This is a genomic window from Streptomyces sp. NPDC058086 (genome assembly GCF_042885015.1).
In the GTDB taxonomy this organism is placed as follows: Bacteria; Actinomycetota; Actinomycetes; order Streptomycetales; family Streptomycetaceae; genus Streptomyces.
Window position 1 is genome coordinate 1 of record NZ_JBHVST010000081.1, and the last position, 53,180, is coordinate 53,180.

A 53,180-nucleotide genomic window follows, 5' to 3' on the forward strand; every position below is an offset into this window, starting at 1 on the left:
CGGGGCAATCCTGCACCAAAACCGGGGTTTTTTTTTTTCCCACCTACTTGCACAAACCCGCCATTTTTTTACCCGGTTCCTATGTTGGGGCGGGGCCCTTTGTCGCCCCCGCCCCTCACTTCTGTCGTCGTGCATCGTGGTGCTCAGATCACCGAGCCGTTCGGTGACCCGGCGGCGCTGCTGCTCGCGGGCACGCTCGCGGAACTGCTGCGCGGAGCGCTGGCAGTGGTGCTCGCGGGGATACTGGAGGCGGGGCCGCTGGCGGTGTCGGTGGTGGACGGCGTCGTCGTCGGAGTGGGTGTCGGAGTGGGTGTCGGGGTCGGTGTCGGGGTGGGTGTCGGGGTGGGTGTCGGCGTCTTGGACGGCGTCGGCGAGGGCGTCTTGGACGGCGTCTTCGACGGGGTCTTGGACGGCGACTTGGACGGACTGCTGGAGGTCCCCTTCGTCCCACTCGGGCTGCCCGAAGGCCGCCCGCTCGTGCTCGTCGGCGGCGTCGGGTCGTCCGAGGTCCCGTACGTGCCGTCGGGGCCCGGATCCGTCGGCGTGGTCACCACGCCCGCGTCGCTGCCGTCCCCGCCCTTCTTCGCCTTGTCGGCGCCGAGGCTGTCGTCCTGGCCGCCCTGGCTGGCCGAGGGGTTGACGCCGACCTTCTCGGACGGGTTGTCGGTGTTGTTGTTCGAGGTCGCGCCGAGGGTCACCACGGTGCCGAGCACCGCGACGAGCAGCGCACCCGCGCCCGCGGCCACCAGGTTGCGCCGGGTGCCGGTCACCAGGCGGGTGCCCACGCCCACGCGCTTCGACGCCGGGCCCGGTTCGGCCCGATTGGTGACCAGCGTCGAGGGCTCCCCGGCCGGGGCGGACAGCACGAACGCGGCCGGTACGCCGCCGGGCGGCGATGCCGACTCCTCGTGCCGCGCGTCGGGCACCTCCTCGCCCGCCGCCGTGCGCCCACCGGGCAGTACGGCCCCGGAGCGGTCGGCGACCAGCGCGAGGGCCCTGCGGCCCGCGACGGTGCCACGTTTGTCGGCGAGGGCGCCACGCAGCCCGATGGAGGACTCCAGCTCGACACGGGCCCGGTCCAGCTGACCGCCACAGAGCGCGAGGATGCCCAACTCGTGGTGGAAGTAGGCCTGTTCGCCGACCTCGCCGGCGAGCCGGGAGGCCTCCGCGCCGGAGCGCAGCGCGCGCTCCCAGGCGTTCCAGTTCAGTCCTGCGGCGAAGGCGGGCGCGGCCGTGCGGGCCAGCTGCACGGCGACGCTCTCGTCCCGCTCGTCGGCCGGAGGCGTGGTGAGCGGGACCAGGACGGTGAGGGCGGCGAGCACGGCGTCGGCCTCGGCGCAGACCCGTTCCGGGGTGACCGAGGGGTGTCCGGCCCACCAGGTGTAGTGCTGGGCCGCGGTGCGGGCCTGCTCCTCCAGCACGTCGGCGTATCCGGCGGCCTCCAGCTGGGCCTGCACACCGGCGGCGAGCCGGTAGCGGGAGCCGACCGGGGAGACCAGCGCGCAGCCCGCCAGTTCGGCGAGCGCGGCGTCGGCGTGGGTGTCGTCCACGAGGGCGGGCAGATGCGTCTGGTGAGGCACCTCACCGCCGAGCGCGATGGCGAAGCGCAGGGTGGCACGGGCCGACCCGCTCAGGCGGGAGGCGAGCAGCGCGGCGGGCGCGGCCCCCTCGGCGAGCGAGGGCAGCGGTACGTCGTGATCGTCGGCGGCCTCGAAGGGCGCGTCGACCGGCAGGTCGACCGGGGCGTCCTGGAAGACGCCGAAGTCGTCGAAGGCGTCCTCCTTGGCCCGCAACTGGTCGCGCTGTCGCAGCAGGGCGCCGGCCTGCATGAAGCGCAGCGGCAGGCCCTCGGACTCGAACCAGAGGTCGCCCGCCCAGTTCGCCTCCTCCTCGGTCAGCACGCGTCCGACGGTCCGCTCCAGGAGCTCGAGGCCGCCGCTGCGGTCGAGTCCGGCGAGGAAGACCTCTTCGAGGAGGGAGTCGGTGGAGGGCGCGGGGACGTCGGGGGTCGCGGCGATGACGAAGGCGCACTCGGGAGTGGCGTCGAGGAGTTCGTCAAGCGCGGTGCCGCCGATCTCCACGTCGTCGAGGACGACGACCGCGCCGATCCCGTGGACGAGTTCGAGCAGTTCGTCCCGTTCGGGGCGGTACAGGGCAGCGTTGTAGACGGCGGCGAACAGGTCGTACAGCAGGTCGGTCGCCGTGCGCCGGTATCCGGAGAGGCGGACGACGCCGTCGGGGGCGAGGTCCGCGCAGTCGTCGGCGACGGCGTCGAGCAGGCTGGTGCGGCCGGAGCCGGCGGGGCCGGTGAGGCGTACGGAACGCCCGCGCGCCAGCAGGCGGACGAGCCGCTCGCGATCCTCCTGGCGCTCCAGGAGCGGCAGTCGGGGCTGGGCGGGGCCCGGCGGTACGGGCGGCAGAGCGGCGCGGGCCAGATCGGCACGCTCGGCGGCACTGAACTTCGTGGGCCGCTGCGGTCGCTCTCCCGGCGGGCAAGCCTCTATCTCGCTGCCGTCGACGGGGTTGACCGTGAGCAGGAAGTCGCCCGAGACGAGTTGGACGGTACGGGCGAGTGCGGGTGTGTGCTGACCCAGGTCGGCGGTGAGCGCATCACGCGGCGGGCGCGAGCGAGGCGCCTGGCCGTCGTCGTCATGGCCGTATTCTTCGGGTCCCCGGTTGTTCGGGTCCATGTTCCAAGCCCCCCAAAAGCGTCGTGTGCGGATCTTGTCGCCGGGAGTCCGGTGACAAGGACCCAGGCCCCTCCCGGCCTTGCTGCACACCGCGCTGTCGCTTCTGGTCCGGTGCCCGCTCGCAGGGTTTCGGGTGGCGGGCAGCCGAACCCTAAACCTTCGCACAGTATCTCCGACAGGCCGGGGTACCGCGCCGTCCGAGACGTCACAGTCTCGTGAGGATTGTGCGCGAGGTGCGTTTCGTACGCCGCTCAGGAGGCGTACGCCGGGTCACACCCGGGGCAGTGACTCGACACCGATGCCGCCCTCGATCGCGAGGATCCGGTGCAGCCGGGTGGCCACCAGCAGGCGCTGCATCTGTGGTGGTACGCGGCGCAGCACGAGCCGCCGGCCGCACCGCCCGGCCCTTCGGTGGGCCCCCATGATGACACCGAGGCCGGTGGCGTCCCAGGAGTCCAGCTCGGACAGGTCCAGCACCAGGTCGCCGACTCCGTCGTCGACGGCCGAGTGCAGGACCGTACGGGCGTCCGCCGCGCTGCGTACGTCGAGGCGGCCCCCGACGACCAGCTCGGCGTGGTCGCCCCTGATGTACATATGCGCTCCCCGAGAGTGCGTCTCGTACTCTGCGTCAGTCTTTCTGCGTCGGTGTCGGTCCGCAGTTTTGCGTGTGCACCGTCTGACTGGCTTGAGGCCGCAGAGGTTGCCGTCTGTAAGCGAACCGATACCGAATTCACCTCATGGGGTGACACCCCAGAGGCACGTGCGGTTTCCGTGACGGGTGATGCTGGATGACTCGGTTGATTCAGTGCTTGTAGAAGCCCTGCCCGCTCTTGCGCCCGATGTCACCGGCGTCAACCATCCGGCGCATCAGCTCCGGCGGGGCGAACTTCTCGTCCTGCGTCTCGGTGTAGATGTTGCCGGTGGCGTGCAGGAGGATGTCGACGCCCGTGAGGTCGGCCGTGGCGAGCGGGCCCATGGCGTGACCGAAGCCCAGTTTGCAGGCGAGGTCGATGTCCTCGGCGGTGGCCACGCCGGACTCGTACAGCTTGGTGGCCTCGACGACGAGCGCCGAGATGAGACGGGTCGTCACGAAGCCGGCCACGTCACGGTTGACGACGATGCAGGTCTTGCCGACGGACTCGGCGAACTCCCGCGCGGTCGCGAGGGTTTCGTCGCTCGTCTTGTAGCCGCGCACCAGTTCGCACAGCTGCATCATCGGTACGGGTGAGAAGAAGTGGACGCCGACGACCCGCTCCGGGCGCTCGGTGGCCGCGGCGATCTTCGTGATCGGGATGGCGGAGGTGTTCGAGGCGAGCACGGTGTCGTCCCGCACGATCTTGTCGAGCGCGCGGAAGATGTCGTGCTTGACCTCGAGCTTCTCGAAGACGGCCTCGACGACGATGTCCGCGTCCGCGGCGGCGTCGAGATCGGTGGTCGCGGTGATCCGGCCGAGCGCGGCATCGGCGTCGTGCGCCTCCAGCCTGCCCTTGCTCACGAACTTGTCGTACGAGGCCTTGATGCCGTCGATGCCTCGCGTGAGCGCCTCGTCCGTGACATCGCGCAGAACGACGTCCCAGCCCGCCTGCGCGGACACCTGGGCGATACCGGACCCCATGAGCCCGGCTCCGATGACGGCGAGCTTCCCTGCCACTGTGCGACTCCCCTGACGCGGTGTTTATGTCTGCCTCTCGGGCGGACACTAGCGCTCGTGAGGGCCTGTGTGACCGGTAAGTAATGCGCGTCACGTCTCATCTGACGGACATCACACCGGATGGCTCACCCCGCGTCGCGGACCGCGTAGTTGAGCACCTTCTCGCTCAACAACTCCTCCATGTCATCGAGGAGAAGAAGTACCTCACGTGATACTTCGCCCGGATTGCGGCCGGCCATCATCTGCCGGCCGATGACGGCCATGACCGTCTGGTGGACCCAGTTGACCTGTCCTGCGATCAGGCCGGGCAGCGGGTCGTCGGCGGACGCGCCGGTCTCCTCGCGCAGCGCCTCCTCCAGGTTGTCGAGCACCTCCTGACCGATCGCCCACAGCCGTGAGCGGAGTGCGGGAGCCTCGTGGATGACCTGCATGAAGCGCGCGTATCCATCCATCAGGCCGACCCGCGGCGAGACCGCGGCGACCTCGTCACGCAGTTCGCGCAGCACGGCGGCGGCGGCCGACTCCCCCTTCTCCCGGCCACGCACCCAGCGGGCGAGCCGGTCGACGACGCCCTGGGAGCGGTCGAGGAAGAGGTCCTCCTTGGTCGGGAAGTAGTTGTAGACGGTGTTGACGGAGACGTCCGCGGTGTCCGCGACCTCCGCGACCGTCACCGCGTCGAAGCCGCGCTCCAAGAACAGACCGGTGGCGACATCCGAGATGTACTGCCGGGTCTGCCGCTTCTTCCGCTCCCTGAGCCCTTCAGCCATGTCCGCATCGTAGCTTCGCTGGAGCCGATGAAACCTTGGGCGCACAGAAATCTTGGATGCAATGAAATCTTAGAGTCATTGCAAACTTTCAGTGACTCTGTTTCTCTGAGGGCATGGCAATCATCAGTACGGCCGGTCTGGCGCGTACCTTCCGGACGAAACGCGGCCTCGTGGAGGCCGTCCGCTCCATCGACCTCACCGTGCGGCCCGGCGAGATCCTCGGCTTCCTCGGCCCGAACGGCGCGGGCAAGACGACCACGCTGCGCATGCTCACCACCCTGCTGAAGCCCACCGGCGGCGCGGCCACCGTCGCGGGCTGCGATCTCGCCACCGACCCGGCCGGGGTGCGCCGCGCCAGCGGCTATGTGGCGCAGTCGGGAGGCGTCGACCCGCACGTGACCGTGCGGGAGGAACTGGTCACCCAGGGTCGGCTGTACCGCCTGCCGAGGGCTCAGGCACAGGAACGGGCCGAGGAATTGGCGCACGACCTCGGGCTGACCGGACTGCTCGACCGCAGGACGGCCGCGCTCTCCGGCGGTCAGCGCCGCCGCCTGGACATCGCGATGGCGCTCACGCACCGCCCGCGGGTGCTGTTCCTGGACGAGCCGACGACCGGCCTGGATCCGGCCAGCCGCGCGGACCTGTGGGACCTGGTCCGCCGGCTGCGCGACGAGCACGGCACCACGGTCTTCCTGACCACGCACTACCTCGACGAGGCGGACGCCCTCTCCGACCGGCTCGTGATCGTCGACCGGGGAGTGGTCGTGGCCGACGGCACACCGAGCGCGCTGAAGCTGACGCACGGCGGTGCGCCCGACGCGTCGCTCCAGGACACGTTCCTCGCGATCACCGGGCGCGGCCCGGCACCCACCGACTCCGCCCCCGTGGCCGTATAGGACGTAGAGGACCCAGGAACCGATGCTTCTCCACGACACCGCGCTGATCTTCGGGCGCTACGCCCGCCAGACCCTCCGCTCCCGCTTCGCGATGCTCTTCGGCATCCTGATGCCGCTGCTGTACCTGCTCTTCTTCGGCCCGCTCCTGACCGGTCTGCCGCTCGGCTCGCGGGGCGACTCCTGGCAGGTCCTGGTCCCCGGACTGCTGCTTCAACTCGGGCTGTTCGGAGCCGCGTTCGCCGGTTTCACCATCATCATCGAGAAGAGCCAGGGAATCGTGGAACGGATGCGGGTCACCCCCGTGAGCCGGCTCGCGCTGCTACTCGGCAGGGTCCTGCGCGACGCCGCCCTCTTCGTCTTCCAGGCGGTGCTGCTGGTCCTGGCGGCACTGGCGATGGGGCTGCGCGCGCCACTCGCCGGCATCCTGATCGGCTTCGCGTTCGTCGCCCTGCTCACCCTCTCCCTCGCCTCCCTCTCCTACGCCCTGGCCATGAACGTCCGCACCCCGCAGGAGTTCGGCCCCGCCATCAACGCCCTGACGATGCCGGCCATGCTCCTGTCCGGCCTGATGCTCCCGATGACACTGGCTCCCGGCTGGCTGGACGTGCTCTCGCACTTCATGCCGTTCCGCTATCTGGTGGACGCGGTGCGGGACGCGTACGTGGGCTCGTACGCCACGGCCCACATGCTGTACGGCGTCCTGGTCGCCCTCGGCTTCGCGGCGCTCTCCGTGACGGTGGGCACACGTGTCTTCCGGAAGGCCGGAGCATAACTACGCTGGCCCCATGGTCAATCTGACGCGCATCTACACCAGGACCGGCGACCAGGGCACCACCGCTCTCGGGGACATGAGCCGGGTCGCCAAGACCGATCCCCGGATCTCGGCCTACGCGGACGCCAACGAGGCGAACGCGGTCCTCGGGACGGCGATCGCACTGGGCGGCCTCGACGAGGAGGTCGTCGCGGTCCTCACCCGGGTGCAGAACGACCTCTTCGACGTCGGCGCGGACCTGTCGACCCCGGTGGTCGAGGACCCGAAGTTCCCGCCCCTGCGTGTCGAGCAGTTCTACATCGACAAGCTGGAGGCGGACTGCGACCGCTTCAACGACGAGCTGGAGAAGCTGCGCTCCTTCATCCTGCCCGGCGGCACCCCGGGCGCGGCACTGCTGCACCAGGCGTGCACGGTCGTACGCCGCGCCGAGCGGTCGACATGGGCGGCGCTGGAGGTCCACGGCGACGTCATGAACCCGCTGACCGCCACCTATCTGAACCGGCTCTCCGACCTGCTGTTCATCCTCGCCCGCACCGCGAACAAGGAGACCGGGGACGTGCTGTGGGTGCCGGGGGGCGAGCGCTAGCCGGAGGCAAGCCCTATCCGTCGGACCGGCCCTGGGTGACCGGGGCCCGTTTGGGCCGGAGCAGATACGTCAGGGCGATCAGGCCGTGGATCGCCAGCGCCCGTAGCGCCACCCACTGGAAGGCGCGCAGCGACGAGGTGTCGCCGACGCCCACGAACCAGATCGCGGCCTGGAGGAGGGCGCACGCGACGGTCGCCGCGAGGAGGGTGCGGAGCCAGAGGCGGCCCTCGTGGGCGGCCCGGGGCAGGCCGAAGCGCGGGGGCTTCGGCGGGGGCGGGCCACCGGCCAGGCGGTGGGCGGCGTGGCCGTCCAACCAGCGGATCGTGCAGTGGCCGTACGCGACGGTGAAGCCGATGTAGAGCGCGGCCAGGCCGTGTTCCCAGCTCGGCTCGGCGCCGTTCCTGAGGTCGATCGCCGTCACCACGAAGAGCACCACCTCCAGCAGCGGCTCACACAGCAGCAGAGCCACGCTCGTGCGGCGCAGCCTCAGCAGATAACGGGCGGCGAGGCCCGCGGCCAGCAGCACCCAGAAACCGGCCTCGCACGCGACGATCAACCCGACGATCACGGTTCGCTCCTCTCGGTCACCCCTCCAGGCTCGCGTCCGGGGCGGCTCGGATCGTCGTCGTCGGTGACGAAGTCCCGGTACATCGAAAGATGCAGTTCCGGACCCTTCCCGGGCATCAGGCGGTGAGCCGGTGCGCCGTGTTGGATGGAGTCATGGATGGAGTCATGGCCGGGCGACCGCCCCGCCCCCACCGCGACGACGTGGGCATCGCGATCGGCGGACTGCTCGGCGGGCTCTTCCTGTGGAGCGTCGGTCTCTACAGCCGCAGGCCGGACGATCCGATGTCCCGTGTGGACCAGGGCTGGGCCGTCCTGGTGCCGCTGGCCGTGATGGCCTGCTGCGAACTGCTGCGCCGGACACGGCCGCGCACCGCCCTGCTCGTGGGCACACTCGCGCTCGTCGCCGACCTGCTGACCCGCGGCAGCCTGGCCACGGTCGTGATGTTCACGGACCTGGTCTACGCGGCCGTCCTGTACGGCTCCCCCGGCGCGGCCCGCCGCATCCCCTGGATCACCGGGCTGATCACGGTGATCGCGACCGTGTGGCCGGTCGCAGCCTGGCACAAGCCGGAGGGGCTGCTGATCGGCGCGTTCACCGGCCTGGTGACGTTCACCCCCGCCGCCACCGGCTGGATCGTCCGCAACCACCGCGACACCGCGGTAGCCGAACGGCTGCGCGCCGAACAGACGGCCTTGCTAGCCGAGATGGACCGCGCCCACGCCGTCACCGCCGAACGAGCCCGGATGGCAAGAGAGTTGCACGACATGGTGGCCAATCACCTCTCCGCGATCGCGATCCACTCCACGGCCGCGCTCTCCATCGACGACCCGAAGACGTCCAAGGACGCGCTCGCCGTCATCCGTGAGAACAGCGTCGAGGGGCTCGCGGAGATGCGCCGGCTGATCGGGATCCTGCGCGACGGCAGCGACGACCGCGAGCCGTCCGCCGCACCCACCCTCGGCGGACTCGGCGCCCTGGTGGCCGGCGCCCGCACCAACGGACTCGACGTCACGCTCACCACCGAGCACGGCAAGGTGCCCGCCCCGGTCGAGCTCGCCGCGTACCGCATCGTCCAGGAGTCGCTGACCAACGCCCTCAAGCACGCACCCGAGGGCCGTGTCGCGGTGACGCTCACCCAGCGGGACGGCTCGCTCGCCGTCGCGGTCACCAGTCCGTACGGCGGTCCGAGCGGCCCCCGCGCCCCCGGTTCCGGCGCCGGTCTCGTGGGGATGCGGGAGCGGGCCGACCTGCTGGGCGGCAGCTTCGAGGCGGGGCCCGAGCCCTCCCCCGACAGCGGGAACGGCAAGAACAGCAGGGACGGCAGGGACGGCAAGATCTGGGCCGTACGCGCCACCCTGCCCCTCGTCCAAGGAGGACCCGAATGATCCGCGTGCTCGTCGCCGAGGACCAGTCCGCCGTGCGGGCCGGGCTCGTCCTCATCCTGCGCAGCGCGCCCGACATCGAGGTGGTCGGCGAGGCCGCGGACGGCGAGCAGGCGGTCGCGCTCGCCCGCGAGCTCCGCCCGGACCTCGTTCTGATGGACGTGCAGATGCCCCGGCTCGACGGAGTGTCCGCCACCCGTCAGGTCGTCGCCGAGCAGCTCGCCGACGTGCTCGTGCTCACCACCTTCGACCTCGACGAGTACGTCTTCGGGGCGCTGCGCGCGGGCGCCTCGGGGTTTCTGCTGAAGAACACGGAGGCGAGGGATCTGCTGGTGGCGGTGCGGACGGTGGCGAGCGGCGAGGGGCTGATCGCCCCGGCCGTGACGCGTCGGCTGATCGCCGAGTTCGCCGCGAAGCCGGTACGGGAGCCGAGCGCCGACCCGGCCGTGCTCGACGCGCTGACGCGCCGGGAGCGGGAGGTGCTGTCCTGCCTGGGTGAGGGGCTCTCCAACGCGGAGATCGCGGGACGGCTGGACATGGCGGAGGCGACGGTGAAGACCCACGTCAGCCGTCTGCTGGGGAAGCTGGAGCTGCGTAGTCGGGTCCAAGCGGCCGTGCTGGCGCAGGAGTTGGGGGTCTGACTCACCGCGCGGGTGCACTGGTCCAGACCTATTGACCTATGGTCCAGACCTTTCTATTCTCGCCGCACTGCGCTTAGCCATGCCCACGACATCCCCGAGGAGAGGCATCATGCGCTTCAGAACCAGAGTCCGACAGCGAACCGTGGCAGGACTCACCACTCTGCTGCTTCCGCTCGCCGCCCTCGTCGGGCTCGCGAGCCCCGCCTCGGCAGCCACCTCCGCCACCGCCACGTACACCAAGACCCAGGACTGGGGTACGGGCTTCGAAGGCAAGTGGACGGTCACCAACACCGGTACCACCAGCATCAGTTCCTGGACGATCGGCTGGGACTTCCCGTCCGGTACGTCCGTCACCTCGGCCTGGGACGCGGACGTCACCTCCTCCGGCACCCACTGGACCGCCAAGAACAAGTCGTACAACGGCACCCTCGCCGCGGGCGCCTCCGTCTCCTTCGGCTTCAACGGCGCCGGCACGGGATCCCCGACCAACTGCACTCTCAACGGCGGCAGTTGTGACGGCGGCACCACCGTCCCCGGTGACAACCCGCCGAGCACGCCCGGCACCCCCACCGCCTCCGCGATCACCGACACCTCGGTGAAGCTCTCCTGGAGCGCGGCCACCGACGACAAGGGCGTCAAGAACTACGACGTCCTGCGCGGCGGCACCAAGGTCGCCACCGTGACCACGACCTCGTACACGGACACCGGTCTGACCGCCGGCACCGACTACTCGTACACCGTCCAGGCCCGTGACACCGCCGACCAGACCGGTCCGGTCAGCGGCGCGGTCGCCGTGCACACCACGGGCGGCGGTACGACCCCGCCCCCGACCGGCAACGCCGTCAAGCTCGGCTACTTCACCGAGTGGGGCATCTACGGCCGCAACTACAACGTCAAGAACCTGGTGACCTCGGGCTCGGCGGCGAAGATCACGCACATCAACTACGCCTTCGGCAACGTCACCAACGGCCAGTGCGCGATCGGCGACTCCTACGCGGACTACGACAAGGCCTTCACCGCCGACCAGTCGGTCAGCGGCGTCGCCGACACCTGGGACCAGCCGCTGCGCGGCAACTTCAACCAGCTGCGCGAGCTGAAGGCCAAGTACCCGAACATCAAGATCCTCTGGTCCTTCGGCGGCTGGACCTGGTCCGGCGGCTTCGCCCAAGCCGCGGCCAACCCGACCGCCTTCGCCCAGTCCTGCTACAACCTGGTCGAGGACCCGCGCTGGGCCGACGTCTTCGACGGCATCGACATCGACTGGGAGTACCCGAACGCCTGCGGTCTGTCCTGCGACACCAGCGGGGCCGCGGCCTACAAGAACCTGATGCAGGCCCTGCGCGCCAAGTTCGGCACGGGCAACCTGGTCACCGCGGCCACCACGGCCGACGGCACCTCCGGCGGCAAGATCGACGCCGCCGACTACGCGGGCGCCTCGCAGTACGTCGACTGGTACAACGTGATGACGTACGACTTCTTCGGAGCGTTCAACGCGCAGGGCCCGACCGCCCCGCACTCCCCGCTCACCTCGTACAGCGGCATCCCGACGCCCGGCTTCACCACCGCCGACGCGATCGCCAAGTTCAAGGCGAAGGGCGTGCCCGCGAGCAAGCTGCTGATCGGCATCGGCTTCTACGGCCGCGGGTGGACGGGCGTCACCCAGGACGCACCTGGCGGCACGGCCACGGGTCCGGCGGCGGGAACGTACGAGCAGGGCATCGAGGACTACAAGGTGCTGAAGACGTCCTGCCCCGCCACCGGCACGATCGCGGGGACGGCGTACGCGCACTGCGGCAGCAACTGGTGGTCCTACGACACCCCGGCGACCATCGGCACGAAGATGGCCTGGGCCAAGAGTCAGGGCCTGGGCGGCGCGTTCTTCTGGGAGTTCAGCGGAGACACCAGCAACGGTGAACTGGTGAGCGCCCTCACCGGCGGGCTCGGCTAGCCCTTAGGCCACATTGACGCGCTGACCGGGCGGGGCTGCCTCCAGCCACGCGAGGAAACCGGTCAGCGCGTCCTCGCTCATCGCCAGTTCCAGGCGGGTGCCCCGGTGCACGCAGGCCAGGATGATCGCGTCGGAGAGCAGGGCGAGTTCTTCCTCGCCGTCCGGGGTGCGGCGGCCGGCCACCTCGATCGCCGAGCGTTCCAGGACGCGGCGCGGGCGCGGGGAGTACGAGAAGACGCGATACCACTCGATGCGGTCGCCGTTGTAGCGGGCGACGCCGTAGCCCCAGCCTTTTCCGTTGGGGTCGCTCTTCTCCGGGACGTCCCAGCGCAGGCTGCAGTCGAACGTGCCCCCTGAGCGCTGGATCAGCCGGCGGCGGAGGCCGAAGACGAACAGCCCCACCACCACGAGCGCCACTACCAATCCGCACACAGTCAGAGCGAGGACCATCGACACCGACCTCCTCGTCTCCTAGGTAACGGAAAAGAAAAAACCTCCGCATTTGCCTCAGCCGCGGCGGGGGCCGGAGTGATCCGGTCCCCGCCGCGGCTGAGGCAAAGCATCACACAGCGCGGCGACTCAGCGCGCCGACACCGCCCGCAGACGGACGTCCGCGCGGCGCTCGGCGGAGGCATCGCCCTCCGCCTTCGCGCGCTCGAGCTCCCGCTCCACACGCTGGACGTCGATCTCGTCCGACAGCTCGGCGATCTCGGCCAGCAGTGACAGCTTGTTGTCGGCGAACGAGATGAAACCGCCGTGCACCGCGGCGACGACCGTTCCACCATCACTCGTACGGATGGTCACCGGGCCCGACTCCAGCACACCGAGCAGCGGCTGGTGACCGGGCATGACGCCGATGTCGCCGGACGCGGTACGCGCGACGACCAGGGTGGCCTCGCCGGACCAGACACTGCGGTCCGCGGCGACGAGCTCGACGTGCAGCTCAGCAGCCAAGGTGGGCTCCTCGGGTCACCACCCGGCATGGCCGCCGGGTGTTGGGTCAAAGTCTAATGGGCGTACGGAGGGGGACGGGACGCGCCCCGCGAGGTGCGGTCCCGTCCCCCTCCCTTACGAACACGAGTTCCTCAGGAACCGGAGTCCCTCAGATACGCGAGGTTCAGGAGACGCCGAGCTCCTTGGCGTTGGCCTTGAGGTCCTCAATGCCACCGCACAGGAAGAACGCCTGCTCCGGGAAGTGGTCGTACTCACCGTCGATGATCGCGTTGAAGGCCGCGATCGACTCGTCCAGCGGGACGTCCGACCCGTCGACGCCGGTGAACTGCTTGGCGACGTGGGTGTTCTGGGACAGGAAGCGCTCCACGCGACGGGCGCGGTGGACAGTGAGCTTGTCCTCCTCGCCGAGCTCGTCGATACCGAGGATCGCGATGATGTCCTGGAGGTCCTTGTACTTCTGCAGGACCGACTTGACCCGCATCGCGGCGGCGTAGTGATCCGCCGCGATGTAGCGCGGGTCCAGGATGCGGGACGTGGAGTCCAGCGGGTCCACGGCCGGGTAGATGCCCTTCTCGGAGATCGGACGGGACAGCACCGTCGTCGCGTCGAGGTGGGCGAACGTGGTGGCCGGGGCCGGGTCGGTCAGGTCGTCCGCGGGGACGTAGATCGCCTGCATCGAGGTGATCGAGTGACCACGGGTCGAGGTGATGCGCTCCTGGAGGAGACCCATCTCGTCGGCCAGGTTCGGCTGGTAGCCCACCGCGGAGGGCATACGGCCGAGCAGGGTCGAGACCTCGGAACCGGCCTGCGTGAAGCGGAAGATGTTGTCGATGAAGAACAGCACGTCCTGGTTCTGGACGTCACGGAAGTACTCCGCCATCGTCAGACCCGCGAGAGCCACGCGCAGACGGGTGCCCGGGGGCTCGTCCATCTGACCGAAGACAAGCGCGGTCTTGTCGATGACGCCCGAGTCCGACATCTCCTCGATGAGGTCGTTGCCCTCACGGGTGCGCTCACCGACACCGGCGAACACGGAGACACCGTCGTGGTTGTTGGCGACGCGGTAGATCATCTCCTGGATGAGCACCGTCTTGCCGACACCGGCACCACCGAACAGACCGATCTTTCCACCCTTGACGTACGGGGTGAGAAGGTCGATGACCTTGACGCCGGTCTCGAACATCTCGGTCTTCGACTCGAGCTCGTCGAAGCGCGGGGCCTTGCGGTGGATGGACCAGCGCTCGCCCTCGTACTTCTCGTCGGAGTTCAGCACCTCACCGAGGGTGTTGAACACCTTGCCCTTGGTGAAGTCGCCGACGGGGACGGTGATGCCCGTGCCCGTGTCGGTGACCGCGGCCTGGCGGACCAGACCGTCGGTGGGCTGCATGGAGATCGTGCGGACCAGGCCGTCACCCAGGTGCTGGGCGACCTCCAGGGTCAGCGTCTTCTTCTCGCCGGCGTTGGCCGGGTCGGCCACCTCGACGTGAAGGGCGTTGTAGATGTCCGGCATCGCGTCGACGGGGAACTCCACGTCGACGACCGGGCCGATGACCCGGGCGACGCGGCCCGTGGCAACGGCCGTCTCAGAAGTCGTCGTCATTACTTGTCACTCCCCGCGGTCGCGTCGGCAAGGGCTGCGGAGCCACCGACGATCTCGCTGATTTCCTGGGTGATTTCGGCCTGGCGGGCCGCATTGGCAAGACGGGAGAGCGTGGTGATCAGGTCTCCCGCGTTGTCGGTCGCCGACTTCATCGCGCGGCGGGTGGCGGCGTGCTTGGAGGCAGCCGACTGGAGCAGCGCGTTGTAGATACGGCTCTCGACGTACCGAGGCAGCAGGGCGTCGAGGACGTCCTCCGCCGACGGCTCGAACTCGTACAGCGGAAGAATCTCGCCCTTGGGCGCCTCTTCCGCGACCTCTTCGAGGCGCAACGGCAGCAGGCGGCCGTCGACCGCCGTCTGCGTCATCATCGAGACGAACTCGGTGTAGACGATGTGGAGTTCATCCACGCCGCCGTCCGCCGTCGCCGTCTCGATGGCCTCGATCAGCGGCGCTGCGACCTTCTTGGCGTCCGCGTAGGTGGGCTCGTCGGTGAAGCCCGACCACGACTGCACGACCGTGCGCTCGCGGAAGTTGTAGTGGGCCAGACCGCGGCGGCCGACGATGTACGTGTCGACCTCCTTGCCCTCCGCCTCAAGACGGGCGGTCAACAGCTCCGCCGCCTTGATGGCGTTGGAGTTGAAGGCGCCGGCCAGTCCGCGGTCGCTCGTGAGGAGCAGCACCGCGGAACGGGTCGCCGTCTCCGCCTCCGTGGTCAGCGGGTGCTTGGTGTTCGAGCCGGTGCCGACCGCCGTGACCGCGCGGGTGAGCTCGGTCGCGTACGGCGCGGAGGCCGCCACCTTGCGCTGCGCCTTGACGACGCGCGAGGCGGCGATCATCTCCATCGCCTTGGTGATCTTCTTGGTCGCGGTGACGGATCGGATGCGACGCTTGTAGACCCGGAGCTGGGCTCCCATGAGTCAGGTCCCTTCCTTACGTCACTTGGCCGCGGCCGGAACGTCTTCGCCGAGCAGCTTGCCGTCCGAGGTCTCGAACTGCTTCTTGAACTCCGCGATCGCCTCGGCGATGGCCTGCAGGGTGTCGTCCGACATCTTGGCGCCCTCCTTGATGGAGGTCATGAGTCCCTGGTGCTTGCGGTGCAGGAACTCCAGCAGCTCCTTCTCGAAGCGGCGGATGTCGGCGACCGGTACGTCGTCCATCTTGCCGGTGGTACCGGCCCACACGGAGACGACCTGGTCCTCGGTGGCCAACGGCTGGTACTGAGCCTGCTTGAGCAGCTCGACCAGTCGCTGACCGCGCTCCAGCTGGGACTTCGACGCGGCGTCCAGGTCGGAACCGAAGGCGGCGAACGCCTCCAGCTCGCGGTACTGGGCGAGGTCCAGACGCAGTCGGCCGGACACCTGGCGCATCGCCTTGTGCTGGGCGGAGCCACCGACGCGGGAGACCGAGATACCGACGTTCAGGGCCGGACGCTGTCCGGCGTTGAACAGGTCGGACTCCAGGAAGCACTGGCCGTCGGTGATGGAGATGACGTTGGTCGGGATGAACGCCGACACGTCGTTCGCCTTGGTCTCGACGATCGGCAGACCCGTCATCGAACCGGCGCCCATCTCGTCGGAGAGCTTCGCGCAGCGCTCCAGCAGACGGGAGTGCAGGTAGAAGACGTCACCGGGGTAGGCCTCGCGCCCCGGCGGACGGCGCAGCAGCAGGGACACGGCGCGGTAGGCGTCGGCCTGCTTCGAGAGGTCGTCGAAGATGATGAGGACGTGCTTGCCCTCGTACATCCACTGCTGGCCGATGGCCGAACCGGTGTACGGCGCAAGGTACTTGAAGCCGGCCGGGTCGGACGCCGGGGCGGCGACGATGGTCGTGTACTCCAGCGCGCCGGCCTCTTCGAGGGCGCCACGCACGGAGGCGATGGTCGAACCCTTCTGACCGATGGCGACGTAGATGCAGCGAACCTGCTTCTTGGTGTCGCCCGAGCGCCAGTTGTCGCGCTGGTTGATGATCGTGTCGACGGCCAGCGCGGTCTTGCCGGTCTGACGGTCGCCGATGACCAGCTGACGCTGGCCACGGCCGATCGGGGTCATCGCGTCGACGGCCTTGTAGCCGGTCTCCATCGGCTCGTGCACCGACTTGCGGACCATGACGCCCGGGGCCTGCAGCTCGAGGGCGCGGCGGCCGGTGGTCTCGATCTCGCCGAGGCCGTCGATCGGGTTGCCGAGCGGGTCGACGACGCGGCCGAGGTAGCCCTCGCCCACGGCGACGGACAGCACCTCACCGGTGCGCTGCACCGGCTGGCCCTCCTCGATACCACTGAACTCGCCGAGGACGACCGCACCGATCTCGCGCTCTTCCAGGTTCAGCGCGAGACCGAGGGTTCCGTCCTCGAACTTCAGCAGCTCGTTCGCCATCGCCGAGGGAAGGCCCTCGATCTTGGCGATACCGTCGCCGGCGACGGTTACCGTACCGACCTCCTCGCGCGAGGCCGCGTCCGGCTTGTACGACTGGACAAAGTTCTCCAGCGCGTCCCGGATCTCCTCCGGCCGGATCGTGAGCTCCGCCATCTGGGTTCCCTGCTCTCCTTGTTGGGCCCGAAGTTTTCTTGGGGGGTCTGGGGTCAGCCCCCAGGAATCCTCTGCACGGCCCAACCAGGGCCGTAAGTACTACGTGGTTACGCGTATTGAGTTGCTACTGGCCGACAATGCGTCGGCGCGCGTCCTCGAGTCGGTCCGCGACGGCACCGTCGATGACCTCGTCGCCGACCTGCACCCGGATCCCGCCGATGACCTCGGAGTCCACGTCGAGGTTGAGGTGCATCGGGCGGCCGTAGAGCTTCGCCAGAGCGGCGCCGAGGCGCTGCTTCTGTCCGTCGCTCAGCGGGACCGCCGACGTGACGACGGCGACCATGCGGTTGCGGCGCTCGGCGGCGAGCTTGGACAGGGACTCGAGTCCCGCCTCCAGGCTACGTCCCCGGGGCGCGGCCACAAGGCGCGTCACCAGGCGTTCGGTGGTCGGGTTGGCCCGGCCGCCGAGCAGGCTGTGCAGCAGCTCGCTCTTGGCCGCCTTCGAGGCGGTGCGGTCGGTCAGCGCGGCGCGCAGCTCGGTGTTCGAGGAGACGATCCGGCCGAAGCGGAACAGTTCGTCCTCGACGTCGTCGAGCGCGTTCGCCCGCTGGGCGGCCGTGAGGTCGGCGATGCTCGCCAGCTCCTCCAGCGCGTCCACCAGGTCACGCGGCTGCGACCAGCGCGAGCGCACCAGGCCGGCCACCAGGTCCGCGGTCGACCCGCCGACCTGGCCGCCGAGCAGGCGCTGGGCCAGCTCGGCCTTGGCCTCGCCGGGCTGCGCCGGGTCGGTCAGGACCCGACGCAGCGACACCTCGCGGTTGAGCAGCGCGGTGACGGCGGCCAGCTCGTCGCCGAGCTGGACCGCGTCCACGGACGTCGAGTCCGTCAGCGCGTCGAGACGCTCACGAGCTGCAGCGAGGGCCTCGCGGCTTGCTCCGTGTGCGGTCATCGAGTCGCCTCGGCCTTCTCCTCGAGCTCGTCGAGGAAGCGGTCGATGACGCGGCTCTGCCGGGCGTGGTCCTCGAGGGACTCGCCGACGAGCTTGCCGGCCAGGTCGGTGGCGAGCTTGCCCACGTCCTGTCGCAGCGACTGAGAGGCGGCCTTGCGGTCGGCCTCGAGCTGCGAGTGACCGGCGGCGATGATCTCCTCGCGCTGCCGCTGGCCTTCCGCACGCATGTCGGCGATGAGCGTGGCGCCCTGCTCCTGCGCCTCCTGGCGCAGCCGCGCGGCCTCGTGCCGTGCCTCGGCGAGCTGGGCCTTGTACTGCTCCAGCACGCTCTGGGCTTCGACCTTCATGGCGTCGGCCTCTTCGATACCGCCTTCGATCGCCGCGCGGCGCTCTTCCAGAACCTTGTTGATGTTCGGGAGGAGCTTCTTCCAGAAGAAGAAGAACACGATGGCGAAGGCGATGGCGCCGACGAGCAGCTCGGGGCCGGCCGGGATGAGCGGGTTCTGCTTCTCCTCGGCCGCCAGCTGTACCAGGTTGGCGATCACATCAGTGCCTTTCGTCGATTCGTGTCAGTAAGGGGTGAATTACTGACCGAAAACGAACGGCATGACGATGCCGATGAGGGCGAGCGCCTCACAGAAGGCGAAGCCGAGGATCTGGTTGGCGCGGATCAGGCCGGCAGCTTCGGGCTGACGGGCCAGGGCCTGGGTGCCGTTACCGAAGATGATGCCGACGCCGACGCCGGGGCCGATGGCGGCGAGGCCGTAGCCGACGGAACCGATCGAACCGGAGAGAGCGGCGAGGGTCTCAGTGGCAGCCATGCTGATTCTTCCTTCTCTTTCTTGGACCGGCGGGGGTTGGCCACCGGACGTTCTGGGGCTTTCGGGGGGCGGTGACTCAGTGGTGCTCGGCGAGCGCGCCCTGGAGGTACGAGCAGGCCAGCAGCACGAAGACGTACGCCTGGACGGCCTGCACGAAAAGCTCGAAGAGGATCATGATGACGGTCATCACGAACGAGACACCGGCCGCAGGGATCATGTAGCTGTTCAGCAGGTACCAGGAGGCGACCGTGAACATGACCAGCATCAGGTGGCCGGCGAACATGTTGGCGAAGAGTCGGACCGCGTGCGTGAAGGGCCGGACGATCAGGTTCGAGAAGAACTCGATGACCATGACGAGGGGCAGCACGCCGCCGAGCGACTTGTCGTAGCCGGTGATGTTCTTGAAGAAGCCGACGAAGCCGTGGCGCTTGAACGTGACCGAGACCCACATGATCCAGACGATCGCGGCGAGCACCACCGGGAAGGCGAAGACCGACGAGACCGGGAACTGTGCCAGCGGGATCACGGACCAGATGTTCATGATCCAGATGAAGAAGAACAGCGAGACCATGATCGGGACGTACTTCTCGCCCTCGCGCTTGCCGAGCGTCTCGTAGACGATGCCGCGGCGCACGAAGTCGTATCCGGCCTCACCGACCATCTGCAGCTTGCCCGGGATCACCTTGGCCTTGCCGAAGGCCGCCCAGAAGAAGGCGACGACGACGATCGAGGTGAGCAGGGCGAGCAGCATCACCTTGTTGAACTCGAACCCTCCCACCGTGGCGATCGGCTTGAAGAGGAACGAGTGCAGGCCCGGAGCCGGAAAGCCACACCCGTTGTCGGACATGATCCGACAGCTCCAGTCAAAGGCGAGCTGGGTCTGGTCAGCACTCACCACGGGCTCCTTCGGCGTGACGCATAGGTACGGCAACCTCGTTGTGTCGGCGCGGCGCGCAGCCGCGGTTCGGCACTGGACTGGTGTAACGAATGTGGGGGCGGCTGTGGGGCATCAAGCCTCGCGATTGAGCAGGCGTCAGCTCAGATGCCCGCGCCCGCGATGCCGCAGTTGGCACCGGACGATAGCAGGATCTCCCACATGGCTTTATCCCACCCCTACCCCTCACGACGAGGACCCTGATTTCTCGGGCTTCTCGCTCTTCTTCTCGGGTTCGGGGTCGACATAGAAGATCTTGGCCTTCATGTGTGCCCGCGCCTGCGCCGCCATCCACACGACGGTCGCGAGGACGAGACCGACCGCGAACGCCTTGGGGTTGAACAGAGACGTGTTCTTGAAGAGTGCCACGAAGATCAGGAGCAGCAGGAGCTGGGCGACGTAGAGCATCAGACCCATGGCCTGGAACAGCTGCGGGAGCGTTTTTGCCGTCCACTGCAGGACGTAGAGGCCGATCCCCATGAAGAGGATGGCCAGCAGTGTGCCGATGCCCGCGCCGAGCGCGCCTTTGCCACCCGCGACCACGCCACTGACGGCGACGGCGATCACGCCGACAGCCGCTGTGGGGACAGCGGTGTGCAGTAGGTTCCGGGCGTCATTGGACGGCATGGCGGCAACTCCGCTTGCTTCGGGGGCAGGGTGTCGTCATGGACGAGCGTAGTCCCGGGCTGAGAGAGAACCTCACGCCAAGGGGCCGTCTCACTACGGCCCTTCGGCTCTATCCCGGGTTCTCGTGAACCGTATCACAAACTATTTGATGCGGTCTTTACCTAGAAGGTGTGCTCGCTGTCACACATGAGAGTGAACCTGCGCGTTTGTGCAATATCGAGGGTGACTTGTCTGGTATTGACGCGGTTTGCCGGTGATCCCTCTTGCGGGATTCTTACTTTGCGTCAACGTGAAGATTCGGCTTTGCGCGCTTCCAGGAAGCGCGCACGGGAACCAATTGCCGTCGCTCCGTTGACTCCTGAGACACCCGTGGTGACCGGGGAACGGTGTTCGCGCACGCCCTCTTCCCGCTCCTGGGCCGCCTTCTCGTGGGACGCCGACTCCTCGTACGCGGCGGAGGCCACGGCGGCCTCCGCCGCGGCCGCCAGGGCGACCCTGCGACGGCGGCGGTAGCGCGGCGGCACCAGGTGCTCGGCCCAGCGCGGGGCACGCGGCGTGAAGCGCGGCAGCAGGAGCAGTACGAGACCCACGGCGCTGAGCGCCGCGATGCCGAGCACGATCCACATGGACGCCGAGTTCACCGAGAAGGCGAGCGCTCCGAAGGCGATCAGCGCCGACCAGAAGTACATGATCAGGACGGCCCTGCTGTGCGAGTGGCCGACCTCCAGGAGGCGGTGGTGCAGGTGGCCGCGGTCGGCGGCGAAGGGCGACTGACCGCGCCAGGTGCGCCGCACGATGGCGAGCACCAGGTCGGCGGCCGGGACCGCGATGATCGTCAGCGGCAGCAGCAGCGGGATGTAGACCGGCACCGTCTGGTGCACGGTGTTGCGCTCCGAACCGGAGAACAGGTTCATCGCGTCCGGGTCGATCTGCCCGGTGATGGAGATCGCGCCGGCGGCCAGCACCAGGCCGATCAGCATCGAGCCGGAGTCGCCCATGAAGATCCGGGCGGGGTGCATGTTGTGCGGCAGGAAGCCCAGACACATGCCCATGAGGATCGACGCGAAGAGGGTCGCCGGGGCGGCGGCCTCGATGCCGTAGCTGTACCAGATGCGGTACGCGTACAAGAAGAACGCGGCGGAGGCGATGCACACCATGCCGGCGGCGAGACCGTCGAGGCCGTCGACGAAGTTCACCGCGTTGATCGTGATGACGACCAGCGCCACGGTGAGCAGGGTGCCCTGCCACTGGGTCAGCGCGACCAGGCCGACGCCGGGGATGGGCAGCCACAGGATCGTCAGACCCTGCATGACCATCACACCCGCGGCGATCATCTGGCCGCCCAGTTTGATCAGGGCGTCGATCTCGAACTTGTCGTCCAGGACACCGATCAGCCAGATCAGCGCGGCGCCGGAGAGCAGCGCGCGGGGCTCGTTGGAGTCGGAGAAGACGGCGTTGAGGTTCCGCAGATGGTCGGCGACCAGCAGACCGGCGCACAGGCCGAAGAACATCGCGATGCCGCCGAGCCGCGGCGTGGGTTCCCGGTGCACGTCACGTGCCCGGATCTGCGGCATGGCTCCGGCCACGATCGCGAACTTCCGTACCGGCCCTGTCAGCAGATACGTCACCGCGGCCGTGATGCAGAGCGTCAGCAGATATTCACGCACGGGCTTCCCCACAGGTCTCGCTGGCCATCTCAGCCCCACACCCTAGCGATGCACGCATATGGTTGGGGACTTCCGGGTAGCGACGATGGTTGCACGAGTGGCTGTGCACACGTGTGCGTGTACCCCTCACTCGTCCGGATAGGGCGGAAATCTCCCGGCCAGATCCCGTACTTCTTCACGCACCCGCTTACTGTCGGTCTCGTCCCGCAGCACCGCCGCGAACATCTTCGCGACCTGCGCCATCTCCGCCTCGCCCATCCCCTGCGTGGTCAGCGCGGCCGTGCCCAGGCGCAGGCCGCGTGCGTCGCCGTGGGGCAGCGCGCAGGTGTCGAGGACCATGCCGGCGGCGGCTAGACGGCCTCGTGCGCCGCGTCCGTCGAGCCCGAGCGGAGCGGTGTCCGCGGTGAGCATGTGAGTGTCGGTCCCCCCGGTGGTGAGGGCGAGCCCCTCCGCGGCCAGCCCCTCGGCCAGCACCTTCGCGTTGGCGACCACCTGATGTGCGTACGCCATGAAGGCGGGCGTCGCGGCCTCGCCGAACGCGACGGCCTTGGCGGCGATGGTGTGCATCTGGGCGCCGCCCTGGGTGAACGGGAAGACGGCCCGGTCGACCCGCTCGGCCAGCTCGCCGCCACAGAGGATCATGCCGCCGCGGGGGCCGCGCAGGACCTTGTGCGTGGTGGCGCAGACGACATCGGCGTACGGCACCGGACTGGGCGCCGCTCCCCCGGCGACCAGGCCGATGGGGTGGGCGGCGTCGGCGATGAGATAGGCGCCGACCTCGTCGGCGATCGCCCGGAAGAGCGCGTAGTCGATGTGCCGGGGGTAGGAGATCGACCCGCAGACGATGGCCTTCGGCCGGTGCGTACGGGCCAGTGCGCGCACCTGCTCGTAGTCGATGAGCCCGCTCTCCGCCTCCACCCTGTACCCGACGAAGTCGAACCAGCGGCCGGAGAAGTTCGCGGGCGACCCGTGCGTGAGGTGGCCGCCGAACGGCAGCCCCATGGCCAGGACGGTGTCCCCCGGCCGCAGCAGGGCGGCGTACGCGGCCAGGACGGCCGAAGATCCGGAGTGGGACTGGACGTTGGCGTGCTCGGCACCGAAGAGGGCCTTGGCGCGCTCCACGGCGAGGCGCTCGGCGACGTCGACGATCTCGCAGCCGCCGTGGTGGCGGGCGCCGGGATAGCCCTCGGCGTACTTGTTCGCCAGCGGCGACCCGAGGGCGGTCAGCACCGCCTTCGAGGTGAAGTTCTCGGCCGCGATCAGCTGGAGCGTCGTCGACTGCCGCGCCAGCTCCCCCATCAGGATCTCGGCGAGCTCCGGGTCCTGCAGACGCAGAACATCCGCTTCCAGCGTTTGTGTGACCGGCATGGTGGACTCCGGGCCTCGGCGGGGTGCGCTACGTCCAATGTAGAACCGGGACCGGTGGGACGCCCGGTATTACGGCCTATAGGGCGTCCCAAGAGAAAACGCCCACACCGGCCTACGCGCGCGCCCGCACCCCGGTAAGCGCCGTCACCACCGGATCCAGTGCCTCGTTGATCTCGTCGCCGATCGAACGGAAGAACGGCAGGGGCGCGCCGTACGGGTCGAAGACCTCGTCCGCCTCCGCCGTGGGAGCCAGGAGCCACCCGCGTAGAGCGGCCGCCGCCCGGACCAGGGCGCGGGCGCGTTCGACCACTCCGTCCTCCAGGGGCGGCAGCGTGGCCGGGTCTATGGCGCGGACCAGCCTGGTGAACTCCTTCAGGGTGAAGGTGCGCAGGCCCGCGGAGTGGCCCATGGAGATGACCTGGGCGCGGTGGTCGCGGGTGGCGGTGAGGACCAGGTCGGCCCTGATGACGTGGTCGTCGAGGAGCTCGCGGCCGACGAAGCCGGAGGGGTCCGCGCCGAAGTCCGCGAGGACCGTCTCGGCGTTGGCCTCCATGGGGGCGCCCTCGTGCCCCCAGGTGCCGGCGCTCTCGACGATGAGGCCGCCCCACAGGGGGTCGCCCAGCCGGTCCGCGAGGGCATGGCGGGTCAGCCGCTCGGTGATCGGCGAGCGGCACACGTTGCCGGTGCTGACGTGGAGGATGCGGAAGGACCCCCTGGGGGACCCATTGGTCCCCGTGATCCCCGTGCCTATGCCACGCCCCGCGTCAGGGGCTGTCAATTCGCCACCTCGAGGTCGGGTACGACCTTCCGGAGCTCCTCCGCCGACAGGGCACCCGCGCGCAGCAGGACCGGCACCTTGCCGGTGACGTCGACGATCGAGGAGGGGACGTTGCCGGGAGTCGGACCGCCGTCCAGGTACACGGAGACGGAGTCACCGAGCATCTCCTGCGCGGCGTCACAGTCCTCCGGCGACGGGTGGCCGGTGAGGTTCGCGGAGGAGACGGCCATCGGGCCGACCTCCGTCAGCAGTTCGATGGCGACCGGGTGCAGTGGCATACGGATGGCCACCGTGCCCCGGGTGTCGCCCAGGTCCCACTGCAGGGACGGCTGGTGCTTGGCGACGAGGGTGAGCGCACCCGGCCAGAACGCGTCGACGAGCTCCCAGGCCATCTCGGAGAAGTCCGTGACGAGGCCGTGGAGGGTGTTCGGGGAGCCGATGAGGACAGGGGTGGGCATGTTGCGGCCCCGGCCCTTGGCCTCAAGGAGGTCGGCGACGGCTTCCGAGGTGAACGCGTCGGCGCCGATGCCGTACACCGTGTCCGTCGGGAGGACCACCAGCTCGCCACGGCGGACGGCGGACGCGGCCTCACGCAGACCGGTGATGCGGTCGGTCGCGTCGTTGGTGTCGTATCGCCGTGCCATTTAGCGGGCCTCCTCGTACACGTACTGCTGGCTGGGGATCACGATGCGCGCGCTCACGGCATCGCCTTGCGGGCGGTCGCGAACCGCGGCCGGTTGTTGAGGTCCGGGTGGTCGGCCGCATCGGCCCAGCCCCGCTCCTCGGTGAAGATCCACGGCACCTGGCCGCCCTGGGTGTCGGCGTGCTCGATGACGACGAGACCGCCCGGGCGCAGCAGCCGGTGCGCGGTGCGCTCGATGCCACGGATGAGGTCGAGTCCGTCCTCGCCGGAGAACAGGGCGAGTTCGGGATCGTAGTCCCGGGCCTCCGGCGCCACGTACTCCCATTCCGTGAGCGGGATGTACGGCGGGTTGGAGATCACCAGGTCCACCTGGCCGTCGAGGTCCCTGAAGGCCTCCAGGGCGTCTCCCTGACGCAGGTCGACCCTGGACCCCTCGACGTTCTTGCGCGTCCACTGGAGGGCGTCCTCGGACAGCTCCACGGCGTGTACGCGCGAGCGCGGGACCTCCTGCGCGAGCGCGAGCGCGATGGCGCCCGAGCCGGTGCACAGGTCGACGATCATCGGCTCGACGACATCCATCGCGCGGACGGCGTCTATGGCCCAGCCGACTACGGACTCCGTCTCCGGACGCGGGACGAACACCCCGGGGCCCACCTGGAGTTCCAGATAGCGGAAGTAGGCGTGTCCGGTGATGTGCTGGAGCGGCTCGCGGGCCTCGCGGCGCGCGGTCACCTCCCAGTAGCGGGCGTCGAAGTCCACGTCCTTGACGGTGTGCAGCTCGCCCCGCTTCACGCCGTGCACGAAGGCGGCGAGCTCCTCCGCGTCGTTGCGCGGCGAGGGCACGCCGGCGTCGGCCAGCCGCTGGGTGGCCTGGGCCACTTCCGCGAGCAGCAGGTTCACGCTGGTCCTCCGGGGCTGAGCTGTTGTCGTACGGCTTGACGAGCTGGGCTTACAAGTACGGCCTCACAAAGCTGCGTTCGGCCGTTCGGCCGTCCGCCGTTCGGCCGTCCGCCGTTCCGCCTTACGCGGCCGCGAGCTTCGCGGCCGAGTCGGCGTCGACGCACGCCTGGATCATCGCGTCGAGGTCCCCGTCGAGCACCTGGTCCAAGTTGTACGCCTTGAATCCGACGCGGTGGTCCGAGATGCGGTTCTCCGGGAAGTTGTACGTGCGGATCTTCTCGGAGCGGTCGACGGTGCGGACCTGGCTGCGGCGGGCGTCCGCGGCCTCACGCTCCGCTTCCTCCTGCGCCGCGGCGAGGAGCCTGGAGCGCAGGATACGCATCGCCTGCTCCTTGTTCTGCAGCTGGCTCTTCTCGTTCTGGCAGGAGGCGACGACTCCGGTCGGAATGTGCGTGATACGCACCGCGGAGTCGGTCGTGTTGACAGACTGACCGCCGGGGCCCGACGAGCGGTAGACGTCGATGCGCAGGTCGTTCGCGTGGATCTCGACGTCGACCTCCTCGGCCTCGGGCGTGACCAGCACACCGGCCGCGGAGGTGTGGATACGGCCCTGCGACTCGGTCGAGGGCACCCGCTGCACGCGGTGCACCCCGCCCTCGTACTTCAGACGCGCCCAGACACCCTGACCGGGCTCGGTGGCGCCCTGGCCGCCCTTGGTCTTCACGGCGACCTGGACATCCTTGTAGCCGCCGAGCTCGGACTCGGTGGAGTCGATGATCTCGGTCTTCCAGCCGACGCGCTCGGCGTAGCGCAGGTACATGCGCAGCAGGTCGCCGGCGAACAGGGCCGACTCGTCGCCGCCCGCGCCCGCCTTGATCTCGAGGATGACGTCCTTGTCGTCGCTGGGGTCGCGCGGGACCAGCAGCAGACGGAGCTTCTCCGTGAGCTCCTCGCGCTGCTTCTCCAGCTCCTTGACCTCGGCCGCGAAGTCGGGGTCGTCGGCGGCGAACTCCTTCGCCGTGCCGATGTCGTCCCCGGTCTGCTTCCAGGAGCGGTACGTCGCGACGATCGGGGTCAGCTCGGCGTAGCGCTTGTTCAGCTTGCGCGCGTTGGCCTGGTCGGCGTGCACCGACGGGTCAGCGAGCTTCTTCTCCAGATCGGCGTGCTCGCCGATCAGTTCCTCGACCGCCTCGAACATCTCCGGCTCCAATGGACTGTCCCCAGCTCCATCATGGGCTCTGGGACGTAGGTAAGACGAATGTGGGGGCTGCACCGCAAAGCGCCGGTCCCGGCGCCCCCGTGCCGGGGACGCCGAAGACCGGCGCTGTGGGCTCGCTACTTCTTGGCAGCGGCAGCCTTGCCGAAGCGGGCCTCGAAGCGGGCCACGCGGCCACCGGTGTCGAGGATCTTCTGCTTGCCCGTGTAGAACGGGTGGCACTCGGAGCAGACCTCGGCGCGGATGGAACCGCTGGAGATCGTGCTACGGGTGGTGAACGACGCGCCACAGGTGCAGCTGACCTGCGTCTCGACGTACTCGGGGTGGATGTCGCGCTTCAAGGTGTCTCCTAGTTTCGGGAGGGCGCCGGGTCGCCACCGCGGGATGCGGGTGCGTGAACCGGAGCCGACGTACCAGTCTGCCAGGACTGGCGCCATCCCCCAAAACCGGGGGCTTGGACGATCTATTCCCGAGTCTGTGTACGGGGCTCGTACGGGCCCCGGCGCGGCCTCCGTACCGGCTCAGCTCGAGCTGACGACGCCCTTCGCGGTGCCCGTGGCCGTGCCCTTCGTGGCCGCCTTCGGGATCGTCCGGTCGTTCTTCAGGGCGGTCCACACCAGCTGCGCCTTGGCCTTGTCGACGAGGACGCGGTTGCCGTCGGCGCTGTCGTACTGGACCGGCATCGTCACCATGTTCATGTTCGACGAGCTGATGCCTTTGAGGCCGTTGGCGAAGGACGCGAGGTTCTTGACCGTGCCGAGGTCGGAGTCGGTGGTGACGGTCTTGGTCGCGGTGTCGGCGAGGTCGTACAGCTTGGTGGGGCTGGACAGCACGCCGATGTGCTTGACCTGGTTGACCAGGGCCTTGATGAACGCCTGCTGGAGCTGGATGCGGCCGAGGTCGGAGCCGTCGCCGACGCCGTGCCGGGTGCGGACGAGGCCGAGCGCCTGCTGTCCGTCGAGCGTGTGCGTGCCGGCGGTCAGGTTCAGATGGCTGTCGGGGTCCTTGATGTTCTTGGTGGTGGTCACCCGAACGCCGTCGAGGTCGTCGATGAGCTTCTGGAAGCCGCTGAAGTCGACCTCGATGTAGTGGTCCATGCGGATACCGCTCATGGACTCGACGGTCTTCACCGCGCAGGCGGCCCCGCCGGTGGAGTACGCGGAGTTGAACATCACGCTGGTCGCGGCGGCGTGGGTGACACCCTTGGCGTCGGTGCAGGAGGGGCGCGGGACGAGGGTGTCGCGGGGTATGGAGACCACGCTGGCCTTCTTGTGGCCCTCGTATATGTGCACGATCATCGCCGTGTCCGAGCGGGCGCTGCCGTCGTCGGTGCCGCCGCCCAGCTTCTTGTTGCTGCCGGAGCGGGTGTCGGAGCCCAGGACCAGGATGTTCTCGGAGCCGTTGTCGACCTTCAGCGGCCGGTCGGTGCCGAGGGCCTGGTTGATGTCGACGGTCTTGATGTTGCCGTTGAGCTTGAAATACAGGTACCCGGCGCCGGCGCCCCCCAGCACCACGATGCCCGCCGCGGTCCAGGCCGTGATGAGCAGGGCCTTGCTTCGCGTGCCGCGCGGCTTGCGGCGGCTGCCCTTCTCACGGCGACGCGGGACGCTCGTGCCGGGCTCACCCGGTGTGCCGGGTTCCGGCATGCTCTCGGCAGGCATGTGCTCCTCTTGTCCTCGTTGCGGTCGGTTACCCCCTGCTTTCAGGGCCAAGCACGGTCCGGTGCGCCATGTAGTGCCTCATGGTCACTCCGTACGGTCAGACGGGGAAACTCGGGCAAGGGTTGCACAACGCACTGTGCCCACCGCGTGGCGCGATGGGCACAGTGCGTGACGGGCGAGCTCGGGGAAACCTCGCTCACCTGCGATTTCAGCCGAAGATGTCGTATTGCTTGAAATCAGTGCCGATCTTGATGGCTGTGGCAAAGATCTCGCTGGTCGCCTTGCCGGTACCGGGGTACAGGTAGAGCGTGCCGGCGGGCGTACGGGCCAGGAAGTCGGCCTTGCCGTCACCGGTCACGTCGCCCACCGCGTCGAAGGCGTTGTAGCCGGCCCAGGTGCGCACCTTGATCCGGCTGGAGAACGCGCCGGAGCCCGCCTTGCCGGTGCCCTTGAACAGGTAGACGTACGAGCCGGTCTTGCTGCGCGCGATCAGGTCGGCCTTGCCGTCGCCGGTGAAGTCGCCGTGGGCACGCAGGGAGTTGTACTGGTTCCAGCCGGAGCTCACCTTGACGCGGGCCGAGAAGGTGCCGTTGCCCTTGCCCGGGTAGATCCACAGGACACCGCCGGAGTCGACCGAGAGCAGGTCGGGCAGGGCGTCACCGGTGACGTCGCCCGGGGCGACGACGCGGGTGCGGGTCTTCCAGTCGCTGAAGAGCTTGGTGTCGGCCCACTTGCCCGTGGACGGCAGGTAGTGCCACCAGTGGATGTCGCCGTTGGAGGTGCGGCGCTCGACGACGTCCTGGTAGCCGTCCCGGTCGAGGTCGGCCTGAAGGACGACGTTCGACGTGCTCCAGCCGCCCCACGACTGCCGGGCGCCGAACGAGGTGCCCTTGGAGTCCTTCTCGTACAGCGTCTTGGTGGAGGAGTTGCGGGCGAACAGGTCGGCCTTGTCGTCACCGCTCATGTTCGTGTCGTCGACGCGCGGGTAGGCGGCACCGACGTACGAGCTGACCTTGGTGAAGACGCTGTACGCGCCCTTCTCGACGCAGTCCACCACGCCCCAGGAGACGACGCCCACGATGCGGCCGCCCACGATCAGCGGGCCGCCGGAGTCGCCGTTGCAGGCGGAGGTGGTACCGGTGTCGCTGCCGGACGCGGGGTTGCCCGCGCAGACCATGTGGCCCTTGATGAACTCGCCGCCGTAGAAGCCGCCGCACGTGGCGTCGGACTTGATGGGCAGCGTGGCCGTCTTCAGGGTCTCGGAGATGTCCTGGGTGCCGGAGGAGGTGCGGCCCCAGCCGTAGAGCGTGGCCTTGGTGCCGGAGGCGTACGAGGCGGTGTCGCCCGACGTCGTCATCCGGATCGGCTTGGCCTTGACGGGCCCGTCCAGCGTGAGGACCGCTATGTCGTTGTCGATGGTCGACGCTTTGTACGAGGGGTGGTTCCACTGCCGCAGGACGGCGGTGGCGGTGCCGCCGTGCAGATCGGTGCCGCCTGCCGAGGGAAGCTGCGAGGTGCCGGTCACGACGGCGCCGTGGGACTTCCAGTCGTAGCTCTTGCCCTGCTCGTCCTTGACGCAGTGCGCGGCGGTGAGGATCTTCGTCGGCGAGACGACGGAGCCGCCGCAGAAGAAGCCGAAGTCGTCACTGGTGTCGCTGGTGCCCTTGTCGTCGAGGTACCAGAGCTGGGCCATCCACGGGGCGGTGGTGATGGTGGTCGTGGTGCCGCCGATGATCTTCGGGTCGACGGAGGCGCCGCTCGTGTTCGCGCTCGCGCCCGTGCTCGTACCGGGGGTCGCGGTCTTGCCCGTGCCTGTACCCGTAGCCGCGCCTGTACCCGTAGCCGTACCCGTACCCGTGCCTGTACCCGTGCTCGTGCTCGTGCCCGCGCTCGTGCTCGTGCTCGTGCTCGTGCTCGGCGAGGCCTTCGTCGTCGGCTGCCCGGCCGTGCCGTCACTCGCGACGGCCCCGGCGATCCGCTTCTGCAGCGTGGCCAGGCTCGGCGAGGTGCCGGTCGTCCTGGCGAGCGGCGCCGGCTGCGCGCTGGCGGCGTTCGCCGACGACATCAGGAGCGCACCCCCGACGGCCGCCGCCAGGGTCGCCGCCGCGACGGGCACCACGATGCGTATCCGGCGTCTGTGACGACCGCGCCCGGACATGGACGTATCCACTCAAGTCCCCCCTGAGACTCATACGTTGAAAGAGAGCGCGATCGTACATGTGTCCCAGGCAGCACAAAGGGCCGCCCCCGTCACGGGGAGCGGCCCTCAGCTGTGCGGATGTCGTCAGTCGTTGCCCGGCATCGGCGTCGTCTTCTGGATCTGCAGCAGGAACTCGGCGTTCGACTTCGTCTGCTTCATCTTGTCGAGCAGCAGCTCGATCGCCTGCTGCTGGTCGAGCGCGTGGAGCACGCGACGCAGCTTCCAGGTGATGGCGAGCTCGTCGCTGCCGAGCAGGATCTCTTCCTTACGGGTACCGGACGCGTCGACGTCCACCGCCGGGAAGATGCGCTTGTCGGCGAGCTTCCGGTCGAGCTTGAGCTCCGCGTTGCCGGTGCCCTTGAACTCCTCGAAGATGACCTCGTCCATGCGGGACCCGGTGTCGACGAGCGCGGTCGCGAGGATGGTCAGCGAGCCGCCGTCCTCGATGTTGCGCGCGGCACCGAAGAAGCGCTTCGGCGGGTAGAGGGCCGTCGAGTCGACACCACCGGACAGGATGCGGCCGGAGGCCGGGGCGGCGAGGTTGTACGCACGGCCCAGACGCGTGATCGAGTCGAGCAGGACGACGACGTCGTGGCCCAGCTCCACGAGGCGCTTGGCACGCTCGATGGCGAGCTCGGCGACCGTGGTGTGGTCCTCGGCCGGGCGGTCGAAGGTCGAGGAGATGACCTCGCCCTTGACCGACCGCTGCATGTCGGTGACCTCTTCCGGACGCTCGTCGACCAGGACGACCATCAGGTGGCACTCGGGGTTGTTGACGGTGATCGCGTTGGCGATCGCCTGCAGAATCATGGTCTTGCCGGTCTTCGGCGGGGCCACGATCAGACCGCGCTGGCCCTTACCGATCGGCGCGACGAGATCGATGATGCGGGTCGTCAGCACACCCGGGTCGGTCTCCAGACGGAGCCGGTCCTGCGGGTAGAGGGGCGTCAGCTTGTTGAACTCCGGCCGCCCGCGCCCGGATTCGGCCGCCATGCCGTTCGCCGAGTCGAGGCGCACCAGCGCGTTGAACTTCTCGCGGCGCTCGCCCTCCTTGGGCTGGCGGACCGCGCCGGTGACGTGGTCACCCTTGCGCAGACCGTTCTTGCGGACCTGGGCGAGGGACACGTACACGTCGTTCGGGCCCGGCAGGTAGCCGGACGTACGGATGAACGCGTAGTTGTCGAGGATGTCCAGGATGCCCGCGACGGGGATCAGGACGTCGTCGTCGGCGACCTGCGGCTCGTTGGTCGCGAACTCGTCGCGGCCACGACGGCCCCGACGGTCGCGGTAGCGCCCGCGACGGCCGCGGCGGCCACCGTCGAAGTCGTCGTCGTCCTGCGGGCCGTTGTCGCGCTGCTGACGGTCCTGGCGGTCCTGACGGCCGCCGCCCTGCTGCTGACGGTCCTGACGGTCCTGGCGCTGCTGACCGGCGCCACCCTGGCCCTGGCTCTGGCCCTGGCCAGGGCCCTGGCCCTGCTGCTGCTCGTCGCCCTTGCCACCGCGGCGGTCGCGGTCACGGCCGCCACGCTCGCGGTCGCCGCGGTCACGGCGGTCCCGGCGGCCCTGCCGGCCGTCGACGCCGTCACCGGCGTCGGTCCTGGCCTCGGCGGGGGCCTCGACGGCGACGGCCTTCGGCTCGCTCTTCGCCTCGGCGGTGACCGTCTCGGGGCTGCCGGCCTCGGCCACGGCACGGCGACGGCGACGCTCACCCGCGGGGGCGTCGTCGCTGGCCGGCTGGCCGGGGATCTCGATCTGCTGCTGGGCCACGGCCTTCTCGGCTGCGGGCTTCTCGGCGGCCTTGTCCTCGGCGGCCGGAGCGGCGTCGTTGCCGGTACGGGCCTTGGAGGTGGCCCGGCGCTTCGGCTTGGTCTCGGTGGCGGCCTCGGCCTTGGCCGGGGCACCCCCGCCCGCCTGCGCCTCCTTGATGACCTCGATCAGCTGGCTCTTGCGCATCCGCGCGGTGCCCCTGATACCGAGGCCGGACGCGACCTGCTGCAGCTCGGCCAGCACCATGCCATCGAGGCCGGTACCGCGGCGCCGCCGGGAGCCGGCACCGGAGGCAGGCGCGGCAGAGGCGTCCGTGGCGGGCGCGGCAGCGGTCTCCTCGACACGTGCGCCCATCAGATCGGTGGTGTCGCTCACGAAGGGTCCTTCCCTGGAGCGGACGTCGGCCTGTCTGGCTCGGCGACCGGTTGTGCTGTCCGGCATTGGTCCTTGCTGTGTGGACCGTGCCGGGGCGGTGGTCCGCCAAAGAGGCGGAAGGCATATCTGGTGATGACGATTCCGGAGCCGTGGCACTGAATTGCGGTGTCATCGGCACGGTCACGCCGGTTCCGGAGCGTGCTCAGCACTGCTCAGCGCATAGCACCCAATGCATGGCACAAAGCAGTTTGGGAGGCTCCCGGAAGAATGGTTGTCCCGGACGGGGACACGAAGCACCTCGCCATGGTGGGGTCGGGTGCAGACTTGAGGTTAACACTACCGGATCCAACAAACATTCCCCCTCTCCAAATCCGGCAACCGCGCGCTTTTAATGGACGCCCGCCGGAGCGAGCGGCAGGACGCACGCTCCCGCTTCGTCGAGGTCCAGCCGATTGGCGGCCCAGCCCTGACCTGCGAGATGAGCGACCTTGTCGGCGGATTCCTCGTCGGCCAGCGCGAGGACAGTGGGGCCCGCGCCGGAGATCACCGCGGGGATGCCGTCGGCCCGAAGCCGCTCCACCAGCGCCGCGCTCTCCGGCATGGCCGGGGCGCGGTACTCCTGGTGCAGCCGGTCCTCGGTGGCGGGCAGCAGCAGCTCGGGGCGCCGGCTGAGGGCCTCGACGAGCAGTGCGGCCCGGCCCGCGTTGGCGGCGGCGTCGACGTGCGGAACGGTGCGCGGCAGCAGACCACGCGCGGTCTCGGTGAGAACCGGCTTTCCGGGAACGAAAACCACCGGAACGACGGAATCGGCAGGGTCCATCCTGATCGCCCGCGCGGCTCCGGCCTCCATCCAGGACAGCGTGAAACCACCGAGCAGACAGGCCGCGACATTGTCGGGATGGCCCTCGATCTCGGTGGCGAGCTCAAGAAGCGCGGTGTCGTCGAGTTTGCTGTCGCCGCCTATGGTCACGGCGCGCGCGGCGACGATTCCGGCGCAGATGGCGGCCGAGGAAGAACCGAGGCCCCGCCCATGCGGAATGCGATTGGCGCAGACGATCTCGAGGCCGCGCGGTTGTCCGCCCAGCAGATCGAAGGCGGTGCGCAGGGAGCGTACGAGGAGGTGACTCTCGTCGCGGGGCAGCGTCTCACTGCCCTCACCTGCGATGTCGATGTGCAGCCCGGAGTCGGCCACCCGGACGACCACGTCGTCGTACAGCCCCAGTGACAGGCCGAAGGCGTCGAAGCCCGGCCCGAGGTTGGCGCTGGTGGCGGGGACGCGCACCCGGACGGCGGCGGCACGGAACGCTGGACCGGCCATCGCTCGATGACTCTCCTTGAGCTGCGTGATGTACGAGATTTTCGATGTGCTGCGAGAGGAACTATGTGCTTCGGATGAACTCGGATGAACTGCGAGAGGGACTGCGATACGTACGGAAGACCCGGAGACCGCAGTGGCTGCCCTGACTGCACTGACTGCACTGACGGCGCGGCACCGCGGCATATGCGGCGGGCGGGTTCGGTACAGCCTATCGAAGGAAGGTTCTGTGGCGACATAGGGCGCACAGGAGGCGCACGATGCGTGTCGTAAGCCCCCCGTGCACCCCCTGTCGGGTTGCGCTAGGTGTGGCCCTGACGGCGGCCGGATTTCGCCAACTTCTGGCGAAATCCGCCTGCCGCTGATGGCCCCTGACAGGCCCCGACGGCTTCTGGCGGATGTGCGCCAGGCGGCTTTACGCCACTCCGCTCACCCCGCCGTCCGCCGGCCCGAGCCCTTTGCCTTACGGCCGTTTTCGCCTTACGGCCTTTTTGCCTTACGCCAGTCCGAGCCGCTCCGCCGCCGTGGCCGCGTCCACAGGAACGGTAACCGGCTGCGGAGCACCCGCAACGGCCCAGTCCGGATCCTTGAGCCCGTTTCCAGTGACCGTGCAGACGATCCGCTGGCCGGGGTCGACCTTGCCCTGCTCGGCGGCCTTCAGCAGACCGGCGACCGACGCGGCGGACGCGGGCTCGACGAAGACGCCCTCCTGCGCGGCCAACAGCCGGTAGGCGCGCAGAATCTCACGGTCCGTCACCTCGTCGATGAGGCCCTCCGACTCGTCCCGCGCGGCCAGCGCGAACTTCCACGAGGCCGGGTTGCCGATGCGGATCGCGGTGGCGATCGTCGACGGGTCCTTGACGACCTCGCCGCGCACGATGGGCGCGGAACCGGAGGCCTGGAATCCCCACATGCGCGGGGTGCGCCCGGCGATGCCGTCGGCGGCGTACTCCGTGTAGCCCTTCCAGTACGCGGTGATGTTGCCCGCGTTGCCCACCGGCAGGACGTGGATGTCGGGCGCGTCGCCGAGCATGTCCACGATCTCGAAGGCGGCGGTCTTCTGGCCCTCGATGCGCACCGGGTTGACCGAATTGACCAGCGCCACCGGGTAGTTGTCGGACAGCGAGCGCGCGAGCGTCAGGCAGTCGTCGAAGTTTCCGTCGACCTGGAGGATCTTCGCGCCGTGCACGAGGGCCTGGCCCATCTTGCCGATGGCGATCTTGCCCTGCGGGACGAGTACGGCACACACCATGCCCGCACGCACGGCGTACGCGGCGGCGGAGGCGGACGTATTGCCGGTGGAGGCGCAGATGACGGCCTTCGCGCCCTCCTCCTTGGCCCGGGTGATGGCCATGGTCATACCGCGGTCCTTGAAGGACCCGGTCGGGTTGGCGCCCTCCACCTTCAGGTGGACCTCGCAGCCCGTGCGCTCGGAGAGCACCTGCGCGGGCACGAGCGGCGTACCGCCCTCACGGAGCGTCACGACCGGCGTGCTGTCGGACACCGGAAGCCGGTCCCGGTACTCCTCGATGATTCCGCGCCACTGGTGGGTCATTGCTGGTTACTCTCCTTCAACCCGCATGATGCTGGCGACACCCCGCACGGTGTCGAGGCTGCGCAGCGCCTCCACGGTCCCGTTCAGGGACGCGTCGGACGCTCGGTGGGTGACGACGACGAGAGAGGCCTCGCCGTCCTTACCCTGCTGGCGCACCGTATCGATCGATACGCCGTGCTCGGCGAAAACGGTGGCCACCTGGGCGAGAACACCCGGTTTGTCCGCCACGTCGAGGCTGATGTGGTACCGCGTCACGACCTCGCCCATGGGCGAGACGGGCAGCTGGGTGTACGCGGAGTCGCCGGGCCCGGTCGCACCGCTGAGCTTGTTGCGGCAGACGGCGACGAGGTCGCCGAGCACGGCGGACGCGGTCGGGGCGCCGCCGGCGCCCGGCCCGTAGAACATGAGCTGCCCGGCGGCATCCGACTCGACGAACACCGCGTTGTACGCGCCGCGCACGGAGGCGAGGGGGTGGCTCAGCGGAATCATCGCCGGATGCACGCGCGCCGTCACCGATCCCCCGTCCGCCGCCCGCTCACAGATGGCGAGCAGCTTGATGGTGCAGCCCATCTCCTTCGCCGAGGCGAAGTCGGCGGCGGTGACCTCGGTCATGCCCTCGCGGTACACGTCGTCGAGGCGCACACGCGTGTGGAAGGCGATTCCGGCGAGGATGGCGGCCTTGGCGGCCGCGTCGAACGCCTCGACGTCGGCGGTGGGGTCGGCTTCGGCGTACCCGAGCGCGGTGGCCTCGTCGAGGGCTTCCTGATAGCCGGCCCCGGTGGAGTCCATCTTGTCGAGGATGAAGTTCGTCGTCCCGTTGACGATCCCCATCACGCGGTTGATCTTGTCACCGGCGAGGGACTCGCGCAGCGGCCTGACCAGCGGGATGGCGCCGGCGACGGCGGCCTCGTAGTAGAGGTCCCGGTTGTGCGCCTCCGCCGCCGCGTGCAGGGCTGCCCCGTCCTGGGCGAGGAGCGCCTTGTTGGCGGAGACCACGGAGGCGCCGTGCTCGAAGGCGGTGGTGATGAGGGAGCGGGCGGGCTCGATACCGCCGATGACCTCGACGACGACGTCGATGTCCCCGCGTTTGACGAGGGCGGTGGCGTCGGTGGTGACGAGCTCGGGGTCGATGCCCTCGCGCACCTTGGAGGGCCGGCGGACGGCCACGCCCGCCAGCTCGACGGGGGCCCCGATCCTGGCCGCGAGGTCGTCGGCGTGCGTCGTCATGATGCGCGCCACCTCTGAGCCGACAACCCCACAGCCCAGCAGCGCCACCTTCAGCGGACGCGTACGCATCATCCGACCTCGTTTCCTCATACCGTCTACGGTTGGACCAGTCTCACTCACCGGACGGGAGTTTCTATCCCTGGTCCGGATCGTGAGACATCTATTTCATTTTCCTGACAGCCGGCGGCAGGAGATCTTCCACCTGGGCCGACCGTCCATTCCGACCTGGATCAGCCGGTCGTTCCGACCTCGATCGGCCGGTCGTTCCGACCTCGATCGGCCGGTCGTTCCGAGGGTGACCAGCCGGTCGTTCCGGGGGGACCAGCCGGTCGTTCCGACCCGATCGGCCGGTCACCCGACGTCGAGACGCAGCAGGTCCTCCTCCGTCTCCCGGCGGACGATCACCCGGGCCTCGCCGTCGCGCACGGCGACGACCGGCGGGCGCAGGGCGTGGTTGTAGTTGCTGGCCATGGACCGGCAGTAGGCACCCGTGGCGGGTACGGCGATGAGGTCGCCGGGGGCCAGGTCGGAGGGCAGGAAGGCGTCCTTGACCACGATGTCGCCACTCTCACAGTGCTTGCCGACGACACGGACGAGCATGGGCTCGGCGTCGGAGGTGCGCGAGACGAGAGCGACGCTGTACTCGGCGTCGTACAGCGCGGTCCTGATGTTGTCGGACATGCCCCCGTCGACGGAGACGTACGTCCGCAGCCCATCGAGCGGCTTGATGGTGCCGACCTCGTAGAGCGTGAAGGCGGTGGGCCCGACGATGGCCCGCCCCGGCTCGACCGAGATCCGGGGCGTCCGCAGCTTCGCGGCCTCGCACTCCCGCGTGACGATCTCGCCCAGCGCCTTCGCGATCTCGTGCGGCTCGCGGGGATCGTCGTCACTCGTGTACGCGATGCCGAGACCACCACCGAGGTCGATCTCGGGCAGCTCGACCCCGTGCTCGTCACGAACGGCGGCCAGCAGCGACACCACGCGCCGGGCGGCGACCTCGAACCCGGCCATGTCGAAGATCTGCGAACCGATGTGCGAGTGGATCCCCACGAGCTCGAGCCCGTCGAGCGCGAGCGCCCGCCGCACCGCCTCCGCGGCCTGCCCGTCGGCCAGCGCGATCCCGAACTTCTGGTCCTCGTGGGCGGTGGCGATGAACTCGTGGGTGTGCGCCTCGACCCCCACGGTCACGCGGATCTGCACCCGCTGCCGCTTGCCGAGGGACTGCGCGATGTGGGCGACGCGGACGATCTCCTGGAAGGAGTCGAGAACGATCCGCCCGACCCCGACCTCGACGGCGGTGGTGATCTCTTCCTCGGACTTGTTGTTGCCGTGAAAGGCGATGCGGTCGGCGGGCATCCCGGCGGAGAGGGCGGTGGCGAGCTCACCGCCGGAGCACACGTCGAGGTTGAGCCCCTCCTCGTGCAGCCACCGCACGACGGCGCGCGAGAGGAAGGCCTTCCCGGCATAGAAGACGTCGGCGTCGTGCCCGAAGGCGGTCCGCCAGGCGCGGGCCCGCTCGCGGAAGTCGGCCTCGTCGATGAAGTAGGCGGGGGTGCCGAACTCCTCGGCGAGCCGGGTGACTTCCATCCCACCCACGCTGACGACGCCGTCGCCCGTACGGCTGACGGTGTGCGCCCAGACCTTGGGGTCGAGGGCGTTGAGGTCGGCGGGCGGGGCGCTGTAGTGGCCCTCGGGGAGGACATCGGCGTGACGGGGCCCGGCGGGGTGTGCGGAACGGCTCATTTTTCTCTCACAGACGGTCACAGATAGTCAGGGGCGCTGATACCGAGCAGGGACAGGCCGCCGGCCAGCACCGTCCCGGCGGCTTCGGCGAGCGCGAGCCGGGCACGGTGGGCGGCCGAGGGTTTCTCGTCGCCGAGCGGCAGCACGGTGTGCTGGAAGGCGAGGAGGGCGTCGGCGGTAGTAACGAGGTGTCGGGCGAGCCGGTCGGGCGCGCGGTGCAGGGCTGCCTGCGTCAGCACGGCCGGATACCCGGCGAGGGCCCCGACAAGCGCGCCGGTGCCCTCGCCGGGTACATCACCGGGGTCGCCGGTGCAGCCGAGCGCGGCGGCGTTACGGGTGAGGGCCCGGGTGCGGGCGTGGGCGTACCGGACCCGGAAGAGCGGGTTGCTCTCCCGCTGAAGCAGGTGATCGGCACTGACCCGCGGCCGGTCGTGGGACGCGGGGTGCAGCAGGGCCCAGCGGGCGGCGTCGGGACCGAGGGGGGTGGGGTCTTCGGGGGCGGGGGTGGGGCGGAGGGTTGCGGGCTGGGGGCGCGGGGGGTGGGCGTGCGGCGCCTTGGTGCGTGAGGGGTCGCCGGGGTCGGCGTGCGAGGGCTCGGTGCCTGCGGTGCCCGCGAGGTCGGCGGGCTCGGCGGGCGAGAGCTCGGTGCCCGTGGGCTCGGCGTGCGAGGGATGGATGTGGTGCACCTCTGCACGGCCGCCCTGGGTGGCCACGATCCGTACGAGCGCGTCGGCGACGACTTCGGCCCGGATGTCGTACGGGATCCGGAGCGGGACGATCTGCCCGGCGAGGACGCCGCCGCACCCATACGCGTCACGCTGGAGCCGGATTTCCCGTACGAGAGAGGCGCCCGCGCCACCCCCCAGGCGAATATTGAGGAACCCCGGCCCGGTGATCGCGACGTCGGCGACACCGTCGCTGCGGGTGAGGTGGGGCAGCAGGATCTCGGCGACCTGCCGTGCCGGCCGCCCGGCGGGCCGCGCCAACTGCAACGCGATGTTCGTGGCGTAGTCCCCGCACCCACCCGGCCCCGGCGGCGTCACCACCGCCCGTACCGGCATGACCACGCTCAGCTCCCCCTCGTCCACGGCACGACGCACCGCGCGCAGCACGGTGCGGGAGAGCTCGACGGGGGTCACGGGACAAGCGTAGGGGAGGAGGGGGGTGGGTAGGCGAGTCGATTTGGCTAGGGTCCGGGATGTGGACGGGCGCGGAGGGCGAGGGTGTTCTCACTGACGGCCGACGCTCAACCACGTGGACGGAGTAGGGGTAGCGACGTGGACGGGAGTACGGAGTAAGGCAACTCGAACGGAGTGCGGGAACGTCGGCGAACGAGAGACCGGAACCGCACGACGACCGCATCCCTGGCGACGCAAAACCCACCACTCTCACGCAACACCGATCACGGATCACGGATGGGCAGGTGCCTGCAGGGCCGACCACTCCCGACCCCTCATCACCACCACTCAGCGGCGCGGCACCCGCTCAATGACCGGCGCGCTGGGCCTCCTCGGCCCCGACCTCCTCGGCGCCGAGCTCATCCGGACCGAACGCTCCCCCGGCAAAGGCACCGCCACCACCGGCCCCACTCCCGCTCCCGCCCCCACTCCCCCGCCGCTCCATCAACTCCCGTACAAGTCGCACGAGTTCGGCAGGTTCGAAGGGCTTGGCAAGAAAGGCGTCAACGCCGACGTCGAGCCCACTGTCGACCTCGTACTGCGTACAGGCACTGACGATGGCGAGGGGAAGATTCCGGGTCCGGGGGTCGGCACGCAGCCGGGCGGCGGTACGCAACCCGTCGAGCCGTGGCATGACCACATCCAGGGTCACCACATCGGGCCGCACGTGATGCACGACGTCCAGGCATTCGGCACCATCGGCCGCGGTCACGACCTCGATGCCCTCCAGCTCGAGGTTGACCCTGATCAGCTGCCGGATGACCTTGTTGTCGTCCACAACAAGCACCCGGCCGGACGCGCCTGGCACAACTCGAGAGTAGGTCCGCGCCCACCGCGCCGTCCGGGTTTTCCCCACTTCCACCCCCGTGCGGGGGTGGCAACCACCCCAAGGAGGCCCCCCGCGGACGCCTCCGCTCCCCCTCCCCGGAACACCGCCCCGCCCCCACATAAACCCATGCCAGTCCCCCACGAAAGAGCTGGTAGGGTTCTACCCGTCGCCGCGAACACAGCGCCCGACACGCCCCCGTAGCTCAGGGGATAGAGCAACGGCCTCCGGAGCCGTGTGCGCAGGTTCGAATCCTGCCGGGGGCACTCGCCAGATCACCTACGAAAATCCGTATGTGACCAGGGCGGATGCCGACAGAAGAGGGCGGGAGTCAGTCTCACTGACTCCCGCCCTTTCTCACTCTCTCTCACTGTTCGCGCACTATCTGCGATACACGTGACACACCTCCGACACACTTCTCAGCTGGGACGTGGCACAGGGCCCCGTCGCCGGATGAGGATGGTGCGTAGGACGAGGGGATGGCTGCCCTGATCGCCGGCGGTTGTGGGCTGATCGGCGCCATAGCCGCGACCGCTGGTGCCGTGTGGGGCGCTCGGAAGGGTGCCGAGAGCGCCCTCGAAGCCACCCATGCTCAGGTGGCAGGTCAAGAACTAGCCGAGCACCGCCATTGGGCCCGAGAGCAACGCATGTTGACCTTGATGGATGCGCTTGATCGACTGGCAACCCTCGATCGTGCCCTAGGGCAGGCGGGGATAAAGCTCTCTCTCGGAGACGCACCACCTGAGGCATTGCATGACCAGTACATGACCGCCCATGACGCTTACATGCGCGCTGTCTTCCGCCTAGGTCCTGTCGTCACATTCCCGTCGTCCGCCCGGAGGGCGGGCCTCGCGGCGTCATAGGGGTCCCCCCTGCTCGAGCGGAGTCGAGAGCTTGGGGGAGCGTGCTCTCGGCGTGCCGGGCACAGGCCCTCGTACTGGACGTACTTGGGTCTGTGCCCGGTGCGGCGAGAGTGCGTGCATGGCGTCGCGGGGCAGACGGGAATTTGACGACAGGGCCTAGGGGCGTGGGGGCCAGAACAGGGGCGGGTCGTTGGCGAACGAGTCGTCCGTCTCATGGATCACGTCTACGGGACGTTGACGCGATGGGAAGCGGCCTTGCCTTCTGGAGGCCCTGTGGAAGGGCACAGGCAGGAATTTCGAACGCGCCGCGCTCAACTCCATGAGTGCTGGGGGGAGTTCGTCCGCATCGCAGCGCGGGCTCTCAGGCAACCTGCCGAAATCTCAGAAAGCGGCTCAGAAAGCGGCTTGCCATCAGGACCGCCCGCTACCTCTGAGTCATCTCGCTAGTGTCCTGCACCTCAAGTTCGTTGAAGAGGTCGGCGCGAATTTCCGGCGCAGGACGCTAGTCGTGGTTCTCGTTGGCGCGCCGTCGTTGCTCCTGCTCGCGCCGGATCCGGTCGTCCCGCCGCTTCCGGAGCAAGCGCTGCCTGGCAACACGGGCGGCCTCCTCCTCGGCCTTGGCGTCCCGAGGCGGCGGGGTATAGGTAGGAGAGGGAAGGGGGGCAGGGGGTGGCGACTGGACCGGAGGGGGCTGCGGGGTCGACGGGCGCGGTGGCGTCGGCGTTGACGGGCGCGCCGTGGTCCTCGGGCGCGGCTTTGGCCTTGGGTTGTTCTTCAGATCGCTCTTGCTCCAGGCCCACAGGCCGATGGCCACAATCGCGATCACGAGTAGCACTCCCATCCCGCCACGGTACTGCGGAGGGAATGCTTCAACCAGTGTCCCGCACCTTAGGTGCACCAAAGGGGTTCGGCGGCTTATGGTGCGAATTTCCGGCGCAGGACACTAACAACTCCCAACGAAAAGAGGCTTCTGGACCTCTGATAATGACGGTGTGTCAGTTCTCGTTGATGGTGGCCGAAGGGGGTGCGAGCCAGTCAAGACGAGGAAGACCGCTGCCAGACCGTGGGAGATCGACGACGAGTTGTGGGCGCGCATCGAGCCGCTGCTGCCGGTCGTCCCACGTGGTCCGCGGCGTCCAGGTCGTCAGCGTCTGGATAGTCGCAAGGTGCTGTGCGGGATCCTGTTCGTGCTGTGCAACGGAATCCGCTGGGAGTTTCTGCCCCAGGAGCTGGGCCTCGGCTCGGGGATGACCTGCTGGCGACGGCTGCGGGACTGGAACGAGGCCGGGGTCTGGCAGCACCTGCACGAGCTGCTGCTCTCCGAGCTGCGGGCCGCAGACCTGCTGGACTTCTCCCGCGCAGCGGTCGACTCCAGCCTCATCCGCGCGCTGAAGGGCCGGCCGGCCACCGGTCCGTCCCCGGTGGACCGGGGCAAGGCCGGCAGCAAGCACCACCTGATCGTCGAGGCGCACGGCATCCCGCTCGTGGCAATCACCACCGGCGGCAACCGCAACGACGTCACCCAACTGATCCCGCTGATCCAGGCCGTCCCGCCGATCCGCGGCAAGCGCGGCCAGCCACTGCGCCGCCCCAAGCACCTGTACGCCGACCGCGGCTACGACCACGAGGTCTACCGGGACAAGGTCCGCCGGTTCCAGATCACCCCGCACCTCGCCCGGCGCGGCACCGGGCACGGCTCCGGCCTGGGCGTGTACCGCGGGGTCGTGGAAGGAGCGATCGCGCTGCTGCACTGGTTCCGCCGCCTGCGTATCCGCTGGGAGATCCGCGACGACATCCACCACGCGTTCGTCACCCTTGGCTGCGCCGCCATCTGCTGGCGACGACTGCGCACCGCACTTTGTTGAGAGTAAGTGCGGGCGATCGCCCCAGGGGCTGGCCTGCTCGATGCGTCAGAACGCATACGTAGCAGTCGGGCCCGCGCAGCCTCACATCCGGGATCTCAGCACGTCGACCTCACAGCCCGGCGCGAACGGGTCGAAGCCGTGCTCGATCAGCCAGCGAACCACCAGCAGGCTTCGCAACGACCACCACGCGCGGATCACGTCGAGGTCGATGTCGGTGCCATAGCCGGCCACGACGTCGTCGAGGTGCTCCTCGTGTCCGAGCGTGAAGGTGGCGAGGTCGTACAGGGCATCACCCTGACCCGCCTCGGACCAGTCGATGATGCCCGTGACCTCGCCGCCGTCGACGAAGACGTGCGCGATCTGCAGGTCGCCGTGCGTGAACGCCGGAGTCCACGGCCGGAGCGCGGCCTCGGCGACCTGGCGGTTGCGGGTGACCAGGTCAGCGGGCAGGACACCGTTCGTCACGAGCAACTCGCACTCGTCGTCGAGTTCCGCCGCCAGCGCGACGATGCTCCGGCCGGCCCGGCCCGGCAGGGGCGGCAGGGGCGCTTCGTGCAGCTTCCGGATGGCGGAGCCCGCCGAGGCCCACGCCGCCGGCGACCCGGTCGACGGCCCGCCGAGGCGCCCGAGCGTCGTCCCCGGGAGCGCGGCGATCGCGAGCACGGGCGGCTTGCGCCACAGGACCTCCGGGGTCGGGACCGGCGCGAGGGACATCGCCTCGACCTCGACGTCGATGCGCGCCTGATCGGCGTCCACCTTCAAGAACACGTCACCGACGCGCAGAGTCGCGCGCTCGGAATGGGCGACGACGACCTTGACCTCATCCATGGGCGACCAGTATCCCGGGGATGATCGCCGACGTCGCCAGGTTTATCGCGTGCGACTACGCGGCTGACCGCGTCCCGCTACCCGGCGGCCTCGTGCACGACACCGACCTCTGACCAGGTCAAGCCCACCACTTTTGTCAGGAGTCCTCAGGCGGACCCGCCGATCATGTCGCCGACGGAGGCGGTGTGTGCCGCGGCCACTGCACGCCGGCGTGTTCTGACGCGGCGGCCCGGAACGCCTCCATCAGCGCTGACCCCGGATACGTCCCGAACACTTCATATTTCCAACGGTAGTTGCACGACCAGTAGCTCACCACGCGTCGCTCCGTGCGTGCGAAGAAATCTGGATTGCGCTCGATGAACTCGCCATAGAGCCTGCGGTCAGCCGACCCCGGGGCAGCGAGGCCGGGAACACCCAGGCCGATCGCGTCAAGGATCTCCAGCACGTACTCGCCGGCCAACTGCACCACAAATGGGACCACCCATGGCTCGCTCGACGCCGTGATCTTTTCGAGGTGGCGCTGGCGGACCCTCCCATCACTGTGCCGTGAGTACAGGCAATGCAAGATCACCTGCTGGGTTTCGGTCAGTGGCCGCTCCGAGCCGCCGCTCTCCGGCTCCTCGTTGTAGATCCGGTAGGGGATGGCGACGGTCTCGCCCTGCACCTCAACAACCTCGAATGACTTCGCTGGCGCGAGCCTGGCATCCGGCATGACCGCCAAGACGCTCTGCACGTCACCGGCAAGACGCGCCGGAAAGGCTGCCACAAGGACATGCGTGACGTTCGACGGATCCCGAGGCAGCTGCATGACACGAGGGTAGGCGGCGAGCCCTCGCCCTCTCAGCCGCCCGCCTCAACGATGCGGGGCAGGCCTTGGCTGCGGTGTCGCCCGGGCTGGGCACGGGGAACGCGCTGAGCTGCTGGTGCAGCTCGGGGTGGTGGCGGTGACGGGGCTGCCGAATCTGCGGCTGCCCCCGGGTGGTCAGGTGAGACGCGGGTGGTCGGCCGAGAGCTGAGCGGGACCGATCGCGCCCGGTACGGCAGCAAAGCCCCGATACGGCAGCAGGGCCCGGACCGCGCGTCGCGGTCCGGGCCCTGCCCCGTGCGGTGCCGCCCTGCGGCGGCGGTGCGTCAGCTCTGTGTGGTGTCGTCGCCCGCCTGCCCGGCGCCTTCAGCTGCGGCTGCCTTCTCGCGCATCTTGCGCACCAGCTCCGCCTTCTGGTCGGCTGCACCCTGGCGGTCGCGGTTGCGGTGCGGACCGTTGTTCTGCCGTTCGGCGCGGGACAGCTTCTTGCGCTGGCCGCCGCCCATGCCCACGGGGTTGTTGATGTTCTTGCTCACAGTCACGGGTTCTCCCGGTAATGATTTGAAGTGATCTACGGATTCATCGGTGGGGACGGGCGGCGACGTCGAAGGACGTCAGCAGGGGCCCATCACGCTCTCACTCGTAAATCGGCGTCTGGAAGAACATGACAAAGACGTTACCCGCTTCCGTCGGCCCCACGCACCAACCTTTTCGCCGCCCCGGCGTCGGCCGGGCCTTCGGCAAGCGCTCGGGGTCAGCCGTTTCCTTCCGGGTATCTCAGCACCGCCAGCACCCGCCGGTGGTCGCCGCCCGCCCGGGCAGGTCCGGATGGGCGTTACTGGGCCGCCGCGGGCGTTGTCAGTGGTCGCGAGCACACTGTCGGCATGAGAGATCATCTCACTTGCGCGCCGCCGTTACGGGACACCCTTTAGGCTACGTCGCCTTCCTCTTCCAGCGCCTTTGCAATCTCCGCGTTGGCGGCCTCCTCGTGGCCGTCGATGCAGCCGTGATACCGACGGTGGATCACTTCCGGGGAGTTGCCGACCCGCCGGGCCACCTCAGCGATGGGCACCCCCGCGTTCAGCCACCGCGTGACGCACGCGTGCCGCAGATCGTACGGGCGCCCGGCGAGAGGCGACTCGACGCGGTCCGGTGGGAGGGCGAACGGTCGCGCTTCCTCCCACGCGCGCCAGTACGTGGATGAGCCGACGACTCCCCCACGCTCGTTCCCGAACACGCGCCCTTCTTTGGCGGTCCCGAATTCCTTCAGGTGGGCCCGAAGGATGGCCACCAGGACGGGCGGGATCGGGACAGGGCGGTCGTTGTCGGCTTCGCGTGCCTTCAGCCCGCGGCGGTCATGCCGCTCCCCGGAGTCGGTCCATTGCTTGCCTGAGACGGGGCGCGTCTCCCGCAGCGTCGGTGTGCCCCAACCCGCCTCCGGTAGGTGGCAGTCAGAGAGCCTCGGCCCGACCGCCTCAGCGGGCCTGGGGCCCGCGTAGTACAGGACCGCGTAGAACGCCACCAGGCGCCGCCCGCGGTTGCGGTCCCACAAGCCGATGTAGGAGACGCCTGTGAGCAACGCCGTTGGTCCCGGAGACCTCGGTCAGGAAGTCGTCCGAGTCTGGCTTGCGGACGTGGTGCACGAGCACGACGGCGATGCCGTAGTGGTCCGCGAGCCGCTTCGCGTAGCCGACGGAGACGTAGTCCGCGTCATACGCGGACACCCCCTGTGGGGCTTGGCCGCGCATCTTGGCGAACACGTCGATGACGACCATGCGGGCGTCAGGGTTGCGGTCCAGCCACTGCGCGATGGCTTCGGTGCCGCCCGGGGGGGAAGGGCGGACACTCGGTCACGAGGGTCAGCCCGGCGGGCGCCTGCTGGCTTCCCAGGAGTTTGCCCATGCGAGTCTGGAGACGGCGCGGGGTGTCCTCCAAAGCGAGGTAGAGCACCGGTCCGCCTTGGACGGGCATGGAGTCGAAGGCCTGTCCGCCGGCCGCGAGGGCGAGTCCGAGGGACAGCCAGGACTTGCCGACCTTGGGCGGTCCGGCGAGCAGGCTGACGCCGGCGGCGAGGATGCCCGGCACGGCCCACTTCGGCTCGGGGAAGTCCGCGGCCATGAGCTGATACGCCGTCCACGCGGTCCGCGGACGCTCCCGCTTCGGCGGTGGCGCCGGGGCCGATGCCGGGTCGCTGGGGACGGAATACAGGTGCAGGGGCGGGATGGGGTTGGCGCTCATGCCGCGACCGTCCGGGGGAGCCGCGCTCCGGCCCGCAGCCCAGAGGCGATGGTGCGCCGTGCCTCGCGCTCGCCCTGCCCCACTTCGAGTGCGGCGGTCAGGAGCCAGCCGGTCACGTCGGCTTCGCTCAGCCGAGTGAGCAGCGAGTGGGTTTCAGGCACCCAAAGGCCGGTAGCGGACAGCGGGTCACGGGCGTGCCGTGGGTGTCCGGGCTCAGGGCAGTGGAGTGGTCCAGAACATCAGGCAGCTTTGACTCAGCCCTTGCACCCGCTGTCGTCCCGATAGCCGATCTCGGGATCGTCGGCTTGGCCTCTCTTGCTTCGGCAGGCCCTGCACGTGCCCGGAACTGTGGCTTCCATCATGGCGAATGTGATCTTGTCCTGGTGAGATCGCCGGATGCTCGGTTTCCTCCTCCGTCTCCTACCGTTCTGGGTCCGCGAGCCCCTGCTCATCGCGGTCGGGTCCGTTCTCGGCGTACGCATCATGTATCTCGCCGTCCGCGATCACGATCGGGTCGCCGCCGGTCTCGGCGTGGTGTTCCTCGTGTTCACCGCAATACGCGTCCACGCGGTGATCCGGGCCCTGCGCGCACGCCGGAACCCGAGTCCGGCAACCTCCGCCAACGGGGCGGCCGTCGATGATGCCGCCCCGCCCCAGCGCCAGGCCCAGGCCCAGCCCCAGGCTGGAATCGGGCCGCGTCCCGGCCCGGACACTCCGAAGAAGGAGAAGAAGGAGGAGCACAACGCATGGGGCCAGGCCTTCGCGGCCGTGGCCGTGTTCGGGGCACTCGCGGCCGCGCTGTGGGTGGCCCCACGCTTCATGCCGTCCGGCGACAACGCCCCGCAGCCCGCCTCGTGTTCGGGCGCGTCACACGAAAAGCTTCCGAAGGCCTACAAGGACACGCCCCAGCCCGTGACCGGTGAAGAGCTGTGCAAGGCGCTCAACCGGCCAGACCTGGCCAAGCTCCTTGGAACGCCTGAAGAGACCGCGACCACTGTTTCCAGCACCAACAACACCGCTCCTCTGACTGATGGGAAGGTCGCCCAACCGAAGGCCGAGGTCACGTTCGACACGTACACCGTGAATGTCTCGGCCACTTACAACGAGCTGTCGACCGACCAGTACGTGAAGCTGATGAAGTTCGGGGATGAGAGGGACATCAAGACGCTTACGGTTCTCGGTCGGCCCGCGGTCCTCTCCTCGGATCACACCATGAAGCTCGAGATCAATCTCGGAAGTGGCGGATCCGGCGGACCGGTCGAACAAGGCCCACTGGCCAGAACGCTGTCCGTGGCCCTGGACCGTAATGACCGAGGCGGCTACTGCGAAATCACCGTGTGGAGCACGTCGGGAGCCCTCCCGAACGACAGCGCTCTCCTCGACATCGCCGAGAAGGTTCTTCCGAAGATCCCCGAACGACCTGTCCGATGAGACGCTGAAAACATCTCGGCGAAAAGATCGGTCCAGTCGCGCCGGGGGTGCTCTTATTATGGCTCTTCGGTGTGATGGGTTTCGGTTTCAGGTCGGTCGGCTGCGCACTTCCTTTTCGGTGAAGCCGAGGAAGAAGCCCCACTGCCAGACTTGTTGCTGCGAGGAGGTCTGAGCAGCGGGTAAGCCCCGAGACCGAAAGGAATCGGGGCTTGCCTTAGCCGTCTTCTCCCCAGCCCATGGCTTTCTCGATCTTCCTACTTCATTCCCCCACAGGGCACAGCCCTGATCGCTCCTGACGCGATCACTCTCTTCTGATCACCCTCCATGACGTGCGGCCCTACGATCCGGTTGTGGACCACGCATACGCAATAGAGACGCTCACCAAGTTCCTCGACGGGGTCAATCAGCACCTGTCCGACCTGGACAGCGCGAACATGAGGGAAGGGGTAACCCCGACTGACGCACCCCAAGAGTTGGAGCTTGAGGAGGTACGGGCACGGCTGATCGAAAGTGCCTATGTGCCCAACCTCGGAGGCTACGCTGCCGACGAGTGGAGTCAGCGTCAGCGCTGGTGGACAGCCCGGGAGGCCGCCGTCCAAGCCCTCGGCCGGGCCCAGTCGGCTGAAGAGATAGCAGCGTTCCTGCGGCCTGCCTCGCCCTCGATCGCCGCTGACGACCTACACCCCTGGGTATGGGAGCCGGCCGCACAGCTCTGGGCAGCTGGGGCCCGTCAGGACGCCGTCCTCACGGCAGCCCGCACGGTCAATCGTCGCCTCCAGCAGAAGCTGAACCGCCATGACATCGGCGAGACCGACCTGTGCATGCAGAGCTTCGACATGAAAGCACCGACCGAAGGAAAACCCCGCCTGCGCTTCGGTGGGGACCGCAGCACCCCAACCTGGAAGGCTCGGCAGGACGGCGCCAAATACACGTCCGCCGGGGCCTTCCTGGCCATCCGGAACCTCGCTGCGCATGAGGACGAAGTGAGTTGGACCCAGCAGGAAGCACTGGAGTACCTGGCGACGTTCTCTGTCATCGCGCGGTGGATCGACGAGTGCATGGTCGAGACGGCGCCCTAGACCTCGGACTGCGCACGGTATGCGATAGAGCCCTTTCACGGCGACGTCCTCATACCGCGTACGCGCAGGTCAGCGGCACCGTGCGAACTCATCCTGGCATGTCCTCCGAAGCCCTGCGCGCAGGTTCGAATCCTGCCGGGGGCAGTTGTGGACCGCCCTTCAGTGAGCTCTGCCGAGGCCCGCTCCGCTCGCGCGTCCGCCACTCAGCCGCGGCAACATCGTCACCGCGCCACGGACCCCCGGGATGGGTACTCCAGTCGCCGCCGGTTGGACCGCAGGTCGAGCCTCACGGAGATTGGGGGCTGGGCGCTGCGGTCTAGTGGTCGGTGGTCTTGGGGTGGCTGGTCGAGGTGCGGTCGATCCAGACGGTGCGGCGCTCGACGTCGATGAGATGAGCCGAAGAGATGGGTGGTGGAGCAGACGTTCGGCACCCTCATGCCCCACCGCAGACTCGTGCGGGACTACGAAAGCCGGCCGGTCAGCTCGGTGGCGGTGATCCACTGGTCCATGACCGACGTCAGGCTCCGCCGCCTCCCCCGCACCGCCACGCCGACCTGGCGCGATGCGGTCCAGGCGAGCGGGAGAGGGCGGTGACGGTGAGACAGGTCCTGGACAAGATCGAGGCCCGGCAGCAGTTGGTGCGTGAGACCGTCGAACGGCTGCGCGAGCAGATCGCCGAGCTCGCCGGGCAACTCGTCGCCGAGCTCACCTTGGAGTTACCCACCCGGCGGGCGACCTCGGCGATCGGAACCCCGGCGTTCAGCCACCGCGTAGTACACGCGTGCCGCAGGTCGTGGGGGCGCCCAGCAAACGGCTTCACGTCGAGGGAGCAAGGCGAGACGGCGTACTGGTCGTGGTCGTACCCGCGGTCGCCGGGCACAGCGTCGGGGCGGTGCCCGGGCCGGCGCGCTTGCCTCGCACCGGTGGGACCGTCCGGACGAGCGGAATGAGGCGGTTTGGAGTGTCCCGCCGTCGGGCCGCCGTGCGGGCGGCGGCGGATTGTTCTAGCGTCGAACAGAGGAGGGGCAGTCCTGCCGAGCCGACGGGTGGGGGCCCGAGGCCACGGTCGTACGCCGGGCGCGTCCGCTGCTCGGCGCCTTGAATCCGCGAATCCCCGACCAGCCCCGGAGAGCAGGTGCCTCCCATGCACACGGCGGCCCGTATCACCGGTGTCCTCACCGGTTTGACCCTCACACTCGGCGGCGTGGCCCTCGTCGCCCCCGCCGCCCACGCGGACATCCCGGCCTGCACGAACATGGTCAAACAAGCAGGCGTCGAAGTCTCAGACGCCGTCAGAGTGGCGTGCACCCAAGGTGTGCACGGTGACCTGCGGGGTTGTGTGAGCGACCTGACCCAGGTCGGCACGCCGGGCGGCGCCGCGAACGGTGCCTGCCGATTGGCCGCCAACCCCCCGTGACGGCCGCTGCCGACATACGCCACCGCGGGCGTCGCGGGCGAGGTAGATCTTCGTTGCCGGTCCGCCGCAGGACCGGCCGCCGTTCCGCTCGCCGCACGGGGGCAGGACCCTTTCGGGGCACTCGCCTGGGATCAGCAGAAAGCAAGGGCTGACCAGGGCGGATGCCGATGTGAAAGAGCGGGAGTCGGACTTGCCGGCTCCCGCTCTTTCTTGTTGTGTCTCGCTGTTCGCGACACACCTCCGGCACACCCTGCGGGCGGACGTATGGAGGAAGCGCCCCGTGTGACCCAGGGCCTGCGGCTCAGCCGACCGTCCACTTCTGGTTGGCGCCGCCCGAGCAGGTCCAGATCTGCAGCCGGGTGCCGTTGGCCGAGTTGTTGCCCGTCACGTCCAGGCACTTGTTCGCCTGTGGGTTCACTATGTCGTTCGCCGAGGAGACGGCCCACTTCTGGTTCGGTCCACCCGTGCAGTCCCACAACTGGACCGTCGAGCCGTCCGCCGTCCCGTTGCCGGTGACGTCGAGGCACTTGCCGAGCGCGCGGATCGTCCCGTCCGAGCCGACGGTCCACTGCTGGGCGGCGGTGCCGTTGCAGTCGTAGAGCTGTACGGGGGTGCCGTTGGCGGAGTTCGCCGCGGCGACGTCCGCGCACTTCCCGGCGAGCCCTCTGATCGCGACGCCGGCGGCCGTGTCGCCCGTGGTCACCGACACCGAGTCCACCAGCAGTTGCTGCGGGAAGGCGGTGGAGCTGTCCGGGTCGCCCGGCCAGTAGCCGCCCACTGCAAGGTTCAGGATCAGGAAGAACGGCTTGTTGAACACCCAGGTCTTGCCGCCCAGGTCGGCGGGTGTGCGCCGCTGGTAGACGGTCCCGTCCACCGACCAGGTGATCGAGTCGGGAGCCCAGTCCACGGCGAAGGTGTGGAAGGCGTCGGCGAAGGCCTGGCCGCCGGGCAGGGAGTAGGCCGCGCCTATGCCGCCCGAGCCGGAGTAGCCCGGGCCGTGGATCGTGCCGTGGACCGTGGAGGGCTCGTAGCCGACGTTCTCCATGACGTCGATCTCGCCCGAGTCCGGCCAGTTGACCGGTGTGCCGAGCATCCAGAACGCGGGCCACATGCCCTGCCCGCGCGGGATCTTCATCCGGGCCTCGACGTGCCCGTACTGGGCGTTGAACTTCCCGGCGGTGTTCAGACGGGCCGATGTGTACTGGCAAGTCCCGTACCAGCACTGGTAGTTGGCCGGGTTCTCCCGGCGGGCCGTGATGACCAGATGCCCCTGGCCGTCCAGGGCCGCATTTTTGTTGCCCGACGTGTAGTACTGCCGCTCGTGGTTGTTGACGTTGTCGCCGGTCTCGATCTGCCACTTCGAGGAGTCGACGGCCGCTCCGGCGGGCCCGTCGAAAGTGTCGGAGAACGTCACGGCGGCGGCCCCGACACTCGGGGTGTCCGCCCGTGCCGGGCCGATCGCGGCGGTCGCGACCAGCATCGCGGAGAGGGCGGCGAGGAGACATCTGCGGAGCGATCGTGGCGAGACCACGGCTCTCCCTTCCGGCGCACGGGTGCGCCGAGCGAGGTGGGGGGTGAGTGCGTCGCCTCTTGATTTAAGAAGTGAGATAAGGGGGCGTCAATAGTTTGGTACGGACCAAATGGTGAAGGCGTGAACCAACTGGTGACGGCGTGGGGTGCGTCATGCCGTATGCGTCATGCCGTATTCGCCGTCAACGATGCCCGGTGACGGCGACCTCCTTGAGGCACACCCGCATGATTGCCTCACCCCAGCCGTCGGTACCAAGGCCGCCCTGCGATTCGGCGAGGCAACTAGGCCCTGTCGTCACATTCCCGTCTGCCCCGCGACGCCATGCACGCCCTCTCGCCGCACCGGGCACAGACCCAAGTACGTCCAGTACGAGGGCCTGTGCCCGGCACGCCG

49 protein-coding genes, 1 tRNA gene and 1 pseudogene are annotated in these 53,180 nt (G+C 69.0%); 11 read left to right on the forward strand and 40 right to left on the reverse strand.

The genetic code is table 11. From position 1 onward, the window contains the following. Positions 1–143: 143 nt before the first annotated feature. The 4 genes from ACFVWD_RS41420 to ACFVWD_RS41435 all read right to left on the reverse strand — a co-directional run bounded on the left by ACFVWD_RS41420 (position 144) and on the right by ACFVWD_RS41435 (position 5,108). Positions 144–2,690, reverse strand: a complete 2,547-nt coding sequence (locus ACFVWD_RS41420) for an ATP-binding protein (protein WP_389603113.1) — start codon at positions 2,688–2,690, stop codon at positions 144–146. A 270-nt stretch (positions 2,691–2,960) separates the two neighbouring features. After that, positions 2,961–3,284, reverse strand: a complete 324-nt coding sequence (locus tag ACFVWD_RS41425; RefSeq protein ID WP_030596935.1) for an STAS domain-containing protein — start codon at positions 3,282–3,284, stop codon at positions 2,961–2,963. Positions 3,285–3,492: 208 nt separating this feature from the next. Then, positions 3,493–4,341, reverse strand: coding sequence for a 3-hydroxyacyl-CoA dehydrogenase family protein (locus ACFVWD_RS41430; RefSeq protein WP_054233213.1), 849 nt, complete (start codon positions 4,339–4,341; stop codon positions 3,493–3,495). Positions 4,342–4,466: 125 nt separating this feature from the next. Further along, a complete protein-coding gene (locus ACFVWD_RS41435) occupies positions 4,467–5,108 on the reverse strand; it encodes a TetR/AcrR family transcriptional regulator (RefSeq protein WP_389603114.1) in 642 nt (213 codons plus the stop codon). A gap of 113 nt (positions 5,109–5,221) precedes the next feature. On the opposite strand from ACFVWD_RS41435, the gene ACFVWD_RS41440 reads away from it, so the two are divergent. From ACFVWD_RS41440 to ACFVWD_RS41450, 3 genes are read left to right on the forward strand one after another with little or no spacing between them, the layout of a single operon-like run. Next, positions 5,222–6,004: an ABC transporter ATP-binding protein gene (locus ACFVWD_RS41440; protein WP_389603115.1), complete on the forward strand. Its 783-nt coding sequence runs from the start codon at positions 5,222–5,224 to the stop codon at positions 6,002–6,004. Between the two features lie 22 nt (positions 6,005–6,026). Continuing rightward, a complete protein-coding gene (locus ACFVWD_RS41445) occupies positions 6,027–6,776 on the forward strand; it encodes an ABC transporter permease (RefSeq protein WP_389603116.1) in 750 nt (249 codons plus the stop codon). A 13-nt stretch (positions 6,777–6,789) separates the two neighbouring features. Then, positions 6,790–7,362, forward strand: coding sequence for a cob(I)yrinic acid a,c-diamide adenosyltransferase (locus tag ACFVWD_RS41450; protein ID WP_054233214.1), 573 nt, complete (start codon positions 6,790–6,792; stop codon positions 7,360–7,362). A gap of 13 nt (positions 7,363–7,375) precedes the next feature. Here ACFVWD_RS41450 and ACFVWD_RS41455 read toward each other — a convergent pair whose 3' ends face one another. Beyond that, the gene (locus ACFVWD_RS41455; RefSeq protein WP_389603117.1) at positions 7,376–7,930 is read right to left on the reverse strand and encodes a hypothetical protein; all 555 of its coding nucleotides are present in this window, start codon (positions 7,928–7,930) and stop codon (positions 7,376–7,378) included. Between the two features lie 164 nt (positions 7,931–8,094). On the opposite strand from ACFVWD_RS41455, the gene ACFVWD_RS41460 reads away from it, so the two are divergent. The 3 genes from ACFVWD_RS41460 (at position 8,095) to ACFVWD_RS41470 (ending at position 11,901) form a co-directional block, all read left to right on the forward strand. Further along, positions 8,095–9,315 carry a sensor histidine kinase gene (locus ACFVWD_RS41460; protein WP_389603118.1) on the forward strand — a complete coding sequence of 407 codons (1,221 nt, stop codon included), beginning with the start codon at positions 8,095–8,097 and terminating at the stop codon, positions 9,313–9,315. Then, positions 9,312–9,953 (forward strand): response regulator transcription factor, encoded by a 642-nt coding sequence (locus tag ACFVWD_RS41465; protein ID WP_095852570.1) that lies wholly within the window; start codon positions 9,312–9,314, stop codon positions 9,951–9,953. The genes ACFVWD_RS41460 and ACFVWD_RS41465 overlap by 4 nt, the downstream gene beginning before the upstream one ends. A 109-nt stretch (positions 9,954–10,062) precedes the next feature. After that, on the forward strand, positions 10,063–11,901 hold the full coding sequence (locus tag ACFVWD_RS41470; protein WP_389603119.1) for a glycosyl hydrolase family 18 protein: 1,839 nt from the start codon (positions 10,063–10,065) through the stop codon (positions 11,899–11,901). A 3-nt stretch (positions 11,902–11,904) separates the two neighbouring features. On the opposite strand, the gene ACFVWD_RS41475 is transcribed toward ACFVWD_RS41470, so the two are convergent. The 26 genes from ACFVWD_RS41475 to ACFVWD_RS41600 form a co-directional block, all read right to left on the reverse strand. Beyond that, positions 11,905–12,351, reverse strand: coding sequence for a DUF2550 domain-containing protein (locus tag ACFVWD_RS41475; RefSeq protein ID WP_054233219.1), 447 nt, complete (start codon positions 12,349–12,351; stop codon positions 11,905–11,907). Positions 12,352–12,480: 129 nt separating this feature from the next. Further along, positions 12,481–12,855, reverse strand: a complete 375-nt coding sequence (locus ACFVWD_RS41480) for a F0F1 ATP synthase subunit epsilon (protein WP_054233220.1) — start codon at positions 12,853–12,855, stop codon at positions 12,481–12,483. 163 nt (positions 12,856–13,018) lie between these two features. Next, positions 13,019–14,455 (reverse strand): F0F1 ATP synthase subunit beta, encoded by a 1,437-nt coding sequence (gene atpD, locus ACFVWD_RS41485; protein WP_054233221.1) that lies wholly within the window; start codon positions 14,453–14,455, stop codon positions 13,019–13,021. After that, positions 14,455–15,369 (reverse strand): F0F1 ATP synthase subunit gamma, encoded by a 915-nt coding sequence (locus tag ACFVWD_RS41490; protein WP_168495592.1) that lies wholly within the window; start codon positions 15,367–15,369, stop codon positions 14,455–14,457. The genes atpD and ACFVWD_RS41490 overlap by 1 nt, the downstream gene beginning before the upstream one ends. Positions 15,370–15,390: 21 nt before the next feature. Continuing rightward, entirely contained in the window at positions 15,391–16,980 is a 1,590-nt protein-coding gene (gene atpA / locus ACFVWD_RS41495) for a F0F1 ATP synthase subunit alpha (protein ID WP_389603120.1), read from the reverse strand. A 124-nt stretch (positions 16,981–17,104) separates the two neighbouring features. Continuing rightward, positions 17,105–17,929 carry a F0F1 ATP synthase subunit delta gene (locus tag ACFVWD_RS41500; RefSeq protein ID WP_389603121.1) on the reverse strand — a complete coding sequence of 275 codons (825 nt, stop codon included), beginning with the start codon at positions 17,927–17,929 and terminating at the stop codon, positions 17,105–17,107. Further along, the gene (locus tag ACFVWD_RS41505; RefSeq protein WP_389603122.1) at positions 17,926–18,474 is read right to left on the reverse strand and encodes a F0F1 ATP synthase subunit B; all 549 of its coding nucleotides are present in this window, start codon (positions 18,472–18,474) and stop codon (positions 17,926–17,928) included. The genes ACFVWD_RS41500 and ACFVWD_RS41505 overlap by 4 nt, the downstream gene beginning before the upstream one ends. Positions 18,475–18,513: 39 nt before the next feature. After that, positions 18,514–18,750, reverse strand: a complete 237-nt coding sequence (locus ACFVWD_RS41510) for a F0F1 ATP synthase subunit C (RefSeq protein ID WP_143628119.1) — start codon at positions 18,748–18,750, stop codon at positions 18,514–18,516. 76 nt (positions 18,751–18,826) lie between these two features. Continuing rightward, entirely contained in the window at positions 18,827–19,597 is a 771-nt protein-coding gene (gene atpB / locus ACFVWD_RS41515) for a F0F1 ATP synthase subunit A (RefSeq protein WP_143652209.1), read from the reverse strand. Between the two features lie 273 nt (positions 19,598–19,870). Beyond that, on the reverse strand, positions 19,871–20,311 hold the full coding sequence (locus ACFVWD_RS41520) for a hypothetical protein (protein WP_143602932.1): 441 nt from the start codon (positions 20,309–20,311) through the stop codon (positions 19,871–19,873). 284 nt (positions 20,312–20,595) lie between these two features. After that, the gene (locus tag ACFVWD_RS41525; RefSeq protein ID WP_389603123.1) at positions 20,596–21,978 is read right to left on the reverse strand and encodes an MraY family glycosyltransferase; all 1,383 of its coding nucleotides are present in this window, start codon (positions 21,976–21,978) and stop codon (positions 20,596–20,598) included. 126 nt (positions 21,979–22,104) lie between these two features. After that, positions 22,105–23,346, reverse strand: a complete 1,242-nt coding sequence (gene glyA, locus ACFVWD_RS41530; protein WP_212726924.1) for a serine hydroxymethyltransferase — start codon at positions 23,344–23,346, stop codon at positions 22,105–22,107. 112 nt (positions 23,347–23,458) lie between these two features. Continuing rightward, entirely contained in the window at positions 23,459–24,124 is a 666-nt protein-coding gene (locus tag ACFVWD_RS41535) for a low molecular weight phosphatase family protein (protein WP_054233230.1), read from the reverse strand. Beyond that, positions 24,121–24,768, reverse strand: coding sequence for an L-threonylcarbamoyladenylate synthase (locus tag ACFVWD_RS41540; RefSeq protein WP_099943337.1), 648 nt, complete (start codon positions 24,766–24,768; stop codon positions 24,121–24,123). Before ACFVWD_RS41540 ends, ACFVWD_RS41535 begins: the two co-directional genes overlap by 4 nt. A 53-nt stretch (positions 24,769–24,821) precedes the next feature. Continuing rightward, a complete protein-coding gene (prmC, locus tag ACFVWD_RS41545) occupies positions 24,822–25,667 on the reverse strand; it encodes a peptide chain release factor N(5)-glutamine methyltransferase (RefSeq protein WP_101400688.1) in 846 nt (281 codons plus the stop codon). Positions 25,668–25,788: 121 nt separating this feature from the next. Further along, on the reverse strand, positions 25,789–26,865 hold the full coding sequence (gene prfA / locus ACFVWD_RS41550) for a peptide chain release factor 1 (protein WP_054233261.1): 1,077 nt from the start codon (positions 26,863–26,865) through the stop codon (positions 25,789–25,791). Positions 26,866–27,002: 137 nt separating this feature from the next. Then, a complete protein-coding gene (gene rpmE / locus ACFVWD_RS41555; RefSeq protein ID WP_033323852.1) occupies positions 27,003–27,224 on the reverse strand; it encodes a 50S ribosomal protein L31 in 222 nt (73 codons plus the stop codon). Positions 27,225–27,404: 180 nt separating this feature from the next. After that, the gene (locus ACFVWD_RS41560; protein ID WP_389603124.1) at positions 27,405–28,544 is read right to left on the reverse strand and encodes an LCP family protein; all 1,140 of its coding nucleotides are present in this window, start codon (positions 28,542–28,544) and stop codon (positions 27,405–27,407) included. A gap of 208 nt (positions 28,545–28,752) precedes the next feature. After that, positions 28,753–30,702 (reverse strand): trypsin-like serine protease, encoded by a 1,950-nt coding sequence (locus ACFVWD_RS41565; RefSeq protein ID WP_389603125.1) that lies wholly within the window; start codon positions 30,700–30,702, stop codon positions 28,753–28,755. A gap of 126 nt (positions 30,703–30,828) precedes the next feature. Beyond that, entirely contained in the window at positions 30,829–32,886 is a 2,058-nt protein-coding gene (gene rho / locus ACFVWD_RS41570) for a transcription termination factor Rho (RefSeq protein WP_389603126.1), read from the reverse strand. A 388-nt stretch (positions 32,887–33,274) separates the two neighbouring features. Next, entirely contained in the window at positions 33,275–34,204 is a 930-nt protein-coding gene (gene thrB / locus ACFVWD_RS41575; protein ID WP_389603127.1) for a homoserine kinase, read from the reverse strand. Between the two features lie 493 nt (positions 34,205–34,697). Then, positions 34,698–35,756: a threonine synthase gene (thrC, locus tag ACFVWD_RS41580; protein ID WP_101400684.1), complete on the reverse strand. Its 1,059-nt coding sequence runs from the start codon at positions 35,754–35,756 to the stop codon at positions 34,698–34,700. A 6-nt stretch (positions 35,757–35,762) separates the two neighbouring features. After that, positions 35,763–37,052, reverse strand: a complete 1,290-nt coding sequence (locus ACFVWD_RS41585; RefSeq protein ID WP_389603142.1) for a homoserine dehydrogenase — start codon at positions 37,050–37,052, stop codon at positions 35,763–35,765. Positions 37,053–37,334: 282 nt separating this feature from the next. Beyond that, entirely contained in the window at positions 37,335–38,726 is a 1,392-nt protein-coding gene (gene lysA / locus ACFVWD_RS41590) for a diaminopimelate decarboxylase (RefSeq protein WP_389603128.1), read from the reverse strand. 17 nt (positions 38,727–38,743) lie between these two features. Beyond that, on the reverse strand, positions 38,744–39,865 hold the full coding sequence (gene nrtL, locus ACFVWD_RS41595) for an ArgS-related anticodon-binding protein NrtL (RefSeq protein WP_389603129.1): 1,122 nt from the start codon (positions 39,863–39,865) through the stop codon (positions 38,744–38,746). Between the two features lie 346 nt (positions 39,866–40,211). After that, on the reverse strand, positions 40,212–40,766 hold the full coding sequence (locus tag ACFVWD_RS41600; RefSeq protein ID WP_389603130.1) for a response regulator: 555 nt from the start codon (positions 40,764–40,766) through the stop codon (positions 40,212–40,214). A 158-nt stretch (positions 40,767–40,924) separates the two neighbouring features. On the opposite strand from ACFVWD_RS41600, the gene ACFVWD_RS41605 reads away from it, so the two are divergent. Further along, a tRNA-Arg gene (locus ACFVWD_RS41605) sits at positions 40,925–40,996 on the forward strand. A 1,667-nt stretch (positions 40,997–42,663) separates the two neighbouring features. Further along, positions 42,664–43,458 carry an IS5 family transposase gene (locus ACFVWD_RS41610; protein WP_389603143.1) on the forward strand — a complete coding sequence of 265 codons (795 nt, stop codon included), beginning with the start codon at positions 42,664–42,666 and terminating at the stop codon, positions 43,456–43,458. An 81-nt stretch (positions 43,459–43,539) separates the two neighbouring features. On the opposite strand, the gene ACFVWD_RS41615 is transcribed toward ACFVWD_RS41610, so the two are convergent. The 7 genes and pseudogenes from ACFVWD_RS41615 to ACFVWD_RS41645 form a co-directional block, all read right to left on the reverse strand. Next, positions 43,540–44,286, reverse strand: coding sequence for a phosphotransferase family protein (locus tag ACFVWD_RS41615; protein ID WP_389603131.1), 747 nt, complete (start codon positions 44,284–44,286; stop codon positions 43,540–43,542). A gap of 163 nt (positions 44,287–44,449) precedes the next feature. Further along, the gene (locus ACFVWD_RS41620) at positions 44,450–45,094 is read right to left on the reverse strand and encodes a hypothetical protein (protein ID WP_389603132.1); all 645 of its coding nucleotides are present in this window, start codon (positions 45,092–45,094) and stop codon (positions 44,450–44,452) included. Positions 45,095–45,417: 323 nt separating this feature from the next. Then, a complete protein-coding gene (locus tag ACFVWD_RS41625; protein ID WP_389603133.1) occupies positions 45,418–45,633 on the reverse strand; it encodes a DUF6243 family protein in 216 nt (71 codons plus the stop codon). 386 nt (positions 45,634–46,019) lie between these two features. After that, positions 46,020–46,670, reverse strand: a pseudogene (locus tag ACFVWD_RS41630) (tyrosine-type recombinase/integrase); the annotation flags it as partial. Further along, positions 46,567–46,866, reverse strand: a complete 300-nt coding sequence (locus tag ACFVWD_RS41635; protein ID WP_389603134.1) for an AAA family ATPase — start codon at positions 46,864–46,866, stop codon at positions 46,567–46,569. The gene ACFVWD_RS41635 and the pseudogene ACFVWD_RS41630, both read right to left, overlap by 104 nt. A 7-nt stretch (positions 46,867–46,873) precedes the next feature. Continuing rightward, positions 46,874–47,329, reverse strand: a complete 456-nt coding sequence (locus tag ACFVWD_RS41640) for an AAA family ATPase (protein ID WP_389603135.1) — start codon at positions 47,327–47,329, stop codon at positions 46,874–46,876. Continuing rightward, complete coding sequence (locus ACFVWD_RS41645) at positions 47,326–47,490, reverse strand: hypothetical protein (RefSeq protein ID WP_389603136.1); 165 nt, start codon at positions 47,488–47,490, stop codon at positions 47,326–47,328. Before ACFVWD_RS41645 ends, ACFVWD_RS41640 begins: the two co-directional genes overlap by 4 nt. A 235-nt stretch (positions 47,491–47,725) precedes the next feature. Between ACFVWD_RS41645 and ACFVWD_RS41650 the strand changes: the two genes are divergently transcribed. Next, positions 47,726–48,760 carry a DUF6215 domain-containing protein gene (locus tag ACFVWD_RS41650; protein WP_389603137.1) on the forward strand — a complete coding sequence of 345 codons (1,035 nt, stop codon included), beginning with the start codon at positions 47,726–47,728 and terminating at the stop codon, positions 48,758–48,760. 329 nt (positions 48,761–49,089) lie between these two features. Next, entirely contained in the window at positions 49,090–49,839 is a 750-nt protein-coding gene (locus ACFVWD_RS41655) for a TIGR02391 family protein (RefSeq protein ID WP_389603138.1), read from the forward strand. A gap of 461 nt (positions 49,840–50,300) precedes the next feature. Here ACFVWD_RS41655 and ACFVWD_RS41660 read toward each other — a convergent pair whose 3' ends face one another. Beyond that, positions 50,301–50,531: a hypothetical protein gene (locus tag ACFVWD_RS41660; protein ID WP_389603139.1), complete on the reverse strand. Its 231-nt coding sequence runs from the start codon at positions 50,529–50,531 to the stop codon at positions 50,301–50,303. A gap of 452 nt (positions 50,532–50,983) precedes the next feature. Between ACFVWD_RS41660 and ACFVWD_RS41665 the strand changes: the two genes are divergently transcribed. Then, positions 50,984–51,256 carry a hypothetical protein gene (locus tag ACFVWD_RS41665; protein WP_389603140.1) on the forward strand — a complete coding sequence of 91 codons (273 nt, stop codon included), beginning with the start codon at positions 50,984–50,986 and terminating at the stop codon, positions 51,254–51,256. Positions 51,257–51,557: 301 nt separating this feature from the next. Here ACFVWD_RS41665 and ACFVWD_RS41670 read toward each other — a convergent pair whose 3' ends face one another. Then, on the reverse strand, positions 51,558–52,787 hold the full coding sequence (locus tag ACFVWD_RS41670; protein ID WP_389603141.1) for a ricin-type beta-trefoil lectin domain protein: 1,230 nt from the start codon (positions 52,785–52,787) through the stop codon (positions 51,558–51,560). Positions 52,788–53,180 lie beyond the last annotated feature (393 nt).

Coding starts and splice junctions, on each gene's coding strand:
- ACFVWD_RS41540 (WP_099943337.1), bottom strand. CDS start 24,768: ATGGCACGGCGATACGACACCAACGACGCGACCGACCGCATCACCGGT.
- ACFVWD_RS41620 (WP_389603132.1), bottom strand. CDS start 45,094: ATGCAGCTGCCTCGGGATCCGTCGAACGTCACGCATGTCCTTGTGGCA.
- ACFVWD_RS41425 (WP_030596935.1), bottom strand. CDS start 3,284: ATGTACATCAGGGGCGACCACGCCGAGCTGGTCGTCGGGGGCCGCCTC.
- ACFVWD_RS41465 (WP_095852570.1), top strand. CDS start 9,312: ATGATCCGCGTGCTCGTCGCCGAGGACCAGTCCGCCGTGCGGGCCGGG.
- ACFVWD_RS41460 (WP_389603118.1), top strand. CDS start 8,095: ATGGCCGGGCGACCGCCCCGCCCCCACCGCGACGACGTGGGCATCGCG.
- thrB (WP_389603127.1), bottom strand. CDS start 34,204: ATGGCCGGTCCAGCGTTCCGTGCCGCCGCCGTCCGGGTGCGCGTCCCC.
- ACFVWD_RS41420 (WP_389603113.1), bottom strand. CDS start 2,690: ATGGACCCGAACAACCGGGGACCCGAAGAATACGGCCATGACGACGAC.
- ACFVWD_RS41665 (WP_389603140.1), top strand. CDS start 50,984: ATGCACACGGCGGCCCGTATCACCGGTGTCCTCACCGGTTTGACCCTC.
- ACFVWD_RS41445 (WP_389603116.1), top strand. CDS start 6,027: ATGCTTCTCCACGACACCGCGCTGATCTTCGGGCGCTACGCCCGCCAG.
- ACFVWD_RS41500 (WP_389603121.1), bottom strand. CDS start 17,929: ATGACCGCACACGGAGCAAGCCGCGAGGCCCTCGCTGCAGCTCGTGAG.
- atpB (WP_143652209.1), bottom strand. CDS start 19,597: ATGTCCGACAACGGGTGTGGCTTTCCGGCTCCGGGCCTGCACTCGTTC.
- glyA (WP_212726924.1), bottom strand. CDS start 23,346: ATGCCGGTCACACAAACGCTGGAAGCGGATGTTCTGCGTCTGCAGGAC.
- prfA (WP_054233261.1), bottom strand. CDS start 26,865: ATGTTCGAGGCGGTCGAGGAACTGATCGGCGAGCACGCCGATCTGGAG.
- ACFVWD_RS41615 (WP_389603131.1), bottom strand. CDS start 44,286: ATGGATGAGGTCAAGGTCGTCGTCGCCCATTCCGAGCGCGCGACTCTG.
- ACFVWD_RS41510 (WP_143628119.1), bottom strand. CDS start 18,750: ATGGCTGCCACTGAGACCCTCGCCGCTCTCTCCGGTTCGATCGGTTCC.
- ACFVWD_RS41435 (WP_389603114.1), bottom strand. CDS start 5,108: ATGGCTGAAGGGCTCAGGGAGCGGAAGAAGCGGCAGACCCGGCAGTAC.
- thrC (WP_101400684.1), bottom strand. CDS start 35,756: ATGACCCACCAGTGGCGCGGAATCATCGAGGAGTACCGGGACCGGCTT.
- ACFVWD_RS41440 (WP_389603115.1), top strand. CDS start 5,222: ATGGCAATCATCAGTACGGCCGGTCTGGCGCGTACCTTCCGGACGAAA.
- ACFVWD_RS41565 (WP_389603125.1), bottom strand. CDS start 30,702: ATGTCCGGGCGCGGTCGTCACAGACGCCGGATACGCATCGTGGTGCCC.
- lysA (WP_389603128.1), bottom strand. CDS start 38,726: ATGAGCCGTTCCGCACACCCCGCCGGGCCCCGTCACGCCGATGTCCTC.
- ACFVWD_RS41560 (WP_389603124.1), bottom strand. CDS start 28,544: ATGCCTGCCGAGAGCATGCCGGAACCCGGCACACCGGGTGAGCCCGGC.
- ACFVWD_RS41470 (WP_389603119.1), top strand. CDS start 10,063: ATGCGCTTCAGAACCAGAGTCCGACAGCGAACCGTGGCAGGACTCACC.
- atpD (WP_054233221.1), bottom strand. CDS start 14,455: ATGACGACGACTTCTGAGACGGCCGTTGCCACGGGCCGCGTCGCCCGG.
- ACFVWD_RS41520 (WP_143602932.1), bottom strand. CDS start 20,311: ATGCCGTCCAATGACGCCCGGAACCTACTGCACACCGCTGTCCCCACA.
- ACFVWD_RS41475 (WP_054233219.1), bottom strand. CDS start 12,351: ATGGTCCTCGCTCTGACTGTGTGCGGATTGGTAGTGGCGCTCGTGGTG.
- ACFVWD_RS41640 (WP_389603135.1), bottom strand. CDS start 47,329: ATGAGCGCCAACCCCATCCCGCCCCTGCACCTGTATTCCGTCCCCAGC.
- ACFVWD_RS41635 (WP_389603134.1), bottom strand. CDS start 46,866: ATGGTCGTCATCGACGTGTTCGCCAAGATGCGCGGCCAAGCCCCACAG.
- ACFVWD_RS41490 (WP_168495592.1), bottom strand. CDS start 15,369: ATGGGAGCCCAGCTCCGGGTCTACAAGCGTCGCATCCGATCCGTCACC.
- ACFVWD_RS41450 (WP_054233214.1), top strand. CDS start 6,790: ATGGTCAATCTGACGCGCATCTACACCAGGACCGGCGACCAGGGCACC.
- ACFVWD_RS41650 (WP_389603137.1), top strand. CDS start 47,726: ATGCTCGGTTTCCTCCTCCGTCTCCTACCGTTCTGGGTCCGCGAGCCC.
- atpA (WP_389603120.1), bottom strand. CDS start 16,980: ATGGCGGAGCTCACGATCCGGCCGGAGGAGATCCGGGACGCGCTGGAG.
- ACFVWD_RS41585 (WP_389603142.1), bottom strand. CDS start 37,052: ATGCGTACGCGTCCGCTGAAGGTGGCGCTGCTGGGCTGTGGGGTTGTC.